This window comes from Gammaproteobacteria bacterium, from assembly GCA_021648145.1.
Lineage (GTDB): Bacteria > Pseudomonadota > Gammaproteobacteria > JAADGQ01 > JAADGQ01 > S141-38.
Window position 1 is genome coordinate 1 of sequence record JAKITI010000006.1, and the last position, 57,671, is coordinate 57,671.

Here is a 57,671-nt window from a genome sequence, read left to right on the forward strand (position 1 = left end):
CTTCAAGACCTACCTTTGCCTTGTACTCTGCTGTGTGTACCTTGCGTTTCTTCTTCTCACTCATTACTTATATCCCAGATTATCAGGTACAGCTTAAACTACTGTCCGGAATCTGGGGTCCACTTTACATCAGCTGGTTAAACTCCAACTTTCGTTTAGCTGGAAGATTAATGGCAGGATACCCCGCATTGAGCAACACCCCGTTCATCATAAAGCGTCCCATGCGTTTATTCACATCGTAAAAAAACTGGCATCGCGCCATGGTTAAAAAGATATGAATTGCCTGGTCATAAATATCTTTCAGGCCTACCATATCCTGAACCATAGTTTCAAACCAATGAGGTAATTCATCCGCACTAGGCGGCATATACTCTGTTCCTGCAATGGTGGCACCTCCCGAACGAAATTGTCCCCACTCCAGTGCCTCTTCTTTGCCTGCGATTGTATGTAACTCACAAGCCTTATCAGGCGTAATTTCAAATTCATCGCTTTTGATCCAAGCAAAAAGCTGCTTCCATGCTTGTGCTTGATTAAGCGCAATCTGTTGATCACTTAATTTATGCCCACCAACGGTGACACCCTCCATCAAAGTCTGTATTTCAGGAAGAGTAAAGTTGATGCCCTCTAGTTGCACAGCATCATAAACAAATGAGGCCACTTCACGCTGTGCAAGCATCAATGCTTTTGCTTTGTTTGGTACAATGAGCTGAAAGTCATCAAGATTCATTTTTTGATCATCAAAAGTAGCGGATATAGTAGTAAACAATACCATGACAAATTTGTTAAAGCACAGCAACACTAAATAGTCACTAAAACACAATGATTAACCAAATGCCCACTTCATCAGTCACAGCAACACTTGGACTCTATACCTACCGGATTTTATTACTGCTTTTAACACCCATTTTCATCATTATGACTCTGCATCAATACATTACTCGCAATGGAAAATTAGAGTTCTTATTGCAACGCTTTGGCTTTTCAATACCGAAACTCAATTCACCTATATGGATTCACTGTGCATCTGTGGGTGAGGTCAATACTGCGGCTGTATTTATTCAAGGACTAAAAAAAAAGCACCCGTCTCAACCTATATTAATCACCACAAATACACCCACGGGAAAATATGCGGCCTTAAAAAAGTTTGATCAGAGCCGCTACACTCACTGTTTTTTACCCATCGACTTTGCTTGGGCAATACGATATTTTTTGAATAGAACCAAGCCACAAGAAGCTATTATTTTAGAAACCGAGCTTTGGCCCAATATGTTCGACCTTTGTCAGAAGAAAAAAATTCCTATCAGCATCATTAATGCTCGCTTGTCAAAAAAAACACTGGGAGCACCCAAATTCATTCTGTATCTTTATAAACAGTGTTTACTTAAAACCAAGCAGGTATTAGCACAGTCAAAGCAACAAGCCATAAATTTTGAATCATTGGGTTTTTTCAAAGCTAAAAATATCGGAAATTTAAAATGGGTCACGCCACCCGCAAAGATAAACCCTCAAAATTCACTCAAAAAAATGAGCGCTCGCAATTATATTGCAGCCGTATCGACACACAAAAGTGAAGAGCAGCTCATCGCCAATGCGATGAAAAGTCACCTACAAAAAAATAAGCTATTTCTTCTTATCATTCCAAGACATGCAGAAAGAGGAGAGGCATTACAGCAAGAGCTCAATCAAATCGGTTTTCAAACATCATCGCGTAGCAAAAATGAGCCGATTAACAACCACACACAAATCTATATTGCAGATACGACCGGAGAAGTGATCGACCTGATTGCTGACAGTGAGTTTTGCATTATAGGAGGCTCTTTTATTCCACATGGTGGGCAAAATTTTCTTGAGGCAGCCGCTTTAAATAAGGCAGTTATTTGCGGCTCTCATATGCATAATTTCAGTGAAATAACAGCGCTGTTTAACGCGGCAAATGCCATTATAGAAGTTGAAGATGAACAAACATTAGAACAAGCTCTGTCACGGCTCATTACTGACACTGATTTTAGAGATATCACCGCCAATAATGCTCATACCCTATTTGAAATAAATAAAGGTATTGTTGAAAGATATTTAGCCTATTTTTGATAGGGGCAGCCTCTTAGACTGATATGCCGCCAGAAAGGTCTGCCAATCTCCTGCTTGAAAGTTGATCACACCTCTGTTTTTAAGTTTATCTAACGAGCGTTTTAGACGATCAATATTACTTTTTTTCCATCGACTTGAGTTTGCTTTTATTTTACATTTGTCGAAATCAATCAAATAAACAGAACCCTCTGCAATAAGAATATTATGAGCATTCAAATCAGCATGATAAATTTGCCGATCATGAAAGCGCCGAACGGTCTCTCCCACCGCAGCCCATAACTTTTGTTCCCCTTCTTCTTTAGCACATCGCTCTACCAATGACTGGGCATTAAGTATACGCTCAGTAATAAGATCTGCTGAGTACCTGAAACCCGACCGACACACTCTTGCCGCATAAGGTATTGGCACAGGCAAATTCATCTCAGCCATTTTAACCAGTAACTCAAATTCACAAAATGCCCGCGTTGCTTCAAGACCTTGCCAGCGATATTGATCTTTATTAAAACGCGCCACCAAACCACCACGACAATAGTGACGCAATACAAACTCACAGCCATCAAGGGTAAAAAAATGAGCATTGCCACGTCCTGCTTCAGCGCTGCCCGTTAGCATTTGATGGCTTTTTAAGTAGTCTGGTGAAAAGAGCTTCTTAATTTGATCGGCAGTGATATTGTCATCACGAGATATAATATATTCTACGCGACCCACCTCTTCATTAAAAAACCTTTGTACTCGAGTGGTTTTCTTCATTAATTCATATCATTGAAAAACAATAGACACACAACACTCTTTTGTATCACATACCCAATGATCAACATGAGTCACACCTCAAGAATTTAAAATCATCGTCCTACGCGAGTTAGAGCTAATCATTCCATAGATAATATACAAATAAGCAACATAAAGCAGCGTAGTATTTTGCTGCCCAAAAACGATATTTGTGAGTGCGAAAATCATATAGCTAATAATAAGTATGGCTCCACTCATGGGTAGAAACTGATTTAAGCCTCGCCCTTTATTTATTAATTTCATGAGGGCATGCAGCGGCACAACAAATATTAATATTAGAGACACAAGACCAATCAAGCCACGGTGTAGAGTCGCAGAGACAAATTCATTATGTACGTGAGCGACTTTTTCCACAACGAGTGCATTCGCACGCGTTTCACTCACTAATATTTTCATTGTATTACGAAAGTTTCCTTCCCCTACACCAAAAAAAGGATTCTCTGATATTGCCAGAATAGATGCTCGCCATGTCTCTAAACGTAGCCCTACGGAAGTACCAACAACCCCTTCAGAAAAATATGCATTAAATTGATTTAATGCGATATCAACTCGCACTTGAATGTCAGGTAAATAGTAAGCGCCACCCAAACCAAGAAAGAGAATGGCAATGCTGGCCAGTTTTTTCATCCCCCCCCATTTCATTGGGTTCATCGCAACAATCATTAATAGAACAACGGGTATTGCAATCCACCCACCTCGGGTTCCACTGAATATGGATCCTGCCAACCCCAAAAGAAAGCCTGTGAACAATAGCAACCTGAAAGGTTTGGAAATTGATGCTAACAACACACCAGACAAACACATCAAGCCTAAAACGATACTGATACCTCCAAAAGGCACCGCATTTTTGATTCCTTCCGCACGAGGAAGTTCTAGATAAAATATTTGATAGAAGCCAAATACACCACAAGCTATTGCACCAATAATTATGCTAAAAATAAAATATTCGACACGAACATTGGCCTTTCTAAGGTAGAAAAAAATAGGCAATAGTATGATGAATCGAGAAACATCATCTAATCCACTTAGCCGTGTTCCAAAACTTATTATATTGATGGCGTACACAGTAAAAAAAAATAAAACAGAAAAGATGAGGTAGCGTTCGCTTTGGTTTAACGGCACCACTTCCCTATTAAGAAATAAGCCAATACAACTAACAATGACAAGAAGAAAGAGTGCGCCTCCTCCAGCAAAAGGCACAGTCATGAGCAGAGCCGGAAAAACAACTATTAAAAGCCCAGCCGCTGTTGCTGTTAATTGGCTCATTAATGGCTTGTCTTTCTCAATAAGCATCAATTGCTTTGTCGCTCATTGATTCTGGATTTTGTGAGGCGCACATAACTACGCAACTTTGCCCAAAATGTATCTTTTTTGTACCTCCCTTTAGAGATATGGCGAATACGATAAATGCCAGGAATTTCAATACTTATACCTTGCGTTCGCAATAACCATCGGTAAGCACGATCTTCGTATGTTTTTCGCCAGTGTTCACTGGGGGTTTGATACACCCTTATATTCTTGCAATATCCGCAGGCACGAGCAACATCACCGTGGGTAATTTGAAAAGCCCCAACCGCTCTTGTTATCTCTCGAGGGCTAAATAGAGTTGTATCAATATCCATCACTTTAGGCTGGAGTCCATCCGTTAACAAAGGATTTGACTCATCCAACAGTGGTGTTGTGAACTCTCCCTTGGGGAATAGAAGAACATCATTGCGCCCTTGCAAGGCCGTAGCCAATGAATCTAAACAATTTTTATGAAAAATAAGGTCACAGTCAATAAACCAGATCCAGTTTGCTTTTGTCGCCAGCGCTGCTTTGTTGCGCCCAATGGCTCGACGAAAAAGCTTCTCTTTAGGGAGTGGTTGCCAATTCCAGATAACGCCAGGAATCTCCATTTTGCTATAAAAGTCGAGCATCGCTTGAGTCGCAATATCTTCCTTTGAATAAAAAACGGTGACAGTAACATCAACTTTGGTGGGTGGATAGTTAACAAAAGAACTTAAATGGTAAGCCATCAAGTGTGAATAGTTCCAGCAATGGCTGACAACTTCCAATGTAGTTTTGCCTCGATAGGTGCTTCGCTCCTCACCTGAGGGAACGTTTGGCAAAAACCATCGAGCAGGTATCAAGTTATTAGCAAAACGAAAAAATAAATTTTCCAAGCCATCTCTCCAGCGAGAAATGGCTGATGGACGGAAAGAGGTACTCATATCAGTTTTAATGACCTTAAAATTCGTTCCGATGCCAAACCATTACTATAAGGATTATGAGCTAGAGACATTTTGTTAAATTCATCCTGATTATTAAGCAAGGCCTCAACTGTGCTGAGCCGTCACACAAACATACATGTTTATACTCTTTGCTCGCAACACTTTAACCATTTTTTCACTCAGTGAAGGTGATTGATATGTCATATGGTTTATACGTTATTTACCAAACACACACTTTTTTCAACTGTTTTCTACTGCCTTTCAGATACTTTCTTGTTTTGCCTAAATCCATAACGGCATCGAACACAGAGCCCAAATCGATATAAGTATTGTTAGGATAAGTTTTAGTTAACTGGTAAATAAGCATATTACTTAATACGCCTGCGCAAAATATGAATACTTCATCTTCGATATCATTCTCTGAAATATACGCCTTAATTTCTTCCAGCAGGCGACCATAATTCACGACCCATGCATTTCCTCCCACTCGAAAGTCTTTGCTCGTAGTGAAAGGAAGGTTGTGAATATCAGCCTCTTTGTGACAAACAATATTGATGACTCTAGATTGAAATACAGGAACTGTGGAGTCTAAAAAAGCCGCATAGTTCGAATTTACGAATAGATTCGCCCAAGTCAAACTGGCTTCTTCTTGCTGTGATTGACTTCTTAACTGATCACAGTGCTCGTCACCTACACAACAGCGACAAGGCAAGCCAACAAAGTACTGTTTGTCTTTGAACAACAAAGACTCTTCGAGAATTTTTCGGTGTCTCTCATCCTCTGCATTATCAGGTGTGTATTTGTGTTCCCCATTGCATTTTTTGGATAGATCGATACTTTCGCCATTGATGACAATCATCTCACCGTCGCCAAACCTGACCAAAGAAAAATTTTCACCATTTTTTAACTTTCTATTAAACTTAGTAAGGTCACCTGCAAAGGTTTTTACCTGCGCACCACTGGCCTCTTCAACAATCTTCCAGCCATCTTGGTGGTATTGGTGAACGATGTTTGTACGGGTCTGTTTGTGATCTGCTGTTTTGAAAGTAGCCACGGCTTTTCGCCCGACAATCTTGCCAAAGTCTGGTCGACAGCTCCACAGCGATTGATCATCTTCTGGGTGTGGAGGAACAAACGTTTTAATACCGCCATATTTAAGAGCCATATAACTGAGGTGAATATCCTCACCATTATCCCAAGAACACGGCTCTTCCCGCCACATATATTGAACATGTTTTTTTCGCATAAACCAGGCATGACCAACAAGATCAACCTGCTCTGTCGATATTGAGTGTTTGCCATTCCACCCCACTTTATTTTTGCTTGAATAGCCTCCCTCGATGGGAAGCAGAACACCCGACCCTCCCAAGATGCCGTCATAACCGTTATCAATGGTTGTTAAACAGTTTTCAAACCATCGGGGCTGCGGCAAAATATCATCATCAAAGAACGCAACGTAACCTGTTCGCACCAAATTCCCCAGAGCAAATCGCCCCCAAAACAGCCAGTTTGTATTGGATACTACAACCCGATCAGCCAATGACGATACGTCACGCAGCTTGTCGGGACTAAGATTCGTCCATACCCAAATTTCTGTTGGCGGTATGGTTTGATTTCTAAGCGCTTTGATTTGCTCCGCCAAGTACTCTGTACGCCGGTAAGCCGTCAGAATAACGGTGATACCATCAGGGTCAGGCTGAGTGAGTTCAGCCGCAGTGCGATCAAAAGTAATCGTATCTGCCGTGTGGTTGACGTTTCTCTTCCAAAGGTTACGCAGCCTGACACGGAAAAACCCAACCACACGAGTATCCCACCACCATTTAACCTTTTGTTTAACTGTTTTGTTGTATTTTTTTACCATTGATCAACCTAAGATCTGATTGTCATCAGAATGCCGCATAAAATCTTAACAAAGCATGGAGCTTACTATTCATAAGCTATAAATTCTTGGTGGCCATTGTAGCTGGATCAGGGTTTTCTTCCCAGCTTTTACTTGATTACACATGAAGATCGCAATAAGATTTAGACCATCCGGCAGATTTCGCTATAATAGCCCGTTTTCCCTTTAAACACGCCAATTTAGATCATCTGACTCACAACATGAAATTGATTCGAGGCCTATACAATATACCCCCGAACCTGAAAGGGTGTGTTGTCAGCATTGGTAATTTTGATGGTATTCACTTAGGCCATCAACAAGTAATCACTCAACTGACTGACAAAGCGGCTGAACTCAACTTACCTTCCGTTGTGATTACCTTTGAACCACAACCCCCAGAATATTTTTCAGAAAATGCCGCGCCATCACGTCTAACACGTTTTCGTGAAAAGTTTCAGGCATTGCGTCAATTTTCAATTGATTACCTGTTTTATTTACGCTTTGATGCGGCGATGGTCGCTCTATCTGCTGAAGAGTTTGTCCAAAAAGTACTCATTAATGGGCTCAATGTGCGCTATTTGGTCGTTGGCGATGACTTTCGTTTTGGTTATCGCCGCCAAGGTGACTTTGCCCTGTTGAAAAAGATGGGTGAAAAACTCGGTTTTCAGGTCGTGCAGATGAATAGCTTTGATATGGGACAGCAACGTGTCAGTAGCACTCGAATTCGCCACGCACTCACCCAGGGTGATTTAACTACCGCCGAAAATTTATTAGGCCGCCCCTATCGAATCAGCGGGCGTGTCGCACATGGTGATAAGCTGGGTCGCACACTGGGCTTTCCCACCGCCAACATTCATTTGCACCGAAAAACGACACCACTCAGTGGCATTTATGCGGTTGAAGTTTTTGGTTTGAAAAAAGAACCCGTGATTGGTGCAGCCAGTATCGGCACTAGGCCGACGGTGGGCGGCAAGCAATATTTACTGGAAATTCACCTACTCGATTTTTCAGAAGATGTTTACGGGCACTATGTTGACGTGGACTTTAAATATAAACTGCGTGAAGAGTTGCACTTTGAATCGCTGGAAATTTTAAAACAGCAAATTAAAAAAGATGTTGCCCGCGTTCGGCAACTTATGAATATTAGATCAAACACCCAAGCTCAAGAGAACTGTTGTGGCCAATAATTACAAAGAGACCTTAAACCTTCCAAAAACAGCTTTCGCCATGAAAGCGAATCTGGCAAATCGTGAGCCACAGATGCTCAAAAGCTGGAGTGAAAAAACACTCTACAAAAAGCTTCGAGCCGCACGCGCAGGGGCAAAAAAATATATTCTGCATGATGGCCCTCCCTATGCAAACGGTGATATTCATATTGGCCATGCCGTTAACAAGATCCTGAAAGATATTATTGTTAAATCTAAATCGCTCAGTGGTTTTGATGCGCCCTATGTGCCAGGCTGGGATTGTCATGGCCTGCCTATTGAACTGATGGTCGAAAAGAAAATTGGTAAAGTCGGCCAAAAAGTAGATGCTAAAACCTTCCGCAAAGCTTGTCGTGAATATGCAAAAAAACAGGTCGACAAACAACGGGAAGATTTTATTCGTCTTGGAATTTGGGGGGATTGGGATCAACCTTACCTCACAATGGATTATTCATTTGAGGCCGATATCATTCGCAGCCTGGGGCGTATTGTTAAAGCAGGTCACCTTCATAAAGGCGCTAAACCTGTTCATTGGTGCCCAAGCTGTGGTTCTGCATTGGCCGAAGCGGAGGTTGAGCATCAAGACAAAACTTCCCCTGCGATTGATGTGCGCTTTCAATTTTGCGATACCGATGCCTTTTTCAAGCAAAGCAATATCACCAAACGCGGCAGCGGCACACTCTCAACAGTAATCTGGACGACCACGCCGTGGACACTGCCTGCCAATCAGGCCGTTGCACTAAACCCTGAGCTGGATTACGTATTAGTCCAAGCAGACGATGAACAATTACTGCTTGCCGAAGCGCTCTATGAAGGCGTGTTACAACGCGCTGAAATCCAAAACCATGAAATACTCGGCCGTTGCAAAGGCGCTGATCTGGAAAACCTGCAACTTAAGCACCCGTTTTATGAGCGAAATGTACCGATCATCCTTGGTGATCATGTCACCACAGACGCAGGTACCGGCGCTGTTCATACCGCTCCAGGCCACGGTGTCGATGACTTTATTGCAGGCAAAGCTTACGACTTACCGATTGATAATCCCGTCGGTGGTGATGGCTGTTTTCTACCCAGCACAGAACTATTCGCCGGTGAGTTTGCATTCAAAGCCAACGACCATGTAGTTGAAGTCTTAAAAGAGCGTGGTGCACTGCTGCACTTTGAAGCGATTCGCCACAGCTACCCGCACTGCTGGCGACATAAAACGCCTGTTATGTTTCGTGCCACACCTCAGTGGTTCATCAGCATGGAACAAAATGGCTTGCGTGACTCCGCGTTGACGGCGGTCAAAAATGTACAGTGGATGCCAAGCTGGGGAGAAGCTCGCATCGAAGGCATGATAAAAAGCCGTCCCGATTGGTGTATTTCACGTCAACGCACCTGGGGCGTGCCAATTGCGCTGTTGATCAATAAAGAGAGCGGTGAACCCCATCCAGATACAGAAACTCTAATCGAAACCGTTGCTCAAAAAGTCGAGCAACAAGGTATTGATGCCTGGTTTGATCTTGAGGTCAATGAACTGCTGGGTGATGATGCCGATCAATATGAAAAAGTGACCGATACACTCGATGTCTGGTTTGACTCTGGGGTATCTCATGCGTGCGTACTGGAGCGTCGGGATGAATTAGGCTCACCCGCTGATCTCTATCTGGAAGGTTCAGACCAACATCGCGGCTGGTTTCAATCATCATTGATGAGTGCCGTTGCGATGCATGGCGAAGCGCCCTATCGCAATGTTCTGACCCATGGTTTTACTGTGGATGCCAAAGGCCGCAAGATGTCCAAATCTGAGGGCAATACCATTGCACCACAGAAAATCGTTAAAAATCTGGGCGCTGATATTATCCGTTTATGGGTCGCTGCAACAGATTACACCACCGAGATGCACGTTTCAGATGAAATTTTGAAACGTACTGCGGATACTTATCGTCGCCTACGTAATACGGCTCGGTTTTTACTCTCCAACCTGAATGGTTTTGAACCTGAAATTAATAGCGTCGCACCCAGTGAAATGCTGGCCTTGGATCGTTGGGCAGTGCGCCGAGCCATGCAATTACAAGATGAACTGCGCGGTGCTTATGATACCTTTGAATTTCACCAAATCTATCAAAAAGTACACCACTTCTGTGCAGTCGAACTGGGTGGTTTTTATCTGGATATCATCAAAGATCGTCAATACACCACTCAAGAAAATAGTCTGGCTCGGCGCTCGGCACAAACGGCGATGCATCACATCATCGAAATGCTGACTCGCTGGTTAGCCCCTATTTTGAGCTTCACCGCAGATGAAATATGGCCATTTATTCCGGGTAAACGTAACGAGTCGGTTTTCCTCAATGAGTGGTATCAAGTCGATGGTTTTGAAGAAAAATCAATTGACGCAAGCCCCTTGAATTGGAACCAAATTATTACCGCACGAGAAGCCGTGAGCAAAATTCTTGAAGGGTTGCGAGTCAATGGTGAGATCGGCTCACCGCTAGATGCTGAGATTGATCTCTACTGTGATGCTGATTTACTGCAAAACTTATCACAGCTCGATGATGAACTTCGCTTTGTTTTGATTACATCCTATGCTCGAATTCATCCATCGAAAAACAGGCCCGAAAGTGCGGTTAAAAGCCAGATGGACGGGCTCTGGATTACAGCCAAACCTTCGGCTCATAATAAATGTGTACGCTGCTGGCATCATCAACAAGATGTCGGTTCTTATAATGAACACCCCGAACTCTGTGGTCGTTGCATTGAAAATGTCACCGGCCAAGGTGAAAACAGGAAATTCGCATGATCTTTGATAAGTATAAAAATAGTGGATTGGTTTGGTTATGGCTGACGATTATAATCGTCATACTGGATCAGTGGACAAAGTTCCTGGCTGAAGCCAATCTCATCTACCTTGAACAAGTTCCCATTGTGCCTTCATTCAATCTAATGCTGGCTTATAATAAAGGAGCTGCTTTCAGTTTTCTCAGTGATGCTGGCGGCTGGCAACGCTGGTTTTTCACGACGATCACACTGATCGTCAGTGTGGCCATTATTTATTGGTTGTATACGTTAAAATTCAGTCAAAAATGGCTTGCGATTGCACTGGCTCTGATTCTCGGCGGTGCGATAGGCAATGTATGGGATCGCATCCAGCTGGGGCATGTGGTCGATTTCGTTCAACTTTATTACCAATCATGGTATTGGCCTGCATTTAATATCGCAGACGCAGCCATTTGTGTCGGCGCAGTCATGCTTATTATTGATACTTTTAGAAAGCAACCTGAACAATCATGAAAATTATTCTAGCGAACCCGCGTGGTTTTTGTGCTGGCGTCAATCGTGCCATTGAAATTGTAGAACGTGCTCTGGAGCTTCATGGCGCACCCATTTATGTGCGCCATGAAGTAGTACACAACAAATTTGTCGTCAGCAATTTACGCAAACGAGGCGCTATTTTTGTCGAAGAGCTTGATGAAGTGCCTGCCGATGCTACGGTTATTTTCAGCGCACACGGCGTTTCAAAAGCGGTACGCAATGAAGCAAAGCGCCGTAAACTCAAAATATTCGATGCCACCTGCCCGCTTGTGACCAAGGTTCACTTAGCCGTCGAACGTCATAGTAAAGAGGCGCGGGATGTTATTCTGATCGGTCATGCTGGCCACCCTGAAGTGGAAGGTACATTAGGCCAATACGAAAGAAGGAATAACAAAGCAACCATCCATATTGTTGAAACACCGGAAGATGTCGCTCAGCTCAGCCTGGATAGCTCATCTGAAGTTGCTTATTCCACCCAGACAACACTTTCTATGGACGATACATCACGCACCATTGACGCTCTGCGACAGCGCTACTCAAACCTGTCCGGCCCCAAGAAAAATGATATCTGCTATGCCACCCAAAATCGGCAAGATGCAGTTAAACAGCTCGCCAGACAATGTGATTTAGTCTTTGTTGTCGGCTCCAAAAATAGTTCAAACTCAAACCGTTTACGGGAAATAGCCCAAAAAATGGGGGTCGATGCATATTTGATTGATGGCCCGGAAGATATTGATCCAACCTGGCTCAATGGCAAAGAGACCATTGGAATTACTGCGGGGGCTTCCGCCCCTGAGCTGCTCGTGGAATGGGTTATTGATCATCTGAAAACACTCGGTGCAAGCAGCGTTGAAGAAGCCGAGGGTGAGCCGGAAACGACTATATTTCCCTTGCCTTCAGAGCTTCGCCGACTGACATAACCATTATATTCTGTTGTGGCACTGCAAGGGTTGGGGCAGTACTTTTCCTGATACAGGCGAATTAAATTTATAAAACAATACGAAAAAAATATATTCTATTTGCAATATGTAAAGAGTTTCATAATGATAGGGCTCTATTACGGTGCTTTTTGGTTAATTCAAACGAACCCCAAATACAACCATGTCACATTACATCAACAGAAAAGCAAACTTCCAACAGATTCGTCGTTGCTTTTCACTTATTACAGCCTCTGCATTCTTATTCATTCCACTGACCTGCCTGATACTGGCAAGTTATACTGGATTATTTGACCATTATTCGCTTTACCCCTTGTGGAAACAAAATCTGATCTGGGTCATTGCCGTCGCCATGTTTGTAATTTCCCGCATTCATTTTTGGCGCTTTATGAACATTTTTAAAAAAGCTTTTGAAGAAGAGTCCACCACAAAGCTTTCCCCCGTACTTAATAGAAACCTTGCTCGCTTTCATATCAATTACTGGGGGCTATTACTTCATTTTGTCATTTTTAGTGTGCTTGCATTTTATATCACAACCACTCACCTAAGTAGCTATACAGAACGGTTTACAGAAACGGCAACGCTGGCCATACTCTATCTTGCCGTCACTGCTTTAATCGGTATACCGCTTTATTTTCAGGCGTTTAATAAACTCGGGCGATTAATTGCATACATTGAACTTGATCGCATTCGGGTCAGTTTGAAATTACGAACTTTTCTATTAGGTGGCATTTACCCTTTACTCACCAGCGCCGTTCTACTGGGATATATTTCCTGGAGAACAGATATTTTCAAAGTTGAATTTTTACTTGCATGGTTTGGTTTAGGTGTCACCACCATTATGGTTGCATGGCTTTCTCTAAATGGTATCACCCAATCATTGAAACCAGTCATCAACTTACTGAAAAAAAATGGTATGGATAAACACTCTAGCAGCCTGATAGCAGCGCAGCTCACCCCCCAGTCAAGCGATGAAATTGGCTATCTGACACAAGAGCTCAGCACTCTGTTTCAAACGATGGGAGATCAGGATGAAAAACTGACCTATCAAGTCGAACATGACTCACTCACCGGCCTCTATAATCGCCACTACTTCAATGCCGCGCTTGAAAAACTCATTGAGCGTGTTGCTAATCGCGATACTCAATGCATGCTTTTTTACATTGACCTTGATCGATTCAAAGAGGTCAACGATACACTTGGCCATGCGTCAGGCGACCGTTTATTAATCGAATGCGCTCAAATGATGGAGACTCATACACGAGATGGTGACCTGCTGGCTCGCCTTGGCGGTGATGAATTTACCATCATACTTCACAACACCAACAATGAAAAAGCCGAATATATATCAAATAATTTATTGGCCATGTTTGAAGAGTATCGCTTTGTCGAAGATGGTCGAACATTTAATATTAGCTGCAGTATCGGCATGACTTTAATTAATCATAGCAGCCACTCTGTAGATGAAGTTATTTCACAAGCAGACCAAGCCTGCCATACAGCAAAAGCAGCGGGGCGTAATCAAGCTAAATTTTATGAGTACCATGAATCTTCTGAGTTTAATATTGAGACAGGCTGGGCTGGTCGCGTTCGGCATATGCTTGACAATGACGACCACCTGCAATTGGTTTACCAACCAATTATTTCTATTCCAAATGGTAAAATTATAGAGTTTGAAGTGCTCGTGCGCATGATCACCAATAGCGGAAAAACAATCTTGCCTGGCGGTTTTATAGCTGCCGCTGAACGCTTTGACTTGATCCAACGGATCGATAGAGTCACCACTCAAAAAGCGATCTCAAAACTGGCTCAAATGGACTCCAACATCTCTTTTTCCATAAATCTTTCCGGTCGTTCACTGGATAATGATGAATTACTCACATTGATTCGAAACCAGATCAAAGCCACCGGCATTGATGCCTCTCGCCTCACTTTTGAAATCAACGAAAGTACCGTTATCACTAATATGAATGCCGTATCAAAATTTATTAAGGAGCTCAACGTGATCGGTTGTCATTTTGTTATGGATGACTTTGGTTCTGGATTCAGCTCTTTTTATTACCTTAAACATCTACCTATCGACAAAATTAAAATATATGGTTCTCTGGTACGTGACCTAAAAAACAACAAGGTAAATCAAGCCATGGTGCAATCCATCCACCAAATTGCTCATGCCATGGGCAAGCAGACGATTGCAAAATCGGTTGAAAATGGTGAAACATTTCAGTTGTTAAAAGGTTTTGGTGTGGATTTTGCCCAAGGCTACTTCATTGGCAAACCTGAAAAAGATATTCATAAATTCAAAGAAGGGTTGATTACCACACAGCCCTTTATAAGAAGTGAAAGGCTACTATAACGTTTCTAGTTTTGCATACGCCAGCACCAACCATTTACTACCATGAGCATCGAAATTAACCTGAACTCGCGCATGGCTGCCATCTCCCTCAAAGTTCATCACCACACCCGACCCAAACTTGGCGTGAGAAACTGACTGCCCGAGGCCTAACCCTTCAACTTGTGTCGATACTTTTTTAACCGTAGAACCTAAACCAGAGTTCATACTTGATGGTCGCACTGAGCCATAATTCTGGCGAACTTCATCAAGTAACTCATCAGGAATTTCACGCACAAAACGGGACAATTGCGGGTAGTGATCTTCACCATAAAGCCGCCGATGTTCTGCATGGCATAAAATTAGCTGCTTACGCGCCCGAGTCACACCGACATAACAGAGCCGACGCTCTTCTTCGAGCTGCCTTGGCTCCATACTGGAGCGTTTATGAGGAAACAGACCTTCTTCCAGACCACACATAAATACAACCGAAAACTCCAGCCCTTTTGCTGAGTGCAACGTCATGAGCTGCACGCAATCATCACCCGGTTCGCTTTGTGATTCGCCCGCTTCCAGTGCAGCATGCGCTAAAAATGCATCCAGAGGATCCATATCTGCCTCTTCAACCTCATCACTCGGCTTAAAGTGACGGGCTGCCGTCACCAATTCACCCAGATTTTCAATTCGAGTTTGACCCTTTTCACCTTTCTCTTTTTTATAGTGATCAATCAAACCACTTTGCCCAATCGTCTGCTCAACACGTTCATGCAGCAGCAAATTTTCCGTCTCGTCAGAAGTTTGATCAATCAAATTCAGAAAAATCTTCACAGCATTTCCTGCTCGTGCAGTCAGCTCATTTTCAGCCAACACATACTGCGCCGCACGCCACATAGAGGTCGCTTGCTGACGAGCCTGAGTGCGGATAATGTCCAGCGTCCTTTGGCCAATACCTCGCGTTGGCGTATTGACGACACGTTCAAACGACGTGTCATCATCACGATTTTTAAGCAGCCGAAAATATGCCATTGCGTCTTTGATTTCAGCCCGTTCAAAAAAGCGTAATCCACCATAAATACGATAGGGTAATCCCGCACGAATCAATGCCTCTTCAAGTACACGGGACTGGGCGTTTGAACGATATAACAGCGCAAAATCATTCCGTGAATAACCCTCGGCCTCAACCAATTTTTGAATACGCTCAGCGATAAACTGTGCCTCATCCAGCTCATTCAATGCCGTATAGAGTAAAATCAGTTCACCTTTCTCACCCGCTGTCCATAATTTTTTCCCCATGCGATTTTCATTTTTTTCAATAATCGCATTGGCTGCAGACAAAATATTATTTGTCGAGCGGTAGTTCTGCTCCAGGCGGATCACACCGACATTGGGAAGCTCCTCACTGAAACGCTGAATATTTTCAATTTTTGCGCCCCGCCAGCCATAAATAGATTGATCATCATCACCAACGGCAAATAACTTGCCTTCTTTGCCCGCCAGCAGACGGAGCCAGGCGTATTGCAATGTATTCGTATCCTGAAACTCATCCACCAAGATATGGTGAAAACGATTTTGATAGTGTGCTAGAAGAGTTGGGCTATCACGCAGTAACTCATGCGCCCGTAATAGCAATTCAGCAAAATCAACCACACCACTCTTCTGGCATGCCGCTTCATACGCTTGGTAAATTTCAATCAGCTTTCTTTCTTGAAAATCACCATTATCGTCAAGATGTTGGGGCCTGAGCCCCTCATCTTTTTTACCATTGATATACCACTGAGATTGGCGTGGTGGCCAACGTGTATCGTCCAGTTCAAGCGCCTTATGGACACGCTTTACAATACGAAATTGATCTTCTGAATCGAGAATCTGGAATGTTTTTGGAAGTTTGGCTTCGGCCCAGTGGGTGCGCAGTAAGCGATGAGCAATACCATGAAACGTACCCACCCACATACCGCTCATTGGAATGCCTAACAAGCTATCAAGGCGCACTCGCATTTCAGCGGCGGCTTTATTGGTAAACGTGACTGCTATAACACCAAAGGGTGATACCCCTTCAACACGCATTAACCATGCAATACGATGCACCAGCACACGCGTTTTACCACTGCCCGCACCGGCCAATATCAAGCGATGCTCCAGCGGTGAAGAGACAGCTTCACGCTGGTCATCATTTAATGAATCAAGAAGATAAGAGACATCCATCGTAAATTTACCGGGTTATTGCTGCTTCTAAGCGACGTGTCATCTGACGTGCCGCATCATCGGCCATCACTTCATACAGAGTAGACTCTTCCGCCTCAATCGCTAACACAGCCGACTCATCAAACAGATAAGTGCGCTTCAAAATCACACTCTGCTCAGGCAGGAGCATCTGATCAGGTGCTTTGGCCTCTTTGTTATTCTGAGTCGCTGAAAAAGTCACCACATACTGCAGTTCATACTCTTCAACTTTGCCATCACTGGCGACTGAAAGAACACGTCGACCTTTGTTTTCACTGATAATCGTTAATATAGAGTGAGCCTCATCGCGGTTTTGAGTCAGTTCAAGATAATCACTCAGAGACCCCACCAACTCACTCTGTGATCTATTCGTCTGAATATAGACCACTTGATCTATTTTAACCACATCGCTGCCACGTAGACGAAAGCCACAACCTGAAAGCAGCAGCACACATTGGCAAATAATCAATAACAGAACAATTGCCTGCCAACGGAATGCTCGGTTAACTAATAAGAGCTGTGGTTTCAATTTCATCAGGACTTCTCGAGTTATGCATCACTCACAACAATATTAACCAAACGTTTGGGTACTACAATCACTTTCCTGACCACTTTGCCTTCTAAAAAACGTTGCACATTTTCATCATTCAAAGCCGCTGTTTCAATTACATCTTTTGCCGCATCCGTTGCAACATTAATGCGACCACGCAATTTACCATTCACTTGAACAACAAGTTCAATGCTATCTTTGACTAATGCATCTTCATCAACAATAGGCCACACTGCTGTAATCACGGCTCCTTCGCCGCCCAGCGTTTGCCATAAACTATGGCTCACATGCGGGGTAATCGGTGACAATAGCAGTGCCGCTGCTTCCAACGCTTCCTGCATCACCGCCCGACCTTGCTCAGATTCATCATCAAAACGATACAGTGCATTCAGCAGCTCCATCACTGAAGCAATCGCTGTATTAAAAGTGAAACGCTTGCCCATATCATTGCTGACTTTGGCGATGGTTTTATGGGTTTGGCAACGTAATGCTTTTTGTGCAGCATTCAGACTCGCCACATCCAGCACAGAAACAGCGCCATTCCCGACATGTTCATACACTCGTTTCCATAAACGTTTCAGAAAACGTGATGCACCGTCCACGCCACTATCCGCCCATTCCAGCGATTGCTCCGGGGGCGCGGCAAACATCGTAAACAGACGCACGGTATCAGCACCATATTTTGCAATTAACCCTTGTGGGTCGACCGTATTGCCTTTTGATTTAGACATCTTAACGCCATCTTTCAGCACCATGCCTTGCGTGAGTAAATTAGCAAAAGGTTCGCCCTCTTTAACTAACCCCACATCTCGCATTAATTTCTGGAAAAACCGTGCATAGAGCAGATGTAAGATCGCATGCTCGATACCACCGACATACTGATCGACCGGCAACCAGTAATCTGCACGTTCATCCAGCATGGCTTGATCATTATCGGCACAGGTATAACGTGCGTAATACCAGGAGGATTCCATAAAGGTATCAAACGTATCTGTTTCACGCTCCGCTTTACCGCCGCACTTGGGGCAAGTCGTTTCATAAAACTCAGGCATTTTTTTGATCGGTGAGCCGACACCTTCAAACTCAACCTCTTCAGGCAGTTTCACGGGCAAATCTTTATCCGGCACCGCCACCGCGCCACACTCTTTACAATTAATAATTGGGATCGGTGTGCCCCAGTAACGCTGACGGGAAACCCCCCAGTCACGCAGACGATAATTGATCTGTCGCTGACCTTTATTCTCTTTTTCCAGCATGAGCGCGATGGCATCAAAGGCCGCTTCTGAGCTCAAACCATCAAACTGGCCTGAATTAATCAAAACACCTTTTTCTGTGAACGCCGACTCATCAATGCTACTTTCACTGCCATCCGCAGGTGCAATCACCTGGCAAATCGGCAAGCCATATTTTTTGGCAAATTCATAATCACGCTGATCATGCCCTGGAACCGACATCACCGCGCCCGTGCCGTAACCCATCAAGACGAAATTGGCGACCCAAACAGGTACTTCATCACCCGTCACTGGATGAATCACTTTAATGCCTGAATCCATTCCACGTTTTTCCATGGTTTCAAGCGTCGCTTCCGCAACATCCATATTGGAGCACTCTTCGATGAACGCTTTAAGTTCTGGATTGTTTTCTGCTGCTTTTAATGCCAGAGGGTGGCCCGCTGCCACCGCGACATAAGTCACCCCCATCAAAGTATCTGGGCGCGTTGTGAAAACAGTTAATGGCTCAGTGAACTCTGTATCACTGGCGGCAAACTCCAGCTCCAACCCAACCGAGCGACCAATCCAGTTACGCTGCATGGTGCGCACCTGTTCTGGCCAGCCGTCCAATTTATCAAGATCTTCGAGCAATTCATCCGCATAATCAGTGATTTTCAAAAACCATTGAGGAATCTCTTTACGCTGCACGGTGGTATCACAGCGCCAGCAGCAACCATCAATTACCTGCTCATTAGCTAAAACAGTTTTATCATTCGGACACCAATTCACTGCCGATACTTTTTTATAGACCAAGCCTTTTTCGTACAAACGGGTAAATAACCACTGCTCCCAGCGATAATAATCAGGCTGGCAAGTGGCTAACTCACGATCCCAGTCATAACCAAAACCGAGTTCTTTTAATTGGTCACGCATATAATCAATATTGTCACGCGTCCATGCGGCAGGCGGCACGTTATTTTTCAGAGCAGCATTTTCCGCAGGCAGGCCAAAGGCATCCCAACCCATCGGTTGTAATACATTTTTTCCCTGCATTCGCTGATAACGGCTGATCACATCGCCAATGGTGTAATTACGCACATGCCCCATATGCAGACGGCCACTGGGATAAGGGAACATTGACAGGCAGTAAAACTTCTCTTGATCAGGATTTTCAACAGCTTTAAAGCTCTGGTGCTCTTCCCAATACTGCTGCGCACTGCGCTCGATCTCTTGCGGATTGTAATTTTCGTTCATGACTGCCTGATTTTAACGTATTCGATAAAAGCGGTGAGGATACCGCAGCTAGCAAATCGCCACAATAAATCTGGCTCAGGTATTCCTGAACTACAAGTCATAAGTGCATTGTTTATTAATTTGGTGTCATGAAAAAGAAGGCTCCATCCTATCATTATTATGGATATACTCAACAATATGGATAAAATGTGCAAAGAACTCAAGAAAGGCAGCCATTTTGTGGTTTTAAATTAATGGAGTGGGTTAAAAATGTCTCGTTATTCTAATACGCTACGGGTTGTAATTCTTACAGATTCAGGAAACAAAATTGTTGCTCCGCTTCTTCACCAAGGGCTGCATATCGTGGGCGTATCTGAAATTCATGATGAGTTTGGCGCGTTATCTAAATCCAGACAATGGCTGGAGCGCTTATATTGGTTGATATATAAACGTCAGAATATGCCTTATCTATCAGAGTATGCCAGGAACAATAATATCACCTACTTTGAAAAAAAAGAGGGAAGCAAAGCAGGTTATATTCAGTGGCTAAAAAGTTTGAATCCCGATGTGCTTGTCTTGTATCTTGCGCCTATTTTGCCACGAGATATATTCTCTATTCCTCGTCTGGGAACCTTAAATATTCACCCTTCATTATTACCAAAATATCGTGGATCCAACCCCTATTTCTGGATGTATGTGAACATGGATATGACGGCTGGAGTCACTCTGCACTATATAGATGATAATATAGATACCGGTGATATCGTGGCACAACGACAATATGAAATTGAGCTCGGGACTCCTGTACTTGAAGTGGGTAAAAAGCTTATTCTAGATTATGCTATTCCAGCATTAGTCGATTCTTTAAAGCAGCTGGAAGAGACAGGTAAACTGAATATTATCTCTCAACCACCTGAGAGCCTGACACCTTGTACAAAGCCTTTATCTAATGCTGAATATATCGAAGTTCTTGATTTTGAACATTGGTCATTGGAACGTCTTTGGCATGTCTTGCACTCTACTGAGCAGTGGCGAGGCGTATTTTTACCTGAAGTTAAAAATTCAAAGCATTATTCCTGGTCCATAGGTCATTTTGAGGAAAGACCTCAAAATGGGACGGTTGGTTGCTTTGGTCAGGATGAGCGAGGCTATTATATTAAACACAGACATGGTGTAATCTATTTTAATAGACAATTTTCTTGGAAAAAATATTTTTTATCTTTAATCAGGAATACTTGAAAAGCTTTAACCGAGAAGAGAAAGCGCAGTTTGAGATAGTGAGCTGGGTTAAGCCTATCACCGCTGCGTTGCCACCCCTTTCTATGAGAAAATACCGGCTTTCTTGACTGATGTTTGGAGACATAAAAAGATTAAATCACCGAACCATAACAACCATTATGGAGTCTTGAATTCGACCGGCAAGTGCTTCAAGACCTTCGGGTTGGCTTGATAACTCATTAATGGTTTGCTGTTTTTCAGGCAGCTGTTCCAACAAATTATTAACGCGTTCTATTTTTACTGAAAAGCTAATATTGCCAATGGTATTTGTTGCTCCCGTCACAGGGTCGACAAAACCCAACATAGAGGCAACCAAGCCTACGGCTTCACCACGCATATTGAGTAACGGCCCGCCACTATTTCCTGATTGAATCGGCACACTGGTTTGATAAGCATCAGGGTTATCCTCCAAGCCATTTTCACTACTTATCAGGCCCGCAGAAAGTTTAGGTGACCTGCCAAGAACATCAACCCGTGGGTAACCGATCGTAAATACATTTGCACCGAGGCCAGCAACATCAGATGATAACGGTAAGGCAGGAGGCAACTGTTCAGGATTATCGACAGAGAGTAGTGCAATATCATTGATTTTATCTGTTAAAGTCACTCGGGCATGAATCTCTTCTCCCTGACGATTAATGAGCATAATTTCTTTGCTATCAGCAATCACATGATAATTGGTAACAACATGACCTGAAGCAACAGGCCACGCCGTACCGAATGAAGCACCTTCAGCGTTATCAAACGACATTGCCCGAGATACATTGGATACAGATTTTTCCAGTGCGAAAGCAAGGCTATGACCCGCTTCATGTAATGCAAGAGCATTTGAGATATGTTCGACTTTATCTGTATCACCCTGGTCACGATAGGCGATGGTGGATTTATTCAGCCAGCGAGCAGAAATATCAATATCCTTTGATACACCTTTGCCATTAGCATACATTGAACCTAACTGATACGAAGCATCGGCATGATTTTGCTCGGCTGCTTTTTTAAGCCATTGCAAAGCCAGCTGATTACTGACTGGAACACCGACCCCATCAAGATACATGATTCCCAGCTGATGCTGCGCTATCGCCAGACCTTGCTGAGCTGCTGTTTGATACCAGAGAGCAGCATCGGCATAATGTTGAGGCGTACCACGACCCGTTTCATACATCATACCCAGATTAAATTGAGCCGCTTGATTACCTTGAGTTGCAGCCGCCCGATACCACTTAACAGCCAGCGCGACATCCATCTGAACACCTTGCCCAAAATCATAAAGTGTTCCCAGGTTAAGTTGTGCCTGGGCATCTCCCTGCGCCGCTAAAGGCTGCCATATTCTTGCGGCCTCCTGATAGTCACCATATTCATACGCAGCCCATCCAAATTCAAAAGCATTCGATGTTGTTGGTGTTTTGGCACTGACTTGAAAGGAAAATGCAGCAATAATAAGTAGCGGTAATAGAAAAAACAGTTGGCGAAAAACTGAAGTGGAGCTTGTGATACTCATATATTCCATACTCCATGATACGAACAAAAAATTTTGCTTTCAGGTCAGAGGCCAATCTATCTCAGTATTATCTATAAAAAGAAAATCAGGAGCACAGTCCATACCATCTGTTTAAAAAGCTCATATTTTTTCTAGCGACTGCATTCAGCTCAACTTTAGGAATTGAGCTTGAATTGCCTTATGGAGTATTCACTATTTCGCCGTATAACGGGGCTTTCCACCCCTGAGTATCAACAACTATATTGAAGATTCACTTTCAACCAACAATATACACACCCACCCGCATTACATTTACCACGTCCAGTTGCCATGCCCAGGAATAACCACACTGTCATCATCATAATTTCCCTCGTCGGCTTTTTGATGGCATGTATCGCAAAAACTTAATGATTTCACCTCATCATTTTCAGTGATGAGTTTATCGGGGATTTCATGATGTTTACGCTTAATGTAAGGCGTATCAATAATGCGTATGGGTGCTTCATTTTTACTCAGTGACGCAATGATTTTTTTGGAGCGTTTATATCGGGATTTGTCCGCTGAATCTGCAATCAAAATATTTAGTAGTTCAATTCGTGTTTCATCATCTAACTCTGCATTATCACCAAAATGATCTTCCAGTGCTTTAGGGTCAAGTAATTTTTTCCAGGAAGCTTCCGGTAATAAACCGGCCTGATATGGAAAGTGGCAGTCACCACACTCCTCATTATATAGCTCACTTTTCATCGGTTTAATTTCGTTGCGTGATTCCGTCGTTAACAACCAATCAAAAAAACTTTCATCATCCGCAAAGGCATTTATATTCATACCTAACCCCATGACTGCAGCCATAATCAATAGTGCCATTTTTTTAATCATAATATTTCAGCCTTATTTAGAATTGAGATAAATATTTAAGCAAATCACCTTTTTCTTGAGTGGTGCACTCGCGTCCATAAGTCCATTTACAATTGCGTTTGAACCACTTCTTAACTTTTTTTAGTTTAGTAAAGCGTTCTTTATTAGCTGAATAGGCCATTGGTTTAATAACTTTGCCACTTTTTACGTGTTTTCCGGATTGCGTAAAGTCTTTACCGTGACAAGAATTACAATTACGCTGCTTGCCTTCCACCATACGCTGCTGATTCCATAGCTCTTCGCCACGTTTCGCATCAAATACCAGGTCACCACCCGGGTTATAATCTGTCATACGTTGCTCAACAGGGGTTGCTGCTATTACGGTGGGTGAAAGTAATAATACCGCTACAAATACTAAAATTTTATTCACTTCTATACTCCTACCAAGTTAATTTAATCGCCATCGCCATACTGAGCGCACCCAGAGTGCCCGGCCCACCGTGACCACCATCTTCACCACTGCTCACAGCAACGGCATAGCCTGCGGTTCCTAAAATTCCAAGAAGCATATGCAGGTTATCAGGATCACCAAAACCACCTTTTAAACTGACATCTTCATAATGGAAAGCAAAACCACTTAATACAGCTGCGGCTCCAAAAGCGGCGGCGGCTGTGCCAAAAAGTTCATGAGGACCCCCGGCAGTTTTAGGTGATAAACCTGTCAATACAGCACTCACCATTGATGCGTAGCCAAGGTATTTATGCGCTTTATTCAAAGTCAGCGGACGAGATTTAAATAACGGGGGTTTTTCGCCACTATGAGCCATAGTGCCATCATCGGTATTCGTAGCCTCAAGTTGAGCGAGTTGAATATAAGATTGATATGGTTGCGTTTTAACAGACAAATCTAAAAAAATTTTGGGTCTATCTTCCTGTGCTTGAACCGAACAAATCCATCCAAACAATATGCAGTAGACCACCAAATACTTTTTCATTACCTTCCTTCATGTTTATTTATCATTTTATAACCACTGACCATCGCACGCACCAGATTCTCCTTATGTTGAACTGACGCAACAGCCACACCCACTAAATGCCCAGCAATTAACAACCATAAAATTTCAAGTGCCACCTCATGTAACTCTTCATAGCGATAAGCCCACTGATCCCCCATACCAGACAATAAATTCAGGAGTGGCCCTTCAAATTCGATCACAGAGACAAGAATCACCCCACTCACAGACATCAACAAAAGCGCAGCCATTAGAACCAGCACCATCCAGCCACCCGCTGGGTTGTGGCCCGAGTAATGAGGGGGATTGTTTCTAAAACTGGCTTGTAGATAAGCCCATACACTTAAAGGCGAAGCAACAAAATCGGAAAAACGTGCATGCTTGCTTCCGATAAAGCCCCACACAATACGAACGATGAGCAACAAACAGATAAAGTAGCCAATCAAAATATGAGTTTGTTGCATTCCTGACTGGCTAGTAATATAAGCCGCCACAAAAGACAGCAACATCAACCAATGAAAATAGCGCACCACTCTGTCCCACACCTTAATCTGTTTTATGCTATTTTCAGCGACCATCATGACCCCTTTTCATAAAACCAATGATGGCAGTGTAGATACACAAGCTTAAAAGAAGCTTAATTTTTAATAAGTCCAACAAATAAATCAGATAAACAACACAATGAAATATAGATCAAACCAACGAGGCAGTGTACTCATAATGAGTATGGCCTTGCTTCTGATTCTCACGCTTTTAAGCATAAATAGTATGACAACGGCACTACTGCAGTTAAAAATGGCTCAAAATTTTCGTAGCACATTGGAGGCCAGTGCCATCACAACCCAACTCCCCTGTAGCAGTTCTGTTCTGCTATACTCCACGACTATTAAATGCAAAGCCAAGAAGTAATGTAATGATCAGTCCAGAGCAATTAAAAAGTATTTCCATATCCGCCTTGGAGGATTTAAAAGGTTTAAGTATTCAAGTATTCGACGTACGTGACATCAGCAGCGTGACTGACTTTATGATTATTGCCAGTGGCAACTCTAATCGCCAAGTCAAAGCACTGGCCAATAGTGTCGTCGTAAAAAGCAAGGAAAATGGCTGCACTCCGATTGGTGTTGAAGGCCAGCAACCTGGAAACTGGATTCTAGTTGATCTCGCTGATGTTGTTGTTCATATCATGACACCCGATATGCGTGAGTTTTACCAACTGGAAAAACTCTGGAATATTGATACTGAAGCAGCAAGTTAACCCATGCAGATCCACCTTGTTGCAGTGGGTCAAAAAATGCCTCAATGGGTCAGTGAAGGTTACTCTGAATTTGCCAAGCGTCTCCCTCAAGAGTGCAGACTAAAACTCCACGAAATACCTGCTGGTAAACGTGGCAAAAATAGTGATATCAAGCGTATTTTACAACGCGAAGGAGAGCGTATGCTTGCCGTGCTCCCCAAAGATTGTTTGGTCATTGCACTGGATGTTCAAGGCCAGAACTGGAGTACAGAAAAGCTTTCATCTCAAATGAACCAATGGATGCAAGGTGGGCGCGATATCGCACTCCTTGTTGGCGGCCCGGAAGGACTTGATCCATCCTGCCTGAGCCGTGCCCAGCAATCCTGGTCACTTTCACCGCTCACACTGCCCCACCCGCTCGTACGCGTTATACTTGCTGAACAAATTTATCGTGCTTGGAGCATCCTGGCCAACCACCCCTATCATCGTGCCTGAAAGATGGGCCCATTCAAGGAAGGGCAAGCTAAAAGCTTGCCGGTATAATAGAGTATGAGTGAAGAGATATTAATCAACGTCACCCCCAGTGAAACACGAGTCGCTATTGTCGAAAATGGAGTCCTTCAGGAAGTGCATGTTGAGCGCAACAGTAAACGCGGCCTGGTGAGTAATATTTATTTAGGCAAAGTGTGCCGAGTTTTACCCGGTATGCAAGCTGCTTTTATTGATATTGGCCTTGAACGCTCAGCTTTTCTTCATGCATCCGATATTCGCACTTCATCCAAAGAAGATGATGAGGATAGTGAAAAACAGATTCGCTCACTACTTCACGATGGTCAAGAGCTGCTAGTGCAAGTCATTAAAGATCCACTGGGTACAAAAGGGGCTCGCTTAACCACTCACCTCTCTTTTCCATCTCGTTACCTTGTGTTGGTCCCCAATACAACAGATATTGGCATATCGCATCAAATTGAAAATGAAGATGAACGATTGCGCCTGAAAAAAATCATTGGAGATGCAACCACAAAGAATGGACATGGCTATATTATACGCACCGCAGCTGAAGAGACTCATGAAAAAGATCTTCTGGCTGACATGTCGTTTCTCAACAGGTTATGGAACAAAGTACAAGAACGTATCAAAAATGCATCGGTCGGAATGATGGTGTATGAAGGTTTTCCGCTCGCAATGCGCACCATGCGTGACATGGTCAATAAAGATATCGATCGGGTCCGTATTGATTCACGAGAAACACATCAAAGCGCAGCTGACTTTGCCCAAACTTTTTTACCAAATATTGTAGAGCGCATACAACATTACCCGGGGGAGCGCCCCATATTTGATATCTATTCGATAGAAGATGAAATTCAAAAAGCGCTGGAACGCCAGGTTCAACTCAAGTCCGGTGGTTATCTGGTGATTGATCAAACAGAAGCCATGACAACCATTGATGTCAACACTGGTGCTTTTGTGGGCCACAAAAACCTCAGTGAAACCATATTCAAAACCAATCTGGAGGCGGCTCACGCAGTGGCGCGTCAACTCAGACTACGTAATCTCGGCGGTATCATTATCATCGACTTTATTGATATGAGTAAAAAAATACATAAAGAGCAGGTTTTACAAGCACTGGAAAAATACATGGCAAACAGCCATTCAAAATACAGCATCAGCACTGTTTCAGCGCTAGGGCTGGTCGAGATGACTCGCAAACGAACCCGCGAAAGCTTGGAACATATTCTATGCGAAGCTTGTCCTACCTGTAATGGCCGAGGTTCCGTAAAAACAGTTGAAACCACCTGCTATGATATTTTCCGCGAAATTATGCGTGAATCGCGCCAGTTTGATGCTCGGGAATACCTGGTTCTTGCTTGCCCTGAAGTCGTTGATCGCTTGATTGATGAAGAATCTACTAGTGTGGCTGAGCTGGAGGAGTTCATTAGTAAACCCGTCAGGTTTCAAGTGGAAGCCACCTATACTCAAGAGCAATTCGATATTATTTTGTTATAAACATCAATATTCATGGCTCAAAAAACAGATCATAAAAAAGAAGAAAAGCCGAGTAAAGATCACTTTATAAAGCTTTGCCTATGGAACTGTTTTCACATCAGTCGCCACACATTTGTTGCTTTCATCATCATCCTGGCTGTATTCCTTAGTATTGCCCGTGTTGTTTTGCCTGAAATTGGAACCTACCGCCAGAATATTGAAACAGCCGTCAGTGAAGCACTGGAACAACCCGTACGTATCACTGAACTCAAAGCTCGCTGGTATCGCTTTGGCCCCCGTCTGGAAATCCATGGACTTGAGCTGCTTGACAGCACTGCAAAACATACACTGCTAAACTTTGAAAAAGCCCTGATCGGTTTAGACTTACTCGAATCACTGCGCCGCTGGGACATCACCTTAGACCAGCTTGACTTGTCAATTGATCAATTAGACTTGCAACGTAATAAGCAAGGAGAGTTATTACTTAAAGACTTAAATTTTACACCTGAGAAAGCGACAGACGATCAGCAGGGTGTAGAAGCCTTACGCTGGTTGCTTCGTCAGGAACACATTAATATTGAAGTTAAAAAGCTGCTCTGGACAGACCAACTGATGGAAAGCCATCAACTCACCTTTCAAGATGCACAAATTGAAACTCGAAATATTAAAGGCCACCATCAACTCACCGCAAAAATTTCACTGCCCAACAATCTGGGTAAACAACTCTCTTTTGCACTTGATGGCACAGGTGACCTGTCAAAACTTGATCAGTGGTCTGGCCAGATCTATATTGAAGGTACAAATATCAACCTACAAGAGTGGTTGAAAATAGCCACACCCAAACAACAGATTATGCTGGCGGGAAAAATAGACTTTAAACTATGGAGTCATTGGGAAAAATCGACCATAACTTCAGCCACGGGCACCCTTAATGGAGAGAATATTCACCTCGACACGCCCCAAACAGATAGTAAAAACTATAAAAGAAGACCATTTTTAGCCGATCAACTTTCAGGTAATTTTGCATGGTTACGTCAAAAAGAGGGCTTTCGGGTTGATATTGATCAATTCATTCTGAAACGTAACAAACATACCTGGCCCAAGAGCCAGTTCAGCCTCAAAAAAAATAGCAGCCAACCTTCTGAGCACTACATCGCGCGAAGCTCATTTTTCCGGCTTGATGATTTACGAGATCTATTGCTGAGCAGTGGCCTGCTGGATCAAGAGTCAACAAAAAAACTAAAAAACCTACAACCTTCCGGAGCCTTTTCGAATACCTATTTACAGTACCAACAAGCTGACAAAAGCACCCCAAAAACATTTTTATTTCAATCAAAATTTAAAAACCTGACAACACGATTTAACCACCCAATCCCCGGCATCGAAAACCTCAATGGCTCCATTGTTTTAAATCAACAAGCAGGCATACTTGATATCAACAGCCACAACGTAAAACTGGATACGGGAACACTGTTTCGTGAAAAACTACCTATGGATTTACTGAGTGGCCGTTTATACTGGGAAAAAAACATCCTCGGCTGGCGCATTCAATCGAATGACATCGTATTAAAAAATAGCGACATTACGGCTAGAGGCTCAATGTTTCTTGAATTGCCTACAGACCACTCTCATCCATTTCTGGAAATTTTTGCAAATTTTTCAGATGGGGATGCCAAGCAAATTTCACGCTATTTACCCGTGGGCATCATGCCAGAAGATGCCGTCACATGGCTGGACAGTGCCATTATTGATGGCACTGTTACTCACGGAAGCGTTCTCTTTCACGGCCCACTCAAAGGATTTCCATTTCGTAAAAATCAGGGTCACTTTGAGGTACGCTTTAACGCTGAAAATGCAACTCTTGATTATCTGGATCACTGGCCTCGTCTGGAAGCGCTGCAACTTGAAGCTGTATTCAAAGGCTCAGGCATGGAGATCAATACCACATCAGGTCAATTGCTCAATTCACGCTTACGTGATGTCAGCGCGCTCATCCCTGACTTTAAAGAAAAACCACTCAATTTAACGATTAATGGTTATGTCGACGGTCCGCTCTCCGATACTTTGAAATTCCTAAAAGAGAGTCCACTCAAGGCACAGTTCGGAACTTTTGCCACAAGCAGTGAAGCGACAGGTTCAAGTCAATTGCATCTACAACTCGATCTGCCGATTGCCCCCACTGGTCATAAAGTGAATGGTGAAATTACATTCAACAACAATACATTACTGCTCGCAGAAGGCGCTGTTGACCTTGAGCAACTGCAAGGCATGCTTGTTTTTTCAGAACAAGGTATTTATTCACCTGGTATTCAGGGCCAATTGCTCGGCATGGAAACCGAACTTGTCATTCGCACTCATCACGACAATCAAAAAAATAGTATCATTCAGTTTACTGCGGATGGCACAGTCGATGCGGTGCAACTATCAAAAATAATTCACCTTCCCGATAGCCGTTTTTTACAGGGAAAAACCGACTGGCATGCACGCTTGCAGCTCACATCAGAAATAGGTGAAAATAAACCGCCCGATGTCAATTTACACGTTGAATCCTTATTAAAAGGGCTGGCCGTCACCTTGCCATATCCACTCAAAAAACAAGCCAATGAAGCACGAACATTTATTTTAGAAATGGGACTGTTGGGGGGCGCACTAAAAGATCCGGTCGCCCTTCGTTATGGCGAAAAAATTAATGGTATGTTTCTACGTGATACGACTCAGGACACACTCGTATGGGAACGTGGTGAACTTCGTTTAGGCGATGATTATGCCTCGCTCCCAATTGAGCCACAACTGCGTATTGTCGGCAGCTTACCAAAACTCTCTATCACTGACTGGATGAGCGTACTCCCTGAATCAACAGATCAAAAAAGTGATACCAATCTGCCTCATCACCTTGATTTACACGTTGACTCACTGGAAGCTTTTGGTCAACACTTTGAGCAATCAAGCATCTCTGTCGATAAAACAAAACAAGCCTGGCAAGTCGATATTGACAGCACACAAATTAAAGGGATGATCTCTCTGCCACGTCAAACGACCCTCCCCATTATAATGAACCTCGAATATCTTGAGTTGAAATCACAAAAAGAGAGCGAAACTCAATCAGCCTCATCACCCCAAACAGCCCCTGAAAAAATCCCGCCACTTCAAGTGACAAGCCATAAACTTATTTATAATGGCAATGATTTTGGAGCACTGAAGTTCACATCAACACCACAAAAAAGTGGCATTCATTTTGAGAAAATCACTCTCGATTCAAGCCACACTAAAATTACAGCGCAAGGTGATTGGCTCAACATTAATGGCCAACAAAAAACAGACTTTGAAATTGATTTAAAGACTAATCGACTCCCCAAAACACTCTCACTTTTTGATGTCGTCATGCCAATCAAAGGAGGAAAAGGTCGAGTCAAAATCAGTGCAAACTGGCTCGGATCACCCACAGACTTTGATATAACGCGCTTTCGTGGCAACCTCAATATAAATATCAAGGACGGCCAACTAACCGAAATTCAACCCGGCGCTGGACGTATTGTAAGCCTATTAAGCTTGCAAGCCCTGCCAAAGCGACTCACATTAGACTTCAGAGATCTCTTTGGAAAAGGCTTGAAATTTGACAAAATCACCGGTGACTACAAGATTGACATGGGTAATGCATTTACTAAAAATCTGGTCATGACAAGCAGTGCAGCTAAAGTTAAAATGATTGGCCGTATAGGGCTCACCGATGAGGACTATAATCAGCAAGTATTAGTGACTCCGAAAGTCAGCTCTATACTGCCCGTTGTGGGTGCAATTGCCGCAGGCTCTAGCTGGATGGGTGCGGGTGCTGCTGTACTTATTTTTCAAAAAGTATTTTTACCCGAGTTTGATACCATCGCCAGCACTGAATATCGTGTCACAGGGTCTTGGAACGAACCGGTTATAGAGAAAGTTTCAACCTATAAAATTCCAGAAAAAAAGCAGGCTGATAAATGAATCGAATTGCTGCAATTCAAATGGCTTCAGGGCCTAATTTAAATGCAAACCTTATTGAAGCTGATAAGCTCATTGGTCAAGCTGCCGCATCAGGCGCAAAACTTATTGTGCTCCCCGAAAACTTTGCCTTGATGGGGCGTATTGAAACTGAAAAAATTGATATTCGAGAACGTGATAGCGAAGGCATGGTTCAAAATTTTTTGGCACAACAGGCGATCAAACACGATGCATGGATCGTGGGCGGCACGATTCCCTTAGTTAGCGATAACCCAGACAAAGTATACGCATCCTGTCTGGTTTTCAATAATGGAGGCCAGCGCATCGCCCGCTATGACAAGCTTCACCTTTTTGATGTTTTGCTAGAAGAGAGCCAAGAGAGTTATACCGAATCTACCACCATAGAAGCTGGACATTCACTTGTAACCGTTGACACTCCCTTTGGCTGCATGGGGGTGACCGTTTGTTATGACTTACGCTTTCCAGAGCTGTATCGATCATTGATTGATAAAGGTGTCGATTTTTTTGTCGTACCCGCTGCTTTTACCGCAATGACCGGCAAAGCACATTGGGAAGTGTTAGTTCGGGCGCGGGCGATTGAAAATTTAAGTTACGTGGTTGCGGCAGCTCAGGGAGGCTTTCATGTCAATGGGCGAGCCACTTACGGTCACAGCATGATTGTCGATCCGTGGGGAACAATACTGGATCACCGCCCTCAAGGATCTGGCTTTGTCATTGCTGACATGAATCGTGATCAATTGGCCAGCACCCGCCGTAATTTCCCAGCACTTGATCATCGCAGGCAGTAAATCAACTTGCCCAGGAAATTCTGCACAAAAGAACTTTGGCTCAGTATGTATTTCAGCAACTTATTAATGTCACTTGATTTTTCTTTAAAATAATATATATTTAAAGATATATACCATATCATAGCTGGAGAATTTAATGGAACCCCAAATAGCCAAAATATTTATGAACGGTCGAAGTCAAGCTGTGCGCCTACCCAAAGAATACCGCTTTGATACTGAAGAGGTTTACATTACAAAGCAAGGCTCAAACGTAATCATTTCTGCAAAAAAACCAACATGGGATGACTTCTTTGACTCTAAACCTGCTTTTGCTGATGACTTCTTGGTAAACCGATTTGATGCCCAACCGCAAGAAAGAGATTTTGATTGATGTATATGCTCGATACAAATATTTGTATATATGTTTTGAAAAATCACTCCGATAAATTACGACACAAATTTAAGGCTATCAGAAATATTTGCATTTCGTCGGTTACATATGGCGAACTATGTTTCGGTATTGAAAACGGCAATAGCTTGATGAAAGAAGCTCGTTGGAATCAACTTGATATTTTTACCCAACGATTACTTATTAATCCTTGGGATGAAGATGCAGCTAAACATTATGGCTTCATTAGAGCTCTGTTAAAAAAGCAGGGAAATTTAATTGGCAATAACGATCTTCTAATTTCGGCTCATGCACGAAGTATGAATGCTGTGATGGTTACAAATAACGTTCGAGAATTTAACCGAGTGCCTGATCTTTCTGTTGAAAACTGGGTAGCTGAGTAAACCTCGGAAAAATATAACGCCATGCTCATTGTAAACGTTGAAGCATACGCATATTTGGTTCCATTTGTTGAAAATGATAAGGAAATTTTCTTGAAAACTAACATTCCTAGTCGTAAAGCCACAAAAAAATATTTGTTGGTCAGGTTCAGAAATCTTCTGGCATTTCGATTTTCCCCATCATCTTGAATAATCACTTGTCTCTTCAAGCGCTTTTATCACTTTTTCTCTATTCATACCTGGCCGTATGGCTTGATGGTACAGCAGCTCTATTACAGCCCGATCCATTTCAGAAAAATTTGTTACTCGGCTCCATGACTGGTAGAAAATGCTATCAGCATAACGATTGGAATCTTTCATAAGCCCCAGACTTTGCGCCAGCTCTTCATGGATTAAGTGATTACGCTCTTGCTGTGTGAGGCCGGTCGTTTCTATAAGTACACGCGCCCGATAGATCTCATTTGTCAACGGATTCCACCAAGCCCAGAAAAAACCTGAATTCCCAGTTTTGTAATGTTTCTCTATCTGGCTAAATTCAGATTTTGGTACGAAGTAAATTTCAATATCTGCACCCTCTCTTGCCGTGAGTCTGATTTGTAATCGGGTTAGAGTGCTTAATTCACTCATCACCTGCTTTAAGGTTTGAATATCATCTTGAGTTGGCAGGCCTTTCACCCGCACGTCAATATCCCGATTCCATTTTTTGATTCTGGATTGGTGACTGCCAAACTCACTGCCCAGCGCAATTTCCAAAAAATAGTGATGCAGTGGATTTGTCGTTGTTGGCTGCTGAACCGGCAGGCTGGAACAACCAGCCATTAATAGCAGCAAAAGATAAAAGAATAAAGATTTAAAAGTGATTGATGGCCGCACGCGTCCAAAAACTCTACGGCTCATATCCCAAGTTAGGCGCAAGCCAACGCTCTGCCTCATCCATTGACATACCTTTACGCGCTGCATAATCCTCCACTTGCTCACGATTAATTTTTCCAACCGTGAAGTATTTAGAATCAGGGTGTGAAAAATAGTAACCACTGACTGCGGCCGTTGGCAGCATCGCGTAATGATCTGTAATGGTCATTCCCGTGTTTTTTTCAACATCAAGCAAACTCCAGAGCAACCCTTTCTCCGTATGTTCAGGGCAGGCCGGATAACCTGGGGCAGGTCGAATTCCCTGGTATTTTTCAGCGATCAGTGCGTCATTATCCAGTGACTCATCAGAAGCATAACCCCATAATTTTTTGCGCACTTTATCATGCATTAACTCTGCAAACGCTTCTGCAAGACGGTCGGCTAGTGCTTTGAGCATAATCGCATTATACATATCATGTTGCGCTTCAAATTCAGCCACCTTTTCATCAATTCCGACACCGGTCGTCACGGCAAAAAAGCCCATATAATCTTTTTTACCGGCTTCTTTAGGGGCGATGAAATCAGCCAGACATTGATTTTCTTTTCCGGCTGGCTTTTGCTGTTGCTGACGTAAAAAATGAAAAGTTTCCAATACCTCTGTCCGAGTTTCATCTGCATAAATTTCTACATCATCATCAATACTGTTTGCAGCAAACAAGCCCACCACGCCATTCGCCGTTAACCACTTTTCATCAATAATCTGTTTCAACATAATCTTTGCATCAGCAAAAAGCTTTGTCGCTTCTTCACCTTTATCTGCATCATCAAGGATTTTTGGATAACGCCCTTTAAGCTCCCATGAATAGAAAAAAGGTGTCCAATCGAGAAAGCGGCTGATCTCTTCCAGAGAGTAGTCATTAAAAGTGAATACACCCAGATTTTTGGGAGCTTTCGCTTGGTAAGCATCCCAATTAATATCAAATTTATTGGCGCGTGCTTTGTCGAGAGACAACCATTTCGCTTGAGATTGACGCTGAGCGTGACGCGCCCGCACCTGCTCATAATCATCTCTAATTTCAGCCACAAAACCATCTTTCAGATCTTGGCTTATTAATTTTTGTGCTACCCCTACAGCCCGCGATGCATCTTTAACCCAAACGGTCGGATGATCATAGTTTTGATCCACTTTAACCGCCGTATGTGCTTTAGAAGTTGTCGCTCCACCTAACATCATTGGAATCGTAAAACCTTGACGCTGCATCTCTTTGGCCACATGCACCATTTCATCCAGAGAAGGTGTAATCAACCCTGAAAGGCCGATGATATCTACATTATGTTTTTTGGCTTCATCTAGTATCGTCGCCGTCGACACCATCACGCCTAAATCAACCACCTCAAAGTTATTACACTGCAACACCACGCCAACAATATTTTTACCAATATCGTGCACATCACCTTTAACGGTCGCCATTAAAATTTTGCCTGCCGACTTGGCTCCTTCATCCTTTTCGTCTTCAATAAAAGGAATCAGGTGAGCCACGGCTTTTTTCATGACTCGCGCAGATTTCACCACTTGAGGCAAAAACATTTTCCCTGCACCAAACAGATCCCCCACCACATTCATGCCACCCATCAATGGCCCTTCAATTACATGAATTGCGCGATCAAGCTGCTGGCGTATCTCCTCTGTATCTTCAACAATGTAACTATCAACCCCTTTGACCATGGCGTGTTCGATTCGCTTTTCAACTGGCCACGAACGCCACTCCTGTGCTTCTTCTTTGGCAGCCGTGCCATCGCCTCGATAGTCGTTTGCAACTTCAAGCAAACGGTCTGTCGCATCATCACGCCGATTCAGCACCACATCTTCGACACGTTCGCGTAGCTCATCCGGCAAGTCGTCATACACCGCCAACTGCCCGGCGTTGACGATCCCCATATCCATACCGGCTTTGATTGCATGATAAAGAAAGACCGCATGAATCGCTTCACGCACTGGATTATTGCCACGCAGAGAGAAAGAGACGTTGGACACGCCCCCCGAAATCAGCGCATAGGGTAGGTTTTTTTTGATCTCACGCGTCGCTTCAATAAAATCAACGGCATAATTATTATGCTCATCAATCCCCGTTGCCACGGCAAAGATATTGGGATCAAAAATAATATCCTGAGGAGGAAAGCCGACTTTATTGACCAGCACATTATAAGAACGAGCACAGATCTCTATTTTACGTGTTTGAGTATCCGCCTGCCCCTTTTCGTCAAAAGCCATGACGATGATGGCTGCGCCATATTGACGACATAAGCGAGCGTGTTTGATAAAGTTCTTTTCACCCTCTTTCAGGCTGATTGAATTGACAATACCCTTGCCTTGAATGCACTTCAAACCTGCTTCAATAATCGGCCACTTTGATGAATCCACCATCACCGGCACTTTAGAAATATCCGGCTCTGAAGCAATTAGATTGAGAAAGGTCACCATCGCCTTCTCACCATCAAGCATCGCTTCATCCATATTGATGTCGATCACTTGTGCACCATTTTCTACCTGGGCACGGCAAACATCCAGCGCCTCGTCATACTGCTCTTCCAGAATCAGGCGTTTGAATTTAGCTGAACCAGTCACATTGGCGCGCTCACCGATATTAACAAACAGTGAATCAGGCGCAATATTAAAAGGCTCCAAGCCACTCAATCGACACTGAGGTTCTATTTCAGGTATCTGACGAGGCGCGTATTGACTGACTGCATCCGCAATGGCTTTGATAAAATCGGGCGTGGTGCCACAGCACCCGCCAATAATATTAAGAAAGCCACTCTGTGCCCACTCGCCAATCGCCGCTGCCATCTCTTCGGGTGTTTCGTCATACTCACCAAATTCATTGGGCAAACCTGCATTAGGATGTGCGCTTACATGAGTATCCGCAATGCGTGACAGCTCTTCCACATACTGACGCAGCTCATCCGCACCCAAAGCACAGTTCAGACCAATACTGATGGGGTTCGCGTGGTTCAATGCGTTCCAGAATGCTTCGGTGGTTTGACCGGATAACGTACGGCCACTGGCATCCGTAATCGTGCCAGAGATCATCACGGGCAAGCGGAGATCATTGGTCTCAAAGTATTTTTCAACAGCAAAGATTGCCGCTTTGGCATTCAAGGTATCAAAAATAGTTTCAATCAGGATAATATCTGAACCACCCTCAACCAGGCCATGCATTGCCTCAACATAAGCCTCGACCAACTGGTCAAACGTTACATTTCGATAGCCTGGGTTGTTAACGTCAGGAGAAATAGAGCACGTCCGACCCGTTGGCCCCAATACACCCGCCACAAAACGCGGTTTATGTGGCGTTTTAGCGGTCATCAAATCACACGCTTCTCGCGCCAACCTTGCACCGGCCACATTCAATTCATAAACCAACGATTCCATTTCGTAATCGGCCATCGACATTGATGTCGAATTGAACGTATTGGTTTCAACAATATCAGCGCCCGCTTCCAGATAAGCGGTATGAATATCACGAATGATATCGGGCTGCGTCAAACTCAGCAGGTCGTTATTGCCTTTCAGGTCAACATGAAAATCTGAAAAGCGCTCACCACGATAATCAGCCTCTTCCAGCTTATGACGCTGAATCATCGTGCCCATCGCACCGTCAAGAATCAGAATACGCTTTGCGAGCAGTTGAGTGATTTGTTCAAATTTAGACATTCATGTCATCCTTGGCTCGTATCAAAGCCATTCAAAAGTTAATGAATAATTTATTTTTCTAACGGAAAAGTCTTCTCTAAATAAGCGATAATATCATTAGATTCATACATCCATTCGACCGACCCATCGGCTCCTTCAATACGCAAACATGGCACTTTAACTTTCCCACCCTGTTGCAACAATTCATCACGAAACGTTGAGTTATCTTTAGCATCGCGCAATTCAATGGGCAGGTTCAATCGCTGCATTGCCCGGCGCACTTTCACGCAAAATGGACAGGAGTGAAATTGGTAAAGGGAGTAGTTTTTCAGAAGCATTTCAATCTCATCCTGTTTTTCTTCAGAGCGCTTTCCAGCACGGGGCCATGTTATCCAACTAACAAATAATACGAGAGAACCTAGAATAAGCCGTACAAACTTCATAACAACAACCTTCAATCACTTTAAATTAAACGAACGCAATCATAACGATAATTTTTTCATCTTGCCTGCTAATTTATTAAAAAGAGAAAAAGAAGAGGAAGTACCAATTATAAAACTCATTAACAATTGTTAATTACCTACCACCTTGCGTCAACCGAACTATGATATATTTCCGCGTTGTAATTAAAATGCCAATTTTTATAACGCTCTGGAGTACACATGGAACTTTCTTCACTCACCGCCATATCCCCTGTTGATGGTCGTTACAATAAAACTGTTTCCAGTTTACGTCCTGTTTTTAGTGAATATGGGCTGATTCACCATCGCGTGATTATTGAAGTTCGCTGGTTGCAACTGCTTGCAAAACAAGAAAAAATAGCTGAAGTCCCAACACTCAGTACAGAAGCCAACGATACGCTCGAATCCATCATCAATAACTTCAGTGAGAAAGACGCTTTACGTGTTAAAACCATAGAAAGCACGACCAACCATGATGTAAAAGCTGTTGAGTATTTTTTAAAAGAAAAAATTGAAGGCAACAGCGAGCTTGAAGCCCTTAGTGAATTTATCCACTTTGCCTGCACTTCGGAAGATATCAATAACCTCGCCTACGCTTTGATGTTGAAAACAGCGCGTACGCAAGTGCTACTGCCCATACTGAATGAATGCATCAGCGCAATCAAAGCACTGGCTCACAGCCACGCCGAACTGCCTATGCTATCACGCACACACGGCCAAACAGCTTCACCGACCACTTTAGGTAAAGAGTTTGCCAATGTCGTCTATCGCCTGCAACGCCAATATGATCAAATAAAAAGCGTACCAATTATGGGTAAAATCAATGGCGCGGTCGGAAACTATAATGCTCACCTTTCCGCATACCCTGAAATTGACTGGCAAACACTGGCCGAACAGTTTGTAACCGATCTAGGGCTCACTTGGAATCCCTACACCACACAAATTGAACCGCATGACTACATCGCCGAACTCTTTGATGCACAGGCACGTTTCAATACCATACTAATTGATTTTTCTCGTGATATATGGGGATATATTTCACTCGGTTATTTCAAGCAAAAAGTGATTGAAGGTGAAATAGGCTCCTCAACCATGCCTCACAAAGTCAACCCGATTGACTTTGAAAATGCGGAAGGAAACTTAGGAATTGCCAATGCAATATTTAACCACTTGTCTGCCAAGCTTCCCATTTCACGCTGGCAACGTGACCTCACCGACTCAACCGTACTGCGTAATCTAGGGGTTGGTGCCGCACACTCAGTCATCGCATACCATGCCTGCCTGAAAGGTATCGGGAAATTACAACACAACCCACAGCGCACTGAAACAGACCTGGACCAATCATGGGAAGTGCTTGCCGAGCCGATTCAAACCGTCATGCGCCGCTATGGTATAGAAAAACCATATGAAAAACTAAAGGAGCTGACACGCGGACAAAGCATTACACAAGAAACATTAAGCCTGTTTATACAAACGCTTGATATCCCTGAAACAGAAAAAAAACGATTATTAAAACTTAGCCCTAAAAATTATATTGGTAATGCGATCGCACAGGCGAAAACAATATAAATTTTTCAGGAACTACCCTGAATACGACACTGTTAAACTTTAGACGACAACTCTCTTGACAAACGCCGGTGGTTTAAGCTGGGCTGTAACAGGGCTTTATTAACCTTCACTCAAGTACCTTGGATTTTCGGCTGTGCACCCGTTGGGTGATGGTGGGTTTTGTCGCTAATCATTATACAGCCAAGGCTTCTTGCGCTTTAGAGGTTTCTATCTGGGGATTGGGGTAATAAGGCAGTGCCGCAAGGATGCTGAATCATGTTTCACACTGCGGCGGCAAGGAGTGCTGACAGGAGTTAGGTGCTAATCCAATTCTAACCAAGCGCCACCACCCTAGGCTTCCTTAATAGCATTGGGACAGGTCGGGATGCACTTTGTAATTGCTTTTATAGTCCTGGAGTGCGTGAGAGGCGGTATCGCGCGGGTCGAAGTCACCAAACCAAAAATTAAAAAAAGTCTTTGTTGAAGTTTCTTCATTCTGTAAAAGCTCTATCCAGGCATGATAGGCTGTGGATTGGTCGCACAGGTCAGTCAATGTGGAATCCCAGCTCCAGGGTGAAAAGCGATTACGAACTCCAAACTCAAAAATAGTCATAGGAATGTCTCTCAGCCCAATATCGTCGAGGTAAGTTCTTAGATCTTGAACAGCATCTTTTTGGTTATTCTTAATATCGTCATAATTGGTGCCGAAAAAGGGTTTATAAAGGCTCCAGCCAATGAGATCAACACCACTCAAGGCAAGTTTAACTGATGAGCCATATGACGAAGCAGGAGCGCTATACAACATATTCCAGTCAATATTTACGGCAAGGGTGCTCTGCTTTGAGAGTGATGTCATTAAAGAGGTATGAACCTGGCTCCATTCAAAAGGATAAGATTTAATGGATTCGATATATTCGTCATTGACTGAAACGATCAAGTCGTTTGAATTTGTCTGGCTATAGTATGCTGCACTTGCGCTTTCAGCAAGATCGACGGGGCTACCATTGCCTTGAGAAAACGTTCCATTGAGGGGGTTGAATTTAATTTTAGCGCGCCAGACATTATTTGAGCTATCGTTGGGGTCGATATAGTCCATCAACATTATTTTAAGAGCGACTGGGCTATATCCAAGTGCATTAGCGTATATCAAACATTCGACGATGTTCTCTTTATATTGATTGCTTGCAGGTTCGACATGCAGGTATCCAGGTTTATTGCTAAATGTTTTCAAAGGATTTTCAGGGTCGCCTTGGTGCCAGCGTCTGTAATCAACATTAAAAGTTACCGCATCAAAACTTCCCACGCCACTTTCTAAGCTGTTTTCACACGAACCGGTATCAACAGCCGTAAAATTGTTGGTGTACTCAGTGGCACTGTAGATCGTAAATCCAATGGGTATTTTTGCTTCAGCCAAAGAAAGAAAAAAAGCTGAAAATAAAAGTACGGAGATAAAAATTTTAGTTTTTTTTGTGCCGAAGTTGCTCATATGCTAGGTTCCTAAATCAAAACTAAATCTTATTTAAATATTACCTTACAGCAACATAGCAATGATTGAGATGAGAAGCAATACATTGATGCCGGCCAAGTAAATTCTGGTAAGACAGCCTCTAAAAATAAGGCAGGAAGGATATATGTTCACACTTATATCTGTTATGCTTTTGGTGCGTTGTTGATTTGAAAAGATAAGCAATATTCGTAATTGGTTGCATAGAGTATGTAGTAGCTTAAACATTCAAACAGGCTTTAATAACATGAGTTGTAAGAATTTTACTTTTAGTAAAACAAGATTTTTTAAGTATTTATTTTTATTTTTATTTTTTCCATCTGCTGGGTTCGGTTCGGATGTCAGAATAACATCAGATAGTAACGGCATTAAAAAACCAGGCGGACAGGTGTTAACCAGCCTGAAAGATCTTGGGAATGAGACTGGTATTCGTTTTGAAAGTGCTGTAATTGGTCATGAAGAAAAACTGACTTACTCTGTTCCCCACGACACAAAAATATCATCTGCAAGCATTCATCTTCGTTACGAAACTTCACAATTATTGAATAAAGGTTCGACTATCCTGTTGTTGGTTAACGGCTATCCGCTTGAACAGGTGCAATTGACAGATGAAAAATATCGTAGTGAATTCCAAGTCGATATTCCTGTTAATTTAATACAACCCGGCACCCTAGATATCACTATAAAAGTAACCTTACTCACTTTAGAAGAGGATTATTTGGCCTCGCATATGAACGGTGCTTTACTTTATATTGAGTCGGATTCAACACTAACCATTGGTTATCAGGGCGATATTTCATCACTACGCGATGCTTGGGTCTTGTTGCCCAAAAAAGTCATTCTAACAGTTCCGGAACGATCATTTTCCGAGGATGAATATTATGCAGTCTGGGGGATTATGGATCATCTGTACCGCCAAGGAAAAGAAATTAGCATTACGCATTACCCGGAAATTGGCCATCTCGTTTTCGGGGACAGGTCAAGACTAAAGAAACAGTTATTGCAGGAGTTGCCAGCAGCACAAGCGAAGCAGGAGGGCTTTGATTCGTTTAGAGCCCTTGATGACAGTATGATTATGTTGGTGAGTAGTCCGCTGCGTAGTGTTATTTCTATTACTAAGCCTGCTGAAGTATCGGCTTCTGCGTTAATGAATAATAGCTGGCAAAAACTTGTGGCAGGAGATCAGTATAAAATTTTCACTACCGATTCCAGTGAAAAGTTTAATTATTCTGATGATGTCGCGTATGAAATAAGGCTTTCTGATTTTGGTATGGATACATCAACCCGTTATATTTGGGGTAATACGGAATGGGAGTTATTACTGGATCCTCTCAAAATGCCCGCGGGTACACGCCCAGCGATGTTATTTTTAGATTTGATTGTTCCGCCGTCATCCAATAAGGCGGCATTCAGCTTATATACATATTTGAATGATATCATGATCCACGCGCAGCATCTGGATGACAGTGGCGATGTGCAGCGCCTGCAAATCCCGCTGCCTGCCAGATATCAGCAGTTGTATAATAATCTGCGTATACAAATTCTGAATACAGAAGCCAGAAGTATTGACTTTCAACAGGGAGCCACTACATTTCCGATTCAAATATTGCCTGAAAGTGCTTTGATTCTCGAACGGAATACGACTAAACCCAAACGATTTGTCGACCTTCCGGCTTATCTTGCCGATCAATTCGACTTCTATCTGCCTTCGGCTTACCTCGATAGTCCGGATGAGTCGTTGCTCTTCACAGCGGCTTTTACTGCAAATTTTCCGGTACCTTTTGCACATCGTAAGGCCACTTTCGTTCAGCCTGGCAGTATTCTTACCCCCGCGCGTCCATTTATTGCCTTGGGTGATGTTGTGCTTTCAGAATTGAACGCGCCAGTGAGGTTTGATCAAGGTGTTATTGATATTCGGGACAGAAAGAACGAATCATTATTGCAGGTAGATAAGTTGTCAGGCATTGCAATTGCGCAGCTTGTTACCAGTAATGGCCAACACGGTTTGTGGTTACGTTCCGGTGACAATAACCCTTATCCGGATGTGCGCAGGTTGTTTCTTAACGAAGATGATGTTGCTTTTGCAGATCGGAGTGGTTTGCTGTTCAGCCTGAATAGCACAGAGCCCACTCTGGCCAGGGTGCATTACCCGACAGCTCGCAACTGGCTGGTAACCGTCAGTGAATACCGTTTCTGGATAATGGTTTTTGTATGGCTGATTTTGACATTGGGTATTGTTTATTTATTCAGACGCCGCCGTCAACATCAGAATAATACCTAGCAGTGTTGGTGAGGCGATAAAGTTAATGGATGACTCCACAGTTTTTAAGAAAAATGCAGTAGGTGATGTCACTCTTATTGGGGCGTTGCTGGTTGATCGTGGGCTACTTCAGCAGAAGCAGCTGGATACAGCACTTGAACTACAAGGAAAATGGGGTACACGCCTAGGCGATATCTTGCTATCCAAGGGCTGGGTACGTGCTCAGGATTTTTATTTCACGCTGGCTATTCAGTATCGAAAACCATTTGTTGATCTTTTTAAAGAACGTCCAGATAAAAGTTTGTGGAAAAATGAAGAGCTAACTCGTTATACGGGATTACTTCTGCTGCCTTTACGTAAAACGGATGGGCGTACCTTGTTTGCCGTGGCAGACCCGACACCAGCGGTGTTTGAGTATATGGATGAGCATAGCGATGGTTTGTATGATTATGTCATAACGTCCAAATTTGACATTATATGGTCGGCGCAAAACGAGGCGGACAATCATTTTAGTGACCGGGCGGTGAATGAACTCGCTCGGCAACAACCAGTGAATTCAGCCAGCGAAGTATTTACCCGTGCACAGTTGCTTTGGATGTATGGTGTATTATCCGTGATTATTGTATCTGCCGCACTTTGGCCGATTACTACTCTGATTCTGATTAACCTGTTCATTAGTGTTTTTATGCTGTTGAATTTTGGTTTGCGCATGTTGTTTGCCTGGGTCGGCAGTCATACAAAAATTGATGTTAAGGTTACTGACGAAGAAGTCCGTGCGCTTGATGACCGTGACTTGCCTTTTTATACGGTTCTTGTTCCTATGTACAAGGAACCAAGTGTGTTGCCCATTATTACCGAATCATTGAGAAATATTGACTATCCACTTTCAAAGTTAGATATCAAACTGATACTTGAAGACGATGATGAGGAAACGATTGCTGCAGCTAAGAAACTTAATCTGGAAAGTATTTTCGAAATTATTCGTGTTCCGGTTTCGTTGCCGAAAACCAAGCCGAAGGCCTGTAACTATGCGTTGAGCTTTGCGCGCGGCGAGTTGGTCACGATTTATGATGCCGAGGACAAGCCTGAGCGTGATCAGTTAAAAAAAGCGGTTATCGCTTTTCGTAAGGCACCGAAAAATACTGCTGTAATTCAGGCACGTCTTAATTATTTTAATGCCAATGAAAATTGGCTTACACGTATGTTTACACTGGAGTATTCCCTCTGGTTTGATTTTTATTTACCCGCACTTGAAGCACTGAAAATACCGATACCTCTGGGCGGCACCTCAAATCACTTCAAACTTGATATTCTGAAAAGTGTTAACGCATGGGATCCTTATAATGTTACTGAAGATGCCGACTTGGGTGTTCGTCTGACACAGCTAAATTACCATGTAGGTGTGGTTAACTCGACAACTTATGAAGAAGCTACGAATCAGTTTGGTAACTGGATACGGCAACGTTCACGCTGGATTAAAGGTTATATGCAAACCTACCTTGTGCATATGCGTCACCCCATACGTTTGTATAAATCACTGGGGCATGTTGGCTTCTGGGGCTTCCAGTTTTTTATCGGTGGCGCTGTTCTCAGTTGTTTGTTGGCACCTGTTCTCTATGTAACGTACTTTACCTGGCTGTATACTCAAACCAATGCAATGGATGCCATCTTTCCATCCATTGTGCTGTATGCCAGCCTATTCAGCTTGTTGCTGGGTAATGGGCTATTGATTTACCTGTCAACACTGTGTGTATTTAAACGTCATTTGTACCACCTCATACCTTGGGCGCTGACAGTCCCGGTTTATTGGTTGATGATGTCGATTGCTGCCTATAAAGCACTTTGGCAGCTCATCCATAAACCTTTCTACTGGGAAAAAACCACTCATGGCTTGACTAGCTTTTTGCATGCTGATCCGCGTAAAAAAAATAACCAGGCCGATACATAATGGTAAGTAGACAGACAGCTGATTTTGTTTGGTTGCTGCTGCTTGGAGTTTTGTTAGTCGTTCTCTGTGCCTGGCTGACAGGGAACAATTTCAATAGTGAAGTGGCATTACGGGACTGGGTAAAAGTTATCGGTGTTTTAGATGCAGATGAGTTCCGTCTTGAACACCTTGGATTGAATACACCTCATTTGCCTTTGTATTTATTGATGCCTTTTGCTTGGTTGTTGGAAAATTCACTGGGGATCGTGCCTTACCTGTTGTCCAGCCTGTTAATTGCATTGTTACTGACGATCTGGAATCACCAATTACGCCATACAGAACTTGTATTATGGCAACGTACCCTGTTGCTTATGCTGATATTGTTACAGGTTCCTCTTTTGTGGGCAGCGACCACTGGCGGACATATTGCACTCACTCTTTTAGTCTTTTATTTTGTATGCCAAGCTTGTTTACGAATGAATTTTCAGGCAGATCTACGTTCTTTTATTATGCTGGGTTTGTCGTTGGGCTTGTTGTTTTTTGTTGATGCAATGGCGTTGTTTATATTTATCGCCTTGTTTCCTTTTTTTGCAGTAATCGCACCACAGCGCATTTTTCGGGAAGCGCCCTTAAGTATGTATATTGTTATTGCGATTCCGCTGGGTGTAGCTGTCATTACATGGGGTTATCTTGGCTGGATCTTTGAAGGAAGAGTAAGCAACTTTATCTATCAACCAGGCTCTACATTTCTCGGAGCCTGGCAGCATGCCGCTGATTCACCTTGGCTGATTCGGTATGGTGGTCAATGGTTTGCATCACTAGGTGCTGCTTTTATGCTGTTGCTGGTTTATTTTCCCGTTGTTTTTCTGCTGTTGGGACTAGTCGCAAAACGCAAAAATCATTTAAAGATAAGTTTGACACTGATATTGGTTCCGCTGATTGCCATTACTTTTGCGACCAGCAAATTCTACCTTGAACGTCCCATTGATATGTTGGCACTGGTTATAGTTGGTATTATGGTGCAGTTGAGCATTATCCAAATTCGGAAAGGCTGGAAGTTTTCGGCTGTTGTGCTCCTGCTCGTCGCAGGTGGTGTGTCAGGTTGGTACAATTTTCTACAGATGTCAGACCCTGCCGTACATGACTGGCGAAAGGCGCTTTTTGCTAGCCTGGATAATACACATGCGGCAGATATAGCGCTGGGACAGTTCTTATCCCGTCATCGTGGTGAGACGCTTATCGATGATTTTACAGCCTATCGTGTTATTGCTGCTCGTGGCGATGCCGAAAATATAGCATTGCCTAGGTCAGACTTATTCAAGTTACAAGTTCGCAGGCAGGTGCCTGATATAACCTATATTGTAGTGCCAGACCCTCGTGTGGGCCAAGGTGGTTGGGATCGCATCAATAAACATTTTCCTGACTTATATGCCTCGGGCATGAAAAACTACCAGCAGGTTTATGATAATCAGGGTTGGCGGGTATTCAAGCATGTCACTGACCGATAAATTGCATAGTCTACCGCTGTTATGGGTATGTGCGCTGCTGTTAATCACTCAAAGCGTCGATGCAAGCTCAAGCTGTTCGTCACCTATCCTTCGAGGATTTACTGTCTTGCAGGACAGCCAGACTGCACTGAATTCCCCACAGTTCTGCCAGTCGCTTCAAAAACTTCAACAAACTGGTGCTAACTCTGTCGTCTTTGTCCCTTTTATGAAGCAGGAGAGTGTGCAAACAACGAGCCTGTTTTTGGCCGAAAATGTATCTGATGAACAATTGATAGCGGGAATACGTGAAGCAAAGCGCCAGAAATTGCATGTTGTGGTCAAACCACAGTTGTTAGTCAACGGCTCTTGGGCTGGACGAATTAAGTTGAAGACAAATTCGGACGAGCAAGCATGGTTCAAACGCTATATTGAACATTTAATTCACTATGCCAAGATAGCTGAGACGAATAAGGCTGATGCTTTTGTGATTGGTACTGAAATGAAACGCTTGAGAAAGAGCCAATATTGGCCAGATGCTATTCAGACTGTACGCCGCCACTTTAGTAGACATATCACTTATGCTGCTCATGGCATAGATGGTGTTGCCGAGTTCCCATATTGGAATTTACTGGATAGCATCGGTGTTACGTTGTACCCAGCATTCCCGAAAAAAGCCAGTGCTGGAGAGGTGCGTGCGGTCATTGATCAGCATATTGATGAGCTTGGGGAAACAATCAAAAAGCAGGGTGGCAAAGCGGCTTGGATACTTGAAATAGGTACGCCATCCGCTGAAGGATGGGAGCAATACCCTTGGGACTGGCGGAAATTACGTGATGAAAAGCCACGGGCAAACAGTCAAATGCAAGCTGCCATCATGAAAGAGTGGCTGGAGTCTGTTGATAGATCATGGATTGAAGGGGTCTGGGTATGGAAATGGAGAAGTTCACCACAAGCCGGGGGCGAAGACGATTCGGGTTATACAGTACAAAACAAACCAACACAACTGATTATTAAGGCAGCCTGGCAGTGTAGTGCGCTGATTCCAAATCAAGAGCCGAATTTATGCAAAAATTAGTTCATCGAAGGTTTTTTAAACAGAGCTTATTCGGCGTGGTGACGCTGATCTGTGCAAGTATCGTACAGGCAGCTAGTCCCTGGATGCGCTCTGAAACAGAAAAGTATTACTGGGCTGGTATCAGCTATTCAACAGGAGATCAACGTTGGGATGACAATAGCGACTTAAAAAAAGCCGGTTGTCGGAACAGTGATTTGTATATGCATCACAAATTCGAATACGGGTATAGCTATTATCATACTCTAATTGCAGGATTAAGCGTAGCTTCCGCTAACTGTGGCGATGATAACCTGACTGGCGTTGGTGATCTAACGCTGGGTATTCGTGGGCGGCTGGATAAATATACCAATGGCAAAAGCTGGGAAATCACGATGATCATCCCAACAGGGTATGAGCGGGATAATTCATCGCGTCTGGGTAATGGCCGCTTTGGTATCGAGGGTGGTGTCGCCTGGTTATTCAGGAGTAAGAATAGAGGGGTTCCCAGCCCTTTGTCTTGGCAGGGTGGAACCTCAATTCGCCTTTGGCAAGGGCCGCCCGCTGATCAATTCCTCAGTTATTTATCGGTACAGCGACAGATTACAACAGTCGGCAAGATTGGTTTGCGTATCAGCGGTGATTTTTCCTTCCAAAATGAATCGCCTGAAAAAACAAAGTTCGAAAACCGTACTCGCTTGACGGATTTCGATAAGGTAAGAGCCGCAATCTCATGGTCTAGTCGTATCAATGCACGTTGGTCCTATCAAACAAGTGTCGGCCATGTTCTTTGGGGTAGAAATGTAACTAACAACCTGACTATTGGTGTCAATATCAGTCATGACTGGAGCCGATGAAACCTATGACATTACCGATGAATTTTATTTGCCGAAACATCTGGATTCTTATGTTATCTAGAGTATTTGTGCTGTTTTTTTTGAGTGCCACAATTCATGCCGGTGAAGAAGGGGTTATAGCAGAAGAAAATCGAACTAAAAACGTTGAAGAACAAACGAATTTATCGCCAATTAATATTGGCACCATACACTTAAAAATGCGGCCTGTTGATGCAGAGGTTCTTTTTCGCAAAGACCCGCACGACACTTCCTCATTTTCAGTTAGCATCAAGGATAATGATGGGAAACTATTGAAAGGGCGAGCCAAGGTGTCAGGCAGTTTTACCCGCCGGTTTCCCAAAAAAAATATTTTAATAAAACTCGATGGCGAACAGCAGTGGCAAGGTCAACGAAAAATATCCCTTGATGCCATGGCAACCGATGGCTCAATGCAACGGGAAGGGCTTGTCTGGCAGCTGGCCCATGCATTGGGTATGCCAGGCCCCAAGCTTCAATATGTGCGTGTCTATATCAATGATCGCTACAAGGGGTTGTTTATGCATACCGAATGGATTGATACTGGGGTTATGGAACGCTATAAATTGGGTGCCGACGGGCAGTTTTTCCATCCCTCCGATTCAAAGTTTTGTGGTGATTTCCTATTACATAAAAAAAGATCTCTGAAAGACTGTTGGCTCAAACTTTCGCCACGGGACTCGGACTTCTCTCCTTTGCAGGTGCTTTCAGAAAAAATTTCTCAAACACCGATTGCAGAATTTCATGAGTTCCTCGAAACACATTTTGATATTGATTCTGTCATCAACTGGCTAGCACTCAATGTGCTTACCAGTAATGGTGATACTTATAACAAAAATTATTTTCTTTATCAGTCAACTGTTAGCGGAAAATGGGTGGTGATTCCCTGGGATTATGACCTGTCTTTCGGACGCAATTGGGATGCTTATCTGCCGTTTCCCAAAGATATTCTGAATGATAACTTTCAGTATTTTTACCCCCCTGAGCTGGGTGCACCGAACCCATTAAAAGAAAAAACATTACGCAACCCCGTGCTTAATAAACTTTTTACTGAGCGAATGCTTCATTTGCTTGGTGAAGAACGGCATGGGCCAGAAGCGACATTTGCTTGGTTTAGCCCTCAAGCCATGCATGAACGCATCAATAATACTGCCGTCAAATTGCAACCTGAGCGCATTGATGACCCTTATCTCAAAGGCAGTGTGATTGATTTTTCGCAAGAAACAGAAAGCCTTTGGCATTACGTGCAGCGACGACATGCTTATTTGCGTGAAATTTTTATGGGTTCCGTGCCTTGGAACTCAGAACTTGCCATCTGGAATCCGGCCGATGCACCACCACGTCCACCGTTGAGCATCAGTTTATTTGCCAGCCAGGAAGTCCCCAATAATGGACAATATTCGACAATTGCAGCACCAGCTTATGGATACCTGCTGGCTGCGATAAAACTGAAAGATAGTAACGGGATGGCTAAATTTAGCGTTGAATCTGAAATAAAGCACACACCCACCATTATTCCACCTGGCTATGATTCCTCCGCCTGTATCCAGCGCAACTGGTTTGTAACATTACGGACACCGTTCAAATCACGGGTCATAGATTTGCAATTGGATTATTTACAGGAAGATTCAAAACGACAGGAATTGGGAAGCGGTGGTACTGAACAAAACCTTAAACTTTGGGTGCTGGATGGTCAAAATTGGTACATGCTCACGATGCATGTTAATCCATTATCCAATGTGATCAGTGTCAACAACATGACAATCCACCCTTTGCAAATGTTGCATTTTGTTGCCTGTTCGGAAAATAAATGAAGGATATTATAAAGGTGGTGGCTGGCCGTGTTATGTCACTGTCAGCAACGATACACAACGATGAAATCGGGTTAACACTCAGACTGGCATTTCGTATTTTCCTCATTCTTTTTGCTTATTACCTGCTTAAACCAGCCCGTGAATCTTTTATCCTCACTGATGGTAGTGCAGAGCTACGCAGTTATTCGGTGGCTTTGCAGGCGCTGGTGCTTTTCATTGTTATTCCGTTATATAGCATGTTATATAAACGTGTCACGGGTGGAAAGCTCTACGACAGAATCACGATTTTTTTTGTGGTGACACTGATGGGTTTCTGGTTGGCTGGGGTTAATGGCTTTGCGATCAGTGTGCCGTTTTTTATCTGGCTGGGTATTTTCAGTGTCACACAAGTTGCCCAATTCTGGGCATTGGTGACAGACCTTCATCAGCCTAAATCAGGTAAAAGGTTGTTTGCAATTATCGGGTTTGGTGGTTCTTTAGGGGCGGTGCTAGGCTCCAGTTTTGCCTCAGAGCTGTTTGCTTATTTTGGCCCATACACTTTGTTGTTACTGGCTGCGGCTATTCTTTTACTCAGTAGTCTGGCAGTACGCATCAATATTCCAAATCAAGCTGTTGCCACTCGAGCCGAAAAGGCAGTTGATTGGAATGCCATGCTGGGCGGTTTGCACTTGGTGATGAAATTACCTTATCTGCGTATTCTGGCCATATTCGTTGTATTGCTTAATTGTGTTAATTCAATTGGCGAATATATTTTGGCAAGCATGGTTGTTGATCATTTTTCTGATATCACTTCCAGTGAGGAACGAGGCATTTTGATTGGCGAATTTTATTCGGACTTTTTTTTCTGGGTAAATCTAGCCAGTTTGCTATTACAGTTTTTTATTGTTTCAAGAATTTATCGCTTGATTGGTGTGTCGGGAGCAATAGTATTACTGCCCTTAATTACAACCATAGGCTATACACTGATTGCATTTTTCCCGATTTTTGCAGTGGTGCGTATAATCAAAATTATCGAAAACAGTACCGATTACTCGATAACTTCAACCAGTCGCCACGCACTCTTTCTTCCAGTGTGTACTGACTCAAAATACTTGGGAAAAACCACGATTGATACCTTCTTCTGGCGGCTTGGTGATCTGATACAGGCTGGGGTCGTTTTTACAGGTACCGCTCTGTTCAAGTTAGAGCTTGGTGCCTTTGCGGTAATCAATATTTTACTTTCATTGTTGTGGTTATGGGTGGGTATAAAGATCGGACGGTATTATAAATACTACACACAGCAGTCGGCGCTTACCGGTAACATCGATATGATTACTCCTATATCTTCCAAAAAACCAGCACCCTGATTGCTAATAGCTTATGATCTATCAGGAACATAGGTATCTGCACGAACCCTGATATGAGGTTTCTATTTGGGGGTTAGGGTGTGAGCATAATCAAAAAGTTGGCGCTGTAATTTTTATTGGTTGTTATCTGGGTATTATTGAGTAATTTTATACAGCTAAATAGAACACCGCTTAAGCAACCAATGAATAGGTAATTTTCCTTGCTTCTCTAAATACTCATTAGCCTGTGAAAAACAACCCGAGCCCATGAAGGCGACAAAATTCTTGCCTGTTTTCATGGCTCCCAATGGGCTTGGATGAGAGGTTTTAATGACACAATGTTTTGATCTGTCCACCACTGAGCAGACATTATGAGCAAAGCGCCCCCACGCTAAAAACACCACTCCTTGTTTATGCTCATTAATATGCTGAATACAAGCATTGGTAAATTTTAACCAACCTTGCTTGCTATGACTGTTGGCCTGCGAGGCGCGTACCGTTAAAGAGGCATTTAATAACAACACACCTTGCTTCGCCCAAGCTTCTAAATTGCCTGATGTTGGTATAACCATACCCAAATCACGATGAAGCTCTTTGTAGATATTACGCAGAGAAGGGGGGATTTTGATGCCGTCAGGCACACTAAAACTTAAGCCGTGAGCCTGCCCTTCGCCATGATAGGGATCTTGCCCGACAATCACGACCTTAACATCATCAAAGGGCGTGTATAAAAAGGCGTTAAACCATTGATCGTTTGGCGGATAAATCACCGCCCCGCCTTTCATTTCAGACTGCAAAAACTCTCGTAACTTAAGCATGTACTCTTGTGAGAATTCACGTTCAAAATATGCTTTCCAAGCCGGACCAAGTTGATCAATGATTTTATTCACCATGTCTACAAAACAATCGCAGCTGATAACAGGCCGATCAGCCCACCAAACACTCCGCCCCAAACCACCAGCCAACCGAGGTGCTCTTTAATCATCTGTTGAACCATCTCTTTGACCAGTTGTGGTGTAAGTTCTTCCAGACGTGCGTCAATAATCTCGGCAACTTTAGCGCGAATATCGGCCATCACTTCGGGTTGATCAATCTCCTCTTGCAGTAGTTGCTTAAATGACTCTTTTTCGGATAGTTCGATGATCGACTCTTTCATACTGGCAATAAAGGGTTCTTTCAGAGGTGTCAAAGCCTCTACGCCACCTAACATGCCAAGCATACTACCGAATGACGAGTTCATGATCACTTCAACTAAGCGATCAAAGGATGGGGAGAGGTCGACCTTCTCAATCACGGGGCCAATTTTCAGTGTCGAGTGAGTCGCACCACCTGAAACAAACCTATCAATATTTTCCTCGGTAAAAAACTGCTCCATCATCAGCGTTTTGATTGCAGTTTTAAAGGCTTCAAAACGTGCAGGAATCACTCCAGACCCCACCAACCCAGGGACTTTTTCAAACAACATGTGAACCGCCAGCCAGTTGGTTAACGCACCCGACAAAGCAAACAGGCCGACCATCATAATCAAATCGCACTGCAAGCCCCAGCCCAGCGCAAGAACTGTGGCTGCAATCAGGTTCGTTAGAATATTTTTGTTCATTTATTAATTTCCTTTTTTAAAAATAATTTTTTATTTTCCTGGCTACACGACAACCGATCAAACTTCCGCCCCAAACGAAAAAGTCGTATAGCGCTCAACTTTGATGGTGTCTGACCAATAATCTTCGGGCAAACCTGCTTTCTGTTTAAGGTGTTTTAAAAAGCTGACTTTATCCGGCAAGCTTTCCCAAACACTGGGTAAAAACGTACCCCGATGATAAGCTTCAGATAATATCAAACCATCAATATTGGGGCGAATTTTTTCCAGTAGATCCTCTTCACTTTCAAACAAAATCAGTTCTGGTTTTGACAAAATAGAGATATGAATATCGAGATGCGGATACTCACTCTCAGAAAGAGTTGGAAAACGTGGGTCTCTAAATGCCGCAGCAAAAGCATTTTGTGCAACATCCTCAACCAGTGGGCGGCCTGCACTTAATCGACCCATGCAGCCTCGCAATTTTTCATTCACCTCTAAAGTCACAAATGTTGCAGCAATATGCATCAATGATGACGGATAATCATTTAACTCAACATGTAATGGCTTGCCGCTTTGCAGGCCAGACTGAATTGATTTCGCAGCGATGGATAAAAGCTGCACCTGCTCTTTTTCGCTATAAGGAAGATCAGTAGAAAGCATAAGCACCATACCCCACGACTCGGCTTTTATCTCCGGCGGTATCCCCTGAATTTCTCAAATCAAGCGTTTGACATTGTAAGTGATGTTTTTTAGCCAATTTCAGCAAGCCATTTACCGGATAAGCACCACACGCCATTTCACCCGAAATGTGATCAAGTTGCAGTTGCTCTATGGCTGAAGTGGTCTGCCGATCAATTATTTGTGCAGAAAGATAGTCATGAAAATGGCTTAAATCAGAGCTGATCACAAAAAGTGTTGCCGGATCATCCCAAAAAAGTTCCAGCACCTCCATCACATCACTGGCTTCCATCTGACCCACAACAATAGGCACTAGACAAAATTCATTCAGTACCATTTGTAAAAAAGGCAGCTGGACTTCCAGACTGTGCTCTTCCTGATGGGCGAGATCACTCAATTGAACATAGGGTTGCTGCAAGAGATTTTTCACCGTCTCGGCATCAATCGGAATATCACCCAACGGGGTTCGAAAGTATTCCGCACCGCTCAAAGCACAGCCCGACACAGCCACACGATGTGCAGGCCCCAGCAACACAACGCGACGAATTTTACCTTTCATCGGCTCTAAAAGTTTGTAAGCACTTGCGGCCACCTCACCGGAATAGATATAACCTGCATGAGGGGCAATAATTGCTCTTGGTTTAATGTCACTCACAGCGGCTTTGTTTAACATTTCACTCAGTGAATGTTGTAGCAGCTCCGCATCCTCAGGGTAAAAAACCCCAGCAACCGCAGGTTCTCTTATAGCTGTCATTGCAATCACCTCTATTAAGCACTATATATTTAAGTATAAGGTCGATACGGTCATTATCCAATGTTATCGGAGCAGGCGCATGGCAAATTCTGAATACAAAACAACGAAATATTGGCATAAACTGGATGACGGACGAGTTCAGTGTGATTTGTGTCCACGCGACTGCAAGTTGCATGAAGGCCAGCAAGGTTTGTGTTTTGTTCGTGCAAATTATGGTGAGCAAATTGTAAGTACGACTTATGGTCGCTCCAGCGGTTACTGCATTGATCCGATCGAAAAAAAACCGCTCAACCATTTCCTGCCTGGCACACCCGTTCTCTCATTTGGCACGGCAGGTTGTAATCTGGCCTGTAAATATTGTCAAAATTGGGACATGAGCAAGTCTCGTGAAATGGATACCTTGGCGGATCAGGCTTCCCCTGAGCTCATTGCTCAAGTCGCCGAACAAACAGGTTGCCGCAGTGTTGCCTACACCTACAATGACCCCGTTATATTTTTAGAATACGCAGTCGATACCGCCATCGCCTGCAAAGAGAGAAATATCAAATCAGTCGCTGTCACTGCGGGCTATATTTGTGATGAACCCCGCAAAGAGTTTTTTGCTCATATGGATGCGGCCAACATTGACCTTAAGGCATTTACCGAGCGCTTCTACCACAAATTAACCGGCTCACACCTCAGTAATATTCTTGATACGCTGCTGTATGTAAAACATGAAACAGATGTGTGGCTGGAGCTCACCACTTTATTGATTCCTGGCGAAAATGACTCTGCTCAGGAGGTCGAAAAAATGACACAATGGGTGGCTGAAAAACTCGGGCCTGACGTGCCTATGCATTTCACCGCATTTCATCCCGACTGGAAAATGCAGAATTATCCCTCGACCACTATGGAATCACTCATACAAGCACGAGAAATCGCACTGAAAAATGGGGTTCGCTATGTTTACACCGGCAATGTTCACGACAAAAAAGGGGAAAGCACTTATTGCCATGAGTGTGGAGAACGGCTCATTGGCCGTGACTGGTATGTTTTAAGTGACTGGAACATAGGACATAACGGCGCTTGTAAAAAATGTGGCACTCAATGCAGTGGCGTGTTTGAAAAGGAAATGGGCACTTGGGGAGCCAGAAGCCAACCCATCAGATTAAGTGACTTTAGGTTAAGCAAGTTTACTGTAGATATTTATATGTAATTTTCGTATATTGCGTGCTGTATGTATATCTTGGTCAGCACCCGCCGTAATTTCCCAGCACTGGATCATCGCCGACAGTGAGTAGACCTGCCCAGGAAATTCTGCACCAGACCTTTGGTTACGAACAATTTCGTGATTCACAGGAAGCCATCATTAATCAACTGATTGATGGCGGTGATGCCATGGTACTCATGCCAACAGGCGGTGGAAAATCGCTTTGTTATCAAATTCCGGCCATTGCCAGAAAGGGTGTTGGCATCGTAATATCGCCTCTCATTGCATTGATGCAAAATCAGGTTCATGCACTGCAACAGGTTGGCGTACGTGCTGCATTCCTAAATTCCAGTTTAGACTTTCAAAAAGCACAACAGATTGAGCAACAACTGTTCAATCGTGAATTGGATCTGCTCTACATTGCGCCAGAACGATTAATGAACCCGCGTATGCTGAACATGCTATCTCGTCTCGATATCGCACTATTCGCGATTGATGAAGCTCATTGTGTTTCACAATGGGGGCATGATTTCAGACCCGAATACCATCAGCTCACCATTCTGCATGAACGCTTTCCCAAGATACCACGCATTGCCTTGACGGCCACCGCCGACCAAGCCACGCGTAGTGAAATCATCACTCAACTGGGGCTGGAACAAGCACAAATTTTTATTAGTGGCTTTGATCGCCCCAATATTACCTACCGTATTAATCAATACCAGAATCAGCGCGATCAACTATTAAAATTTCTACAGCGTGAGCATAAAGGTGATTCTGGCATCGTTTATTGCCTGTCACGTAAAAAAGTAGAAACGATTGCTGACTGGCTCAGCAACAAAGGCTTTAATGCCCTGCCTTATCACGCCAAGCTACCTGGCACTGTACGCGAGCAAAACCAAACCCGCTTCCTTAATGAGGAGAGCATTATCATCGTCGCAACCATTGCTTTTGGCATGGGAATCGACAAACCCGATGTACGCTTTGTAGCTCACCTTGATCTACCCAAAAGTATTGAAGCTTATTATCAAGAGACGGGACGTGCAGGGCGCGATGGTCGGCCCGCTAATGCCTGGATGTCGTATGGCTTGCAGAACGTCGTCACGTTGCGCCAAATGCTGGACTCATCCGAGGCGAGTGAAAGCCAGAAACGTATTGAGCGCTATAAACTTGATACCATGCTGGGACTTTGTGAGATCACATCGTGTCGCCGCCAAACCTTGCTTAATTACTTTGATGATCCGCTTGATAAACCGTGTGGTAACTGTGATAACTGCCTCGAACCGGTAGAGACCTGGGATGCCTCTGTCGCTGTACAAAAGCTGC

The 57,671-nt window shown here is 43.5% G+C and carries 45 protein-coding genes (1 of these 45 running past the window's edge); 24 read left to right on the forward strand and 21 right to left on the reverse strand.

Annotation, left to right across the window (positions count from 1 at the left end):
* Nucleotides 1-124 precede the first annotated feature (124 nt).
* Nucleotides 125-727 carry a Fic family protein gene (locus L3J70_05020; GenBank protein MCF6235723.1) on the reverse strand — a complete coding sequence of 201 codons (603 nt, stop codon included), beginning with the start codon at nucleotides 725-727 and terminating at the stop codon, nucleotides 125-127.
* 104 nt (nucleotides 728-831) lie between these two features.
* On the opposite strand from L3J70_05020, the gene L3J70_05025 reads away from it, so the two are divergent.
* Nucleotides 832-2,088 (forward strand): hypothetical protein, encoded by a 1,257-nt coding sequence (locus tag L3J70_05025; protein MCF6235724.1) that lies wholly within the window; start codon nucleotides 832-834, stop codon nucleotides 2,086-2,088.
* Here L3J70_05025 and L3J70_05030 read toward each other — a convergent pair.
* The 4 genes from L3J70_05030 to L3J70_05045 all read right to left on the reverse strand — a co-directional run bounded on the left by L3J70_05030 (nucleotide 2,074) and on the right by L3J70_05045 (nucleotide 6,951).
* A complete protein-coding gene (locus L3J70_05030) occupies nucleotides 2,074-2,838 on the reverse strand; it encodes a 3-deoxy-D-manno-octulosonic acid kinase (protein MCF6235725.1) in 765 nt (254 codons plus the stop codon). The two genes, L3J70_05025 and L3J70_05030, sit on opposite strands and share 15 nt — an antisense overlap.
* 78 nt (nucleotides 2,839-2,916) lie before the next feature.
* Nucleotides 2,917-4,170 (reverse strand): O-antigen ligase family protein, encoded by a 1,254-nt coding sequence (locus L3J70_05035; protein MCF6235726.1) that lies wholly within the window; start codon nucleotides 4,168-4,170, stop codon nucleotides 2,917-2,919.
* Complete coding sequence (locus L3J70_05040) at nucleotides 4,170-5,090, reverse strand: glycosyltransferase (protein ID MCF6235727.1); 921 nt, start codon at nucleotides 5,088-5,090, stop codon at nucleotides 4,170-4,172. Before L3J70_05040 ends, L3J70_05035 begins: the two co-directional genes overlap by 1 nt.
* 220 nt (nucleotides 5,091-5,310) lie before the next feature.
* Nucleotides 5,311-6,951 carry a glycosyltransferase gene (locus L3J70_05045; GenBank protein MCF6235728.1) on the reverse strand — a complete coding sequence of 547 codons (1,641 nt, stop codon included), beginning with the start codon at nucleotides 6,949-6,951 and terminating at the stop codon, nucleotides 5,311-5,313.
* Nucleotides 6,952-7,190: 239 nt separating this feature from the next.
* Between L3J70_05045 and ribF the strand changes: the two genes are divergently transcribed.
* From ribF to L3J70_05070, 5 genes are all read left to right on the forward strand, one after another.
* Nucleotides 7,191-8,156 carry a bifunctional riboflavin kinase/FAD synthetase gene (ribF, locus tag L3J70_05050; GenBank protein ID MCF6235729.1) on the forward strand — a complete coding sequence of 322 codons (966 nt, stop codon included), beginning with the start codon at nucleotides 7,191-7,193 and terminating at the stop codon, nucleotides 8,154-8,156.
* A 40-nt stretch (nucleotides 8,157-8,196) separates the two neighbouring features.
* Nucleotides 8,197-10,959 carry an isoleucine--tRNA ligase gene (gene ileS / locus L3J70_05055; protein MCF6235730.1) on the forward strand — a complete coding sequence of 921 codons (2,763 nt, stop codon included), beginning with the start codon at nucleotides 8,197-8,199 and terminating at the stop codon, nucleotides 10,957-10,959.
* Complete coding sequence (gene lspA / locus L3J70_05060) at nucleotides 10,956-11,450, forward strand: signal peptidase II (protein ID MCF6235731.1); 495 nt, start codon at nucleotides 10,956-10,958, stop codon at nucleotides 11,448-11,450. The genes ileS and lspA overlap by 4 nt, the downstream gene beginning before the upstream one ends.
* Nucleotides 11,447-12,391, forward strand: coding sequence for a 4-hydroxy-3-methylbut-2-enyl diphosphate reductase (ispH, locus tag L3J70_05065; GenBank protein ID MCF6235732.1), 945 nt, complete (start codon nucleotides 11,447-11,449; stop codon nucleotides 12,389-12,391). Before lspA ends, ispH begins: the two co-directional genes overlap by 4 nt.
* A 181-nt stretch (nucleotides 12,392-12,572) precedes the next feature.
* Nucleotides 12,573-14,765: an EAL domain-containing protein gene (locus L3J70_05070; protein ID MCF6235733.1), complete on the forward strand. Its 2,193-nt coding sequence runs from the start codon at nucleotides 12,573-12,575 to the stop codon at nucleotides 14,763-14,765.
* Here L3J70_05070 and uvrD read toward each other — a convergent pair.
* Genes uvrD through leuS form a run of 3 tightly spaced genes read right to left on the reverse strand, consistent with a single transcriptional unit; the run spans nucleotide 14,760 to nucleotide 19,976 of the window.
* On the reverse strand, nucleotides 14,760-16,943 hold the full coding sequence (uvrD, locus tag L3J70_05075; protein MCF6235734.1) for a DNA helicase II: 2,184 nt from the start codon (nucleotides 16,941-16,943) through the stop codon (nucleotides 14,760-14,762). The genes L3J70_05070 and uvrD overlap by 6 nt on opposite strands.
* A gap of 7 nt (nucleotides 16,944-16,950) precedes the next feature.
* Nucleotides 16,951-17,496 (reverse strand): LPS assembly lipoprotein LptE, encoded by a 546-nt coding sequence (gene lptE, locus L3J70_05080; GenBank protein MCF6235735.1) that lies wholly within the window; start codon nucleotides 17,494-17,496, stop codon nucleotides 16,951-16,953.
* A gap of 14 nt (nucleotides 17,497-17,510) precedes the next feature.
* A complete protein-coding gene (gene leuS, locus L3J70_05085) occupies nucleotides 17,511-19,976 on the reverse strand; it encodes a leucine--tRNA ligase (protein ID MCF6235736.1) in 2,466 nt (821 codons plus the stop codon).
* A 249-nt stretch (nucleotides 19,977-20,225) separates the two neighbouring features.
* On the opposite strand from leuS, the gene L3J70_05090 reads away from it, so the two are divergent.
* Complete coding sequence (locus tag L3J70_05090; GenBank protein ID MCF6235737.1) at nucleotides 20,226-21,194, forward strand: hypothetical protein; 969 nt, start codon at nucleotides 20,226-20,228, stop codon at nucleotides 21,192-21,194.
* 136 nt (nucleotides 21,195-21,330) lie between these two features.
* Here the strand turns inward: L3J70_05090 and L3J70_05095 are convergent, their stop codons facing one another.
* From L3J70_05095 to L3J70_05115, 5 genes are all read right to left on the reverse strand, one after another.
* A complete protein-coding gene (locus L3J70_05095) occupies nucleotides 21,331-22,731 on the reverse strand; it encodes a tetratricopeptide repeat-containing serine protease family protein (protein ID MCF6235738.1) in 1,401 nt (466 codons plus the stop codon).
* Nucleotides 22,732-23,022: 291 nt separating this feature from the next.
* Nucleotides 23,023-23,589 carry a diheme cytochrome c gene (locus L3J70_05100; protein ID MCF6235739.1) on the reverse strand — a complete coding sequence of 189 codons (567 nt, stop codon included), beginning with the start codon at nucleotides 23,587-23,589 and terminating at the stop codon, nucleotides 23,023-23,025.
* A 16-nt stretch (nucleotides 23,590-23,605) separates the two neighbouring features.
* On the reverse strand, nucleotides 23,606-23,998 hold the full coding sequence (locus L3J70_05105) for a DUF1924 domain-containing protein (GenBank protein ID MCF6235740.1): 393 nt from the start codon (nucleotides 23,996-23,998) through the stop codon (nucleotides 23,606-23,608).
* A gap of 10 nt (nucleotides 23,999-24,008) precedes the next feature.
* Nucleotides 24,009-24,563, reverse strand: coding sequence for a hypothetical protein (locus tag L3J70_05110; GenBank protein ID MCF6235741.1), 555 nt, complete (start codon nucleotides 24,561-24,563; stop codon nucleotides 24,009-24,011).
* On the reverse strand, nucleotides 24,563-25,162 hold the full coding sequence (locus L3J70_05115) for a cytochrome b/b6 domain-containing protein (GenBank protein ID MCF6235742.1): 600 nt from the start codon (nucleotides 25,160-25,162) through the stop codon (nucleotides 24,563-24,565). Before L3J70_05115 ends, L3J70_05110 begins: the two co-directional genes overlap by 1 nt.
* A gap of 335 nt (nucleotides 25,163-25,497) precedes the next feature.
* On the opposite strand from L3J70_05115, the gene rsfS reads away from it, so the two are divergent.
* The 7 genes from rsfS to L3J70_05150 all read left to right on the forward strand — a co-directional run bounded on the left by rsfS (nucleotide 25,498) and on the right by L3J70_05150 (nucleotide 33,356).
* Entirely contained in the window at nucleotides 25,498-25,836 is a 339-nt protein-coding gene (gene rsfS / locus L3J70_05120) for a ribosome silencing factor (protein ID MCF6235743.1), read from the forward strand.
* A 3-nt stretch (nucleotides 25,837-25,839) separates the two neighbouring features.
* On the forward strand, nucleotides 25,840-26,310 hold the full coding sequence (rlmH, locus tag L3J70_05125; protein MCF6235744.1) for a 23S rRNA (pseudouridine(1915)-N(3))-methyltransferase RlmH: 471 nt from the start codon (nucleotides 25,840-25,842) through the stop codon (nucleotides 26,308-26,310).
* Between the two features lie 54 nt (nucleotides 26,311-26,364).
* Nucleotides 26,365-27,822: a ribonuclease G gene (gene rng, locus L3J70_05130; protein MCF6235745.1), complete on the forward strand. Its 1,458-nt coding sequence runs from the start codon at nucleotides 26,365-26,367 to the stop codon at nucleotides 27,820-27,822.
* Nucleotides 27,823-27,834: 12 nt separating this feature from the next.
* Nucleotides 27,835-31,779: a TIGR02099 family protein gene (locus L3J70_05135; GenBank protein MCF6235746.1), complete on the forward strand. Its 3,945-nt coding sequence runs from the start codon at nucleotides 27,835-27,837 to the stop codon at nucleotides 31,777-31,779.
* A complete protein-coding gene (locus tag L3J70_05140; GenBank protein MCF6235747.1) occupies nucleotides 31,776-32,585 on the forward strand; it encodes a carbon-nitrogen hydrolase family protein in 810 nt (269 codons plus the stop codon). Before L3J70_05135 ends, L3J70_05140 begins: the two co-directional genes overlap by 4 nt.
* A 136-nt stretch (nucleotides 32,586-32,721) precedes the next feature.
* Nucleotides 32,722-32,955 (forward strand): antitoxin, encoded by a 234-nt coding sequence (locus L3J70_05145; protein ID MCF6235748.1) that lies wholly within the window; start codon nucleotides 32,722-32,724, stop codon nucleotides 32,953-32,955.
* Between the two features lie 5 nt (nucleotides 32,956-32,960).
* On the forward strand, nucleotides 32,961-33,356 hold the full coding sequence (locus L3J70_05150) for a PIN domain-containing protein (protein MCF6235749.1): 396 nt from the start codon (nucleotides 32,961-32,963) through the stop codon (nucleotides 33,354-33,356).
* Nucleotides 33,357-33,533: 177 nt separating this feature from the next.
* Here the strand turns inward: L3J70_05150 and L3J70_05155 are convergent, their stop codons facing one another.
* Genes L3J70_05155 through L3J70_05165 form a run of 3 tightly spaced genes read right to left on the reverse strand, consistent with a single transcriptional unit; the run spans nucleotide 33,534 to nucleotide 38,342 of the window.
* Nucleotides 33,534-34,286, reverse strand: a complete 753-nt coding sequence (locus tag L3J70_05155) for a DUF2927 domain-containing protein (GenBank protein MCF6235750.1) — start codon at nucleotides 34,284-34,286, stop codon at nucleotides 33,534-33,536.
* Nucleotides 34,240-37,920 (reverse strand): methionine synthase, encoded by a 3,681-nt coding sequence (metH, locus tag L3J70_05160; protein ID MCF6235751.1) that lies wholly within the window; start codon nucleotides 37,918-37,920, stop codon nucleotides 34,240-34,242. The genes L3J70_05155 and metH overlap by 47 nt, the downstream gene beginning before the upstream one ends.
* 50 nt (nucleotides 37,921-37,970) lie before the next feature.
* Nucleotides 37,971-38,342: a glutathione S-transferase N-terminal domain-containing protein gene (locus tag L3J70_05165; protein ID MCF6235752.1), complete on the reverse strand. Its 372-nt coding sequence runs from the start codon at nucleotides 38,340-38,342 to the stop codon at nucleotides 37,971-37,973.
* Between the two features lie 219 nt (nucleotides 38,343-38,561).
* Here L3J70_05165 and purB point away from each other — a divergent pair, with 219 nt between their 5' ends.
* Nucleotides 38,562-39,929 carry an adenylosuccinate lyase gene (gene purB, locus L3J70_05170; protein ID MCF6235753.1) on the forward strand — a complete coding sequence of 456 codons (1,368 nt, stop codon included), beginning with the start codon at nucleotides 38,562-38,564 and terminating at the stop codon, nucleotides 39,927-39,929.
* A gap of 340 nt (nucleotides 39,930-40,269) precedes the next feature.
* On the opposite strand, the gene L3J70_05175 is transcribed toward purB, so the two are convergent.
* Complete coding sequence (locus L3J70_05175) at nucleotides 40,270-41,394, reverse strand: hypothetical protein (GenBank protein MCF6235754.1); 1,125 nt, start codon at nucleotides 41,392-41,394, stop codon at nucleotides 40,270-40,272.
* 265 nt (nucleotides 41,395-41,659) lie between these two features.
* Between L3J70_05175 and L3J70_05180 the strand changes: the two genes are divergently transcribed.
* The 7 genes from L3J70_05180 to L3J70_05210 are packed head-to-tail and all read left to right on the forward strand — an operon-like array spanning nucleotide 41,660 to nucleotide 52,169.
* Complete coding sequence (locus L3J70_05180) at nucleotides 41,660-43,693, forward strand: cellulose biosynthesis cyclic di-GMP-binding regulatory protein BcsB (protein MCF6235755.1); 2,034 nt, start codon at nucleotides 41,660-41,662, stop codon at nucleotides 43,691-43,693.
* A gap of 25 nt (nucleotides 43,694-43,718) precedes the next feature.
* The gene (locus L3J70_05185; GenBank protein MCF6235756.1) at nucleotides 43,719-45,620 is read left to right on the forward strand and encodes a glycosyltransferase; all 1,902 of its coding nucleotides are present in this window, start codon (nucleotides 43,719-43,721) and stop codon (nucleotides 45,618-45,620) included.
* The gene (locus L3J70_05190; protein MCF6235757.1) at nucleotides 45,620-47,107 is read left to right on the forward strand and encodes a hypothetical protein; all 1,488 of its coding nucleotides are present in this window, start codon (nucleotides 45,620-45,622) and stop codon (nucleotides 47,105-47,107) included. Before L3J70_05185 ends, L3J70_05190 begins: the two co-directional genes overlap by 1 nt.
* A complete protein-coding gene (locus L3J70_05195; GenBank protein MCF6235758.1) occupies nucleotides 47,091-48,161 on the forward strand; it encodes a hypothetical protein in 1,071 nt (356 codons plus the stop codon). The genes L3J70_05190 and L3J70_05195 overlap by 17 nt, the downstream gene beginning before the upstream one ends.
* The gene (locus L3J70_05200) at nucleotides 48,149-48,994 is read left to right on the forward strand and encodes a hypothetical protein (protein ID MCF6235759.1); all 846 of its coding nucleotides are present in this window, start codon (nucleotides 48,149-48,151) and stop codon (nucleotides 48,992-48,994) included. The genes L3J70_05195 and L3J70_05200 overlap by 13 nt, the downstream gene beginning before the upstream one ends.
* Nucleotides 48,991-50,823, forward strand: coding sequence for a CotH kinase family protein (locus L3J70_05205; protein MCF6235760.1), 1,833 nt, complete (start codon nucleotides 48,991-48,993; stop codon nucleotides 50,821-50,823). Before L3J70_05200 ends, L3J70_05205 begins: the two co-directional genes overlap by 4 nt.
* On the forward strand, nucleotides 50,820-52,169 hold the full coding sequence (locus L3J70_05210; protein ID MCF6235761.1) for a hypothetical protein: 1,350 nt from the start codon (nucleotides 50,820-50,822) through the stop codon (nucleotides 52,167-52,169). The genes L3J70_05205 and L3J70_05210 overlap by 4 nt, the downstream gene beginning before the upstream one ends.
* A 155-nt stretch (nucleotides 52,170-52,324) precedes the next feature.
* Here L3J70_05210 and ung read toward each other — a convergent pair whose 3' ends face one another.
* Genes ung through amrB form a run of 4 tightly spaced genes read right to left on the reverse strand, consistent with a single transcriptional unit; the run spans nucleotide 52,325 to nucleotide 55,159 of the window.
* Nucleotides 52,325-53,041 carry a uracil-DNA glycosylase gene (gene ung, locus L3J70_05215; protein ID MCF6235762.1) on the reverse strand — a complete coding sequence of 239 codons (717 nt, stop codon included), beginning with the start codon at nucleotides 53,039-53,041 and terminating at the stop codon, nucleotides 52,325-52,327.
* A 2-nt stretch (nucleotides 53,042-53,043) separates the two neighbouring features.
* Nucleotides 53,044-53,748 carry a DUF445 domain-containing protein gene (locus L3J70_05220; protein ID MCF6235763.1) on the reverse strand — a complete coding sequence of 235 codons (705 nt, stop codon included), beginning with the start codon at nucleotides 53,746-53,748 and terminating at the stop codon, nucleotides 53,044-53,046.
* A gap of 57 nt (nucleotides 53,749-53,805) precedes the next feature.
* On the reverse strand, nucleotides 53,806-54,387 hold the full coding sequence (gene amrA / locus L3J70_05225; protein ID MCF6235764.1) for an AmmeMemoRadiSam system protein A: 582 nt from the start codon (nucleotides 54,385-54,387) through the stop codon (nucleotides 53,806-53,808).
* On the reverse strand, nucleotides 54,374-55,159 hold the full coding sequence (amrB, locus tag L3J70_05230) for an AmmeMemoRadiSam system protein B (GenBank protein ID MCF6235765.1): 786 nt from the start codon (nucleotides 55,157-55,159) through the stop codon (nucleotides 54,374-54,376). The genes amrA and amrB overlap by 14 nt, the downstream gene beginning before the upstream one ends.
* Nucleotides 55,160-55,238: 79 nt before the next feature.
* On the opposite strand from amrB, the gene amrS reads away from it, so the two are divergent.
* Nucleotides 55,239-56,354 carry an AmmeMemoRadiSam system radical SAM enzyme gene (gene amrS / locus L3J70_05235; GenBank protein ID MCF6235766.1) on the forward strand — a complete coding sequence of 372 codons (1,116 nt, stop codon included), beginning with the start codon at nucleotides 55,239-55,241 and terminating at the stop codon, nucleotides 56,352-56,354.
* 77 nt (nucleotides 56,355-56,431) lie between these two features.
* Nucleotides 56,432-57,671: the 5' portion of a DNA helicase RecQ gene (recQ, locus tag L3J70_05240; protein MCF6235767.1), read on the forward strand. 563 nt of this gene lie beyond the right edge of the window; only the first 1,240 of its 1,803 coding nucleotides appear in the window; its start codon is at nucleotides 56,432-56,434; its stop codon lies beyond the right edge, outside the window.

Coding starts and splice junctions, on each gene's coding strand:
- L3J70_05150 (MCF6235749.1), top strand. CDS start 32,961: ATGCTCGATACAAATATTTGTATATATGTTTTGAAAAATCACTCCGAT.
- L3J70_05040 (MCF6235727.1), bottom strand. CDS start 5,090: ATGAGTACCTCTTTCCGTCCATCAGCCATTTCTCGCTGGAGAGATGGC.
- L3J70_05210 (MCF6235761.1), top strand. CDS start 50,820: ATGAAGGATATTATAAAGGTGGTGGCTGGCCGTGTTATGTCACTGTCA.
- L3J70_05035 (MCF6235726.1), bottom strand. CDS start 4,170: ATGCTTATTGAGAAAGACAAGCCATTAATGAGCCAATTAACAGCAACA.
- lspA (MCF6235731.1), top strand. CDS start 10,956: ATGATCTTTGATAAGTATAAAAATAGTGGATTGGTTTGGTTATGGCTG.
- ileS (MCF6235730.1), top strand. CDS start 8,197: ATGAAAGCGAATCTGGCAAATCGTGAGCCACAGATGCTCAAAAGCTGG.
- L3J70_05025 (MCF6235724.1), top strand. CDS start 832: ATGCCCACTTCATCAGTCACAGCAACACTTGGACTCTATACCTACCGG.
- L3J70_05070 (MCF6235733.1), top strand. CDS start 12,573: ATGTCACATTACATCAACAGAAAAGCAAACTTCCAACAGATTCGTCGT.
- L3J70_05135 (MCF6235746.1), top strand. CDS start 27,835: ATGGCTCAAAAAACAGATCATAAAAAAGAAGAAAAGCCGAGTAAAGAT.
- L3J70_05110 (MCF6235741.1), bottom strand. CDS start 24,563: ATGAAAAAGTATTTGGTGGTCTACTGCATATTGTTTGGATGGATTTGT.
- purB (MCF6235753.1), top strand. CDS start 38,562: ATGGAACTTTCTTCACTCACCGCCATATCCCCTGTTGATGGTCGTTAC.
- L3J70_05115 (MCF6235742.1), bottom strand. CDS start 25,162: ATGATGGTCGCTGAAAATAGCATAAAACAGATTAAGGTGTGGGACAGA.
- rng (MCF6235745.1), top strand. CDS start 26,365: ATGAGTGAAGAGATATTAATCAACGTCACCCCCAGTGAAACACGAGTC.
- L3J70_05155 (MCF6235750.1), bottom strand. CDS start 34,286: ATGAGGCAGAGCGTTGGCTTGCGCCTAACTTGGGATATGAGCCGTAGA.
- L3J70_05030 (MCF6235725.1), bottom strand. CDS start 2,838: ATGAAGAAAACCACTCGAGTACAAAGGTTTTTTAATGAAGAGGTGGGT.
- L3J70_05090 (MCF6235737.1), top strand. CDS start 20,226: ATGTCTCGTTATTCTAATACGCTACGGGTTGTAATTCTTACAGATTCA.
- L3J70_05165 (MCF6235752.1), bottom strand. CDS start 38,342: ATGAAGTTTGTACGGCTTATTCTAGGTTCTCTCGTATTATTTGTTAGT.
- rlmH (MCF6235744.1), top strand. CDS start 25,840: ATGCAGATCCACCTTGTTGCAGTGGGTCAAAAAATGCCTCAATGGGTC.
- L3J70_05045 (MCF6235728.1), bottom strand. CDS start 6,951: ATGGTAAAAAAATACAACAAAACAGTTAAACAAAAGGTTAAATGGTGG.
- metH (MCF6235751.1), bottom strand. CDS start 37,920: ATGTCTAAATTTGAACAAATCACTCAACTGCTCGCAAAGCGTATTCTG.
- L3J70_05180 (MCF6235755.1), top strand. CDS start 41,660: ATGAGTTGTAAGAATTTTACTTTTAGTAAAACAAGATTTTTTAAGTAT.
- L3J70_05020 (MCF6235723.1), bottom strand. CDS start 727: ATGAATCTTGATGACTTTCAGCTCATTGTACCAAACAAAGCAAAAGCA.
- lptE (MCF6235735.1), bottom strand. CDS start 17,496: ATGAAATTGAAACCACAGCTCTTATTAGTTAACCGAGCATTCCGTTGG.
- amrA (MCF6235764.1), bottom strand. CDS start 54,387: ATGCTTTCTACTGATCTTCCTTATAGCGAAAAAGAGCAGGTGCAGCTT.
- leuS (MCF6235736.1), bottom strand. CDS start 19,976: ATGAACGAAAATTACAATCCGCAAGAGATCGAGCGCAGTGCGCAGCAG.
- L3J70_05190 (MCF6235757.1), top strand. CDS start 45,620: ATGGTAAGTAGACAGACAGCTGATTTTGTTTGGTTGCTGCTGCTTGGA.
- amrS (MCF6235766.1), top strand. CDS start 55,239: ATGGCAAATTCTGAATACAAAACAACGAAATATTGGCATAAACTGGAT.
- L3J70_05185 (MCF6235756.1), top strand. CDS start 43,719: ATGGATGACTCCACAGTTTTTAAGAAAAATGCAGTAGGTGATGTCACT.
- L3J70_05220 (MCF6235763.1), bottom strand. CDS start 53,748: ATGAACAAAAATATTCTAACGAACCTGATTGCAGCCACAGTTCTTGCG.
- L3J70_05200 (MCF6235759.1), top strand. CDS start 48,149: ATGCAAAAATTAGTTCATCGAAGGTTTTTTAAACAGAGCTTATTCGGC.
- L3J70_05140 (MCF6235747.1), top strand. CDS start 31,776: ATGAATCGAATTGCTGCAATTCAAATGGCTTCAGGGCCTAATTTAAAT.
- L3J70_05205 (MCF6235760.1), top strand. CDS start 48,991: ATGAAACCTATGACATTACCGATGAATTTTATTTGCCGAAACATCTGG.
- L3J70_05095 (MCF6235738.1), bottom strand. CDS start 22,731: ATGAGTATCACAAGCTCCACTTCAGTTTTTCGCCAACTGTTTTTTCTA.
- ispH (MCF6235732.1), top strand. CDS start 11,447: ATGAAAATTATTCTAGCGAACCCGCGTGGTTTTTGTGCTGGCGTCAAT.
- ung (MCF6235762.1), bottom strand. CDS start 53,041: ATGGTGAATAAAATCATTGATCAACTTGGTCCGGCTTGGAAAGCATAT.
- L3J70_05100 (MCF6235739.1), bottom strand. CDS start 23,589: ATGATTAAAAAAATGGCACTATTGATTATGGCTGCAGTCATGGGGTTA.
- L3J70_05195 (MCF6235758.1), top strand. CDS start 47,091: ATGTCACTGACCGATAAATTGCATAGTCTACCGCTGTTATGGGTATGT.
- L3J70_05145 (MCF6235748.1), top strand. CDS start 32,722: ATGGAACCCCAAATAGCCAAAATATTTATGAACGGTCGAAGTCAAGCT.
- ribF (MCF6235729.1), top strand. CDS start 7,191: ATGAAATTGATTCGAGGCCTATACAATATACCCCCGAACCTGAAAGGG.
- uvrD (MCF6235734.1), bottom strand. CDS start 16,943: ATGGATGTCTCTTATCTTCTTGATTCATTAAATGATGACCAGCGTGAA.
- L3J70_05175 (MCF6235754.1), bottom strand. CDS start 41,394: ATGAGCAACTTCGGCACAAAAAAAACTAAAATTTTTATCTCCGTACTT.
- amrB (MCF6235765.1), bottom strand. CDS start 55,159: ATGACAGCTATAAGAGAACCTGCGGTTGCTGGGGTTTTTTACCCTGAG.